Raw genomic sequence first — 57,671 nt, 5'->3', positions numbered from 1 at the left:
GGCCTTCACCGTCCGGGCCGGCGCAGCGACCGCCGCCGATCCGGGTACCCCCCAGGGGCACCCGGGCGACGGGCACGGGCACGGGCACGGGCACTGAGCCTCAGCCGAGCGCCCGGTCCAGGTTGAAGGCCGCGCTGATCAGCGCCAGATGCGTGAACGCCTGAGGGAAGTTGCCCTGCTGCTCCCCGGTGTGGCTGATCTCCTCGGCGTACAGGCCGAGATGGTTGGCGTACGTCAGCATCTTCTCGAAGGCGAGGCGCGCCTCGTCGATCCGGCCGGCGTGCACCAGGGCCTCGACGTACCAGAACGAGCAGATGGAGAAGGTGCCCTCGTCGCCGCGCAGGCCGTCCGGGCTGGAGTGCGGGTCGTAGCGGTAGACCAGCGAGTCCGAGACCAGCTCCTCGGTGAGCGCGTCCAGCGTCGACAGCCACTTGGGGTCGGTCGGGGCGATGAACTTCGTCAGCGGCATCATCAGCACGGCCGCGTCCAGGACGTCCCCGTCCTCGTGCTGGACGAAGGCCCGGCGCGTCCCGGACCAGCCGCGTCTCATGATCCGCCGGTAGATCGTGTCGCGGCACTCCCGCCAGCGCGGCAGGTCGGCGGGCAGGCCGCGCCGGTGCGCCATCCGGATGGCCCGCTCGATCGCCACCCAGCACATCAGCCGCGAGTACAGGAAGTTCTTGCGCCCGCCGCGGGTCTCCCAGATTCCCTCGTCGGGCTGGTCCCAGTGCGCGCACACCCAGTCCACCAGCGCGCACATGTCGTCCCACTGGTCGCTGGAGATGGGCTTGGCCCACTTGTCGTAGAGGTAGATCGAGTCGATGAGCGCACCGTAGATGTCGAGCTGGAGCTGGTCCGCCGCCGCGTTGCCGACCCGGACCGGCGCGGATCCCTGATGGCCCTCGAGATGGTCCAGTTCCCGCTCGGGCAACTCGGAGCGGCCGTCGATGCCGTACATGATCTGCAGCGGGCCGGAGGGCTTGCCGTCGCCCGGGCTGATGTGCCGGGTCACGAAGTCCATGAACGCCTCGGCCTCGTCGCTGAAGCCCAGCCGCAGCAGGGCGTACACGCAGAACGCAGCGTCGCGCACCCACACGTACCGGTAGTCCCAGTTGCGTTCGCCGCCGAACCGCTCGGGCAGACTCGTCGTCGGCGCGGCCACGATCGCCCCGGTCGGCGCGTAGGTGAGCAGCTTCAGCGTCAGGGCCGAGCGGTGCACCATCTCCCGCCAGCGGCCCTTGTACCGGGAGGCCGACAGCCAGCGCCGCCAGTACGCCACCGTCGCCGCGAACTGTTCCTCCGCCTCGGTGCGGGCGCAGCGGCGTGGCGCCACATCCCCGCCGACCTTGTCCAGTGCGAACACCGCAGACTCGCCCTCGGAGAGCTTGAACTCGCCGCGCACGTCCGGCCCGTCCGGCTCCAGCGGCACGGTCGCGGTCAGCGCGAGCGCCATCCCCTCCGCCTCGAAGAGCGCCGTGTCACCGCCCGGCCGCACGGTGTGCGGCCGGGCGCCGTAGTCGAACCGGGGGGCCACGCGGGTACGGAACGGGATCGAGCCGCGCACGCACACCACCCGGCGGATCAGCCGGTGCCGCTCGGCCTCCGCCGGCCCGCCCCCGACCGGCATGAAGTCCTGCACCTCGCCGACGCCGTCCTCGGTGAAGAACCGGGTGATCAGCACGTTGGTGTCGGGGAAGTAGAACTGCTTGGTCCTGGCCGGTACGGTCGCCGCCAGTTCGAAGCAGCCGCCACGCGTCGCGTCCAGGATCGAGGCGAACACGCTGGGCGCGTCGAAGGCCGGACAGCAGTACCAGTCGATCGTGCCGTCGGTCCCCACCAGGGCCACACTGCGCAGATCGCCGATCAGCCCGTGCTCGGCGATCGGCAGGTACCCACGGACACCGGGCGCGCCCCGGTCCTGTGCCGTTCCGCCCATGACAGCCTCCCTGCCCGGTAGGCGCCTCAGCCCCAGCCTAGTGCCGCGGCAGGCGACGTTCCGCCCCGTCGCGACGCCCGGCACGCCGAGGGCACGCACCGGACGCCGCTCCTCGACGGGTGAACGTCGCCTGCCCGGGCGGTAGGGGTGTCCGCGAGGCCCCGCCTGCCCCGCGACGCACGGCACGGCCCCCGAGTTCTCCGTATCGCTCGGGCAGGGGCACCCCGAGACGCCGTAGCGCCCGCTCTCCGGGCGGACGACGGGAAGCGCTGCGAACACCTCTCGCAGTCGCCCGCGGGCCGCCGCTGTCAGACCGTGACGACCCGCAGCCCGGCCTCCTCGAACGCCCGTACCGTCGGCGCGCCGGCCGCCGTGTCCGTGACCAGCGTGTCCACCGCCCCGGCCGCACAGATCCGGGCGAACGCCCGCTTCCCCAGCTTGCTGGAATCGGCCGCCACCACCACCCGCTCCGCCCGTTCGCACAGCAACCGGTTGATCGCGGCCTCCGCCTCGTCATGCGCCGCGGCACCGTGCGTGACGTCGAAGGCGACGACGCCGAGCACCGCCACGTCCACGGTGATCTGCCCCAGCACCCCGTCCGCGAGCGGCCCGACCAGCTCGTACGACTGGGCCCGTGCCACCCCGCCGGTCAGCACGATCTTGAACTGTGGCCGTACCGCCAGCTCGGCCGCGATGTTCAGCGCGTTCGTCACCACGGTCAGCGCGGGCGACCCGGAGGCCAGATCCCCGCGCACGGCCAGGGCTCGAGCCACCTCGGTGGTGGTGGTGCCGCCGGTGAGCCCGACCGCCTCACCCGGAGCGACCAGGTCCGCCACCGCCTTCGCGATGCGCTGTTTCTCGGAGGCGTGGCGGGCCGTCTTGTAGCGCAGCGGCAGTTCGTACGACACGCCGTGCACCACCGCGCCGCCCCGCGTGCGCACCAGCATCTGCTGCTCGGCGAGCCCGTCGAAGTCCCGGCGGATCGTCGCCGCCGACACGCCGAGCTCCGCGGCCGCCTCCTCGACGTCCAGCCGGCCCCGCTCGACGAGCAGTTCCAGCAGCGCCTGCCAGCGGGCGTCGCGCGACATCCGCACCCTCCACGTCTCGGTCTCCGGGCGACCCTAGCGCACCACGGCCCCGGCGAATGCTTGATGATGCTCGAAACAAGGCGCTATCTTGCAGGAACAATCAAAGCGGAGGGCGCGGTATGACGCATGTCGAGGACGAGCTGACCAGTCAGCCCGAGTGCTGGACGCGCGCCGCGTCGGAGGCGGCGCGGTTCGCCGAAGCGCTCCCAGTGCCGGGGGAGCGGGTCGCGATCGTCGGCTGCGGCACCTCGTACTTCATGGCGCAGGCCGCCGCGGCCCTGCGCGAGAGCACGGGCCAGGGCGAGACCGACGCCTTCGCCGCCTCGGAGTTCCCGCACGGCCGCCGCTACGACCGGGTCGTCGCCCTCACCCGCTCCGGCACGACGACCGAAGTCCTCGACCTGCTCGGCGGGTTGAAGGGCCGCACCCGCACCACAGCGATCACGGCCGACCCGGACACGCCGGTGATGACGGCCGCCGACGAGATCGCCGTCCTGGACTTCGCGGACGAACGCTCCGTCGTCCAGACCCGGTTCGCCACCACGGCCCTCACCCTGCTCCGTGCCCACCTCGGTCTCCACCCCGACGCCGCCGTCACCGACGCGCGCACCGCCCTGGCCGGGCCCCTGCCCCAAGGACTCGTGGAGTGCACCCAGTTCACCTTCCTGGGACGCGGCTGGACCGTCGGCGTGGCGGGCGAGGCCGCGCTGAAGATGCGCGAGGCGTCGCTGTCCTGGGCCGAGGCGTACCCGGCGATGGAGTACCGGCACGGACCCATCAGCGTCACCACCAGCTCCACCGCGACCTGGATGTTCGGTGAGGCGCCCGACGGGCTGGCGGAACAGGTGCGGTCCACCGGCGGATCGTGGATCGAGGGGCGGCTCGACCCGCTCGCAGAACTCGTCCGCGTCCAGCGCCTCGCGGTCGCCGTCGCCGCCTCCCGCGGCCTCGACCCGGACCGCCCGCGCCACCTGACGCGCTCGGTGATCCTCGCGCCCTGACCGCCGACCCTGGAGACACCGTGCCCCTCACCACCACCGCGGAGCTCGTCACCCGCGCCGCCGCGGCCCGTTCGGCCGTCGCCTCGTTCAACGTCATCACCCTGGAACACGTCGAGGCCGTCGTCGCCGGCGCCGAGTCCGCGCACGCCCCCGTCGTCCTCCAGGTCAGCGAGAACGCGGTCAGGTTCCGCGGCGGACGGCTCCTCCCGCTCGCCCGCGCCGCCGTCGCCGCCGCCGAACACGCCGCCGTGCCCGTCGCGTTGCACCTCGACCACGTACAGAGCGAGGCACTCCTGCGCCAGGCGGCGGAGGCCGGTTTCAGCTCCGTGATGTACGACGCGGCCCGGCTGCCCTACGCCGAGAACCTCGCCGCGACCAGGGCTGCCGTCGACTGGGCGCACGGCCGAGGGCTGTGGATCGAGGCCGAGCTGGGGCAGATCGGCGGGAAGAACGGCAGACCCCCGCTGGACGCCCACGCCCCGGGCGCCCGCACCGACCCCGGCGAGGCCCGTTCCTTCGTCGCCGACTCCGGCGTGGACGCCCTGGCCGTCGCCATCGGCAGCGCCCACGCCATGACCACCCGCACCGCCACCCTCGACCACGCCCTCCTCGCACGGCTGTCCGCCACCCTGGACGTCCCGCTCGTCCTGCACGGCTCCTCGGGCGTTCCGGACGACGAACTCACCGCCGCCGTCGAGGGCGGCATCGCCAAGGTCAACATCGGCACAGCCCTGAACATCGCGCTGACCGGCGCGATCCGGGACTTCCTCGCCGAACGCCCCGATGCGGTCGACCCGCGCGGCTACCTGACGGTGGCGCGGGAGGCGATGACACGGGCGGTGGCCCGGACCCTGAAGGTCCTCGGCGGTCCAGGACCCGGCAGCCGGCATGCCCTCGGCGGGGCTACCGCTTGACGGCCTTCAGCACCACGAACTTGCGGTCGCTCGCCACCAGATGACTGTTGCCGAACAGCCGCCGCAGCGTGACGTGGTAGCCCAGATGCCGGTTGCCGATCACCCACAGCTCACCGCCCGGCCGCAGCGTGCGCCGCGCCCCGGTGAACATCCGCCAGGCGGTGGCGTCCGTCGTCGCCTGGTGCGAGTGGAACGGCGGATTGTTCAGGACCAGGTCGACGCTGCCGGACGGCACGCCCGCCAGCCCGTCGCCCACCCGGAACTCGGCGTGCCCGGGCACGCCGTTCGCCCTGTACGTCGCCTCCGCCGAGGCCACCGCCTGGAACGACTCGTCCACGAACAGCACCTCGGCGGCCGGGTCGGCCAGCGCCACCGAGGTACCGACCACGCCGTTGCCGCACCCCAGGTCCACCACCCGCCTGCCGCCCGGGCCACTCGGCAGATGCCGGAGGAAGAACCGCGTCCCGATGTCGAGCCGGTCCGCGCAGAAAACCCCCGCGTGGTTGACGACCGTGCGCCCCGCCGCCGGGCCGATGCCGTCCGGGAGCGTGTAGACGTACGGCCACGGACTGTCGGGCCGCTCCAGCGCGGGGTCCGGTGTGCAGAAGACCAGCCGGGCCTTCTTCTCGGCGAGCGAGGTGCGGGTCGGGCCGAGGATCCGCTCGAAGAGCCGGAGCGTCGAGGTGTGGATCTCCTTCACCATGCCGGTGCCGACCACGACCGTCCCCGCGTGCACCGCCGGTGCCAGCCGCAGCAACTGGTCCTCCAGCAGCGCCAGGCTCTTCGGCACCCGCACCAGCAGCACGTCGATCCTTCCCGGCGGCGGATCCTGCGTGGTGAGCAGCCGCACCGCACCGGGTTCCGCCCCGGCCCGCGCGAGGTTCGCCCGCGTGGCCTCCTGCGCCAGGTACGAGTCGGTGATCTGCACCGGCCGGTGCGCCGCCAGCGCCGTGACCAGCGCGCCCCAGCGGTCCCCGACGACCACCACCGTGCCCGACAGCGGGACCCGCTCCCCGGCCAGATGTCTCAGCAGATACTCGTCGGAGGCGTCCCAGGCACGCAGCCTGTCACGCGGGTCCTCGGGAAAACGGCTCAGCGCGAGCTCGCCCCACGGCGTCGTCATACGGTCGTCCATCGTGCGTCAAGGCTAGCCGAGCCGCAGCTCACGACCGGTGGGGGAGGATGGGAGGCATGGACGCCGAGCTGTTCCCGCGGGAACGTACGGAGGTCGCACCGGGCGCGGTGCACGTGCCGGACTGGCTGGACGCGCGGCAGCAGCGAGAGCTGCTGGAGGCCTGCCGTGCCTGGGCACGCCCACCGGCCGGGCTGCGCACGGTCCGCACGCCGGGCGGCGGCACCATGACCGCCCGGCAGGTGTGCCTGGGCTGGCACTGGTACCCGTACGCCTACGCCCGCACGGTCGTCGACGGCGACGGCGCCCCGGTCAAGCCGTTCCCGGGCTGGCTGGGTGAGCTGGGCAGCCGGGCGGTGCTGGACGCGCTGGACGAAAGGGCCGCGGCCTATGACATCGCCCTCATCAACTTCTACGACGGCGACGCCCGCATGGGCATGCACCGCGACAGCGACGAGAAGTCGGACGCGCCGGTGGTGTCGCTGAGCCTCGGCGACACCTGCGTCTTCCGCTTCGGCAACGCCGAGACCCGCACCCGGCCCTACACCGACGTCGAGCTGCGAAGCGGCGACCTGTTCGTCTTCGGCGGCCCGTCCCGCCTCGCCCACCACGGTGTTCCCCGGGTACACGCGGGCACGGCGCCACCCGGACTGGGACTGACAGGACGGCTCAACATCACGCTCCGGGTCAGCGGGCTGTAGGCCGCCGGCCCGGCGGATCATGGGAGACTCGCCCTCATGAGCGGGAAGGCGGACCCCCGGCCGGCGGGGGATGGGAGCACCTCGAGGACGCGGCTGGAACGGGGGCGATCAGCCCTCGGGCCCGCACTGGAACTCGTGCACACCGGACGCGCCCCGACCCGGGCCGTGCTCACCGCCGAACTCGGGGTGACCCGGGCGACGGCCGGCGCGGTCGCCGCCGAACTGGAGGCACTCGGGCTGATCCGGGTCGACGCCCGGCCCGCCGCGGCGGCCGGCTCGCAGGGCAGGCCCTCGCACAAACTGGCCGTCGCCGACGAAGGGCCCGTCGCGCTCGCCGCCCAGGTGCACGCGGACGGGTTCCGGGCGGCGCTGGTCGGACTGGGCGGCCGGATCGTCGCCACCACGCCAGGCTGCGAGGTCGTCGACGCGGACCCGGCGAAGGTGCTCGCCTCCGTGGTCACGGCGGGCGCCGAACTGCTGCGCGGGACCGGGCGCCGGTGCGTGGGCGCGGGACTCGCCGTACCGTCCGCGGTCGCCGAACCGGAGGGCCTGGCACTCAACCCCCTGCACCTGGCCTGGCCCGCGGGCGCGCCGGTGCGGGACATCTTCGCCGAGCAGGTGCGCGCGGCCGGCATCGAAGGACCCGCGTTCGCCGCGAACGACGTCAACCTCGCCGCGCTCGCCGAGCACCGGCACGGCGCCGGACGCGGCGCCCGCGACCTGCTGTGCGTGGCCACCGGCCACCGGGGCGTCGGCGGCGCGCTCGTCCTGGACGGCCGCCTGCACCGGGGCAGTTCGGGCCTCGCGCTGGAGGTCGGACACCTCACCGTGCACCCCGAGGGCCGCCCCTGCCACTGCGGCAGTCGCGGCTGCCTGGACGTGGAGACCGACCCGCTGGCCTTCCTCACAGAGGCGGGGCGCCAGCCCGGCCCCGAGGTCTCCCTGCTCCAGCAGTCCATCGACCTGGTCCGCCACCACTACGACGACCCGGGCGTGCGCGCCGCCACGGACGTCCTCATCGACCGGCTCGGCCTCGGGCTCGCCGGGCTGGTCAACATCCTCAACCCGGACCGGATCATCCTCGGCGGCCTGCACCGCACCCTCCTGGACGCCGACCCCGGCCGGCTCCGCGCGGTCGTCGCCGACCGCAGCCTGTGGGGCCAGAGCGGCGGCGTCCCGATCCTGCCGTGCACGCTCGACCACAACAGCCTGGTGGGCGCGGCCGAACTGGCGTGGCAGCCGGTGCTGGACGATCCGCTGGGGGCACTCGGCTAGGGGGTGTCCGCAAACCGACCCCGGGCGGAACGTGCGAGGGGGCTCATCGCGGTGGGCGGGAACGGGCGGCAGGCTTGCCCGCGCCGCTTCCGGGCAGGCTCGCCGAGAGCGGGCAGGCTGGTCCCCGGGCAGCACGCCCGCACCGCACCGACGAGGAAGTTGACGCAATGACCGACAAGCTCACCGTGAGCGTCCTGGGCACGGGCATCATGGGCGCCGCGATGGCCCGCAACCTCGTCCGGGCCGGGCACGCGGTCCGCGCCTGGAACCGCACCCGCGCCAAGGCCGAGCCGCTGGCCGCCGAGGGCGTGCACATCGCGGACAGCCCCGCGCTGGCGGTCCGGGGCAGCGATGTCGTCCTGACCATGCTCCACGACGGTGCCGCCGCCCTGGACACGATGCGCCAGGCCGCCCCCGCCCTGCGGCGCGGCACCGTCTGGGTGCAGTCCACGACCGCCGGCATCGAGTCGACCGGCACCCTGGCCGCCTTCGCCGGCGAGCACGGACTGGTCTTCTACGACGCACCCGTCCTGGGCACCCGCCAGCCCGCCGAGGCCGGAAAGCTCACCGTGCTCGCCGCCGGCCCCACCGAGGGCCGCGAGAAGGTGACCCCGGTCTTCGACGCCGTCGGTGTCCGCACGGTGTGGGCCGGCGAGGACGGGGCGGCGGCCGGGGCCACCCGGCTGAAGCTGGTCGCCAACAGCTGGGTCCTCGCGGTCACGGCCGCCGCCGGCGAGTCCCTGGCGCTGGCGAAGGCCCTCGACGTCGACCCGGCCGGCTTCCTCGACCTCATTGCCGGAGGCCCGCTCGACATGGGCTATCTGCGCGCCAAGTGCGACCTGGTCCTGGGCAACCGCTTGACTCCGCCCCAGTTCGCGGTGACCACGGCCGCCAAGGACGCCCGCCTGATCGTCGAGGCCGGCGCCGCGGGCGGCGTCCGCCTGGACGTCGCCGAAGCGGCCACCGCCCGGATGGAGCGTGCCGCCGCCCAGGGCCACGGCGACGAGGACATGGCCGCGGCCTACTTCGCCAGCTTCGACGAGAAGCCGTCCGTCTGACCCGTCTGGACCCACCCTGGAGGTACCCCTCATGTCCAAGCCGCCGCTGCCGCCCGAGGCCGAGGCCCTGCTGAGCCGGCCCAACCCGTGCGTCATGGCCACCCTGCGCTCCGACGGCACACCGGTCTCGACCGCCACGTGGTACGCGTGGAAGGACGGGCGAGTGCTGATCAACCTCGACGCCGGCCGGGTCCGCCTGAAGCACCTGCGCCGCGACCCACGCGTGACGCTCACCGTCCTCGCCGGTGACGACTGGTACACCCACGTCACCCTCATCGGCCGCGTCACCGAGATGTACGACGACGAGGACCTGACCGACATCGACCTCCTCGCCCGGCACTACTTGGGCAAGCCCTACCCTGACCGGGTCCGGCCCCGGGTCAGCGCCTGGATCGAGGTGGACCGCTGGCACGGCTGGGGCGAGATGAAGGACAGCGACCAGGCCGGGGGCTGAGGCCGGCGGCCACGCCGGTCAGCGCCACTCCACGGCGAACGCCCGGCCCGGGTTCTCCGTGAGGATGCGCCCCACCAGTTCCTCGCCCACGGCGTGCACGAGCCGCGGACGCACCCGGCGCAGCAGATACGGCATGCCGGGGCCGCCGCCCACCGAGCGGGCGGCGGCCGTCGTGGTGTCAGCGCCCAGCAGCAGCCGGTCACCGAACCCGGCGTCGGCGAGCGCCCGTACGGCGTCCGGCATCCGCCAGTCCGTGGCGTGGTGCGCCCGCGACGGGCCGTCGAAGGCCAGATAGCAGCCGTACTCCGCCGCCTGCCGGTGCACCACCGGGTCGGGGAAGCGGTTCAGGTGCCCGAGCACCACACGGTGCGGCGGCACTCCCAACTCCCCGCACAACAGGTCCAGTACGTCGAGCACGCCGGTGCCCAGCTCCAAGTGCACGGCGACGGTCACGCCCGTGGCGTGGTGCGCCTCGGCCGCCGCCGCCATGGTCCAGCGGGCGTGCGCGTCCAGGGTGTGGAAACCACCCGCGACCTTGACCAGCCCCGCCCGCACCCCCGGCACGCCGATACCCGTGGTCAGTTCGGAGACGAACACCTCGGCGAGCCGGCCACGCAGCGCGTCGAGCGTGTCCTCGTCGTAGTGCACGGCCTGGTGCAGACCGGTCGCCGCCACCACGTGCACGCCGGTCTCCCGGGACAGCGCCGGCAGATCGGCGGCCCGCCGACCGAGTCCGTACGGCGTCCACTGCACCACGGCCTGCCCGCCCTGGTCCCGGAACGCGACCAGCTCCGCCCGCGCCGCGGCCACGCTGCGCAGTTCCTGGCCCGGCAGCCGGGGAGTGCCGAAGAACAGGTGGTCGTGGGCGTCACACACGCCCAGAGCTCCGGGTGCCACGTCCCCCAGCACCGTACGGACCGCGCTCACCACTGGCGCCCCCGCGGCAACCGGTCCAGGCCCGGCGCCGACAGGTGCAGCACCTCGAAGAGGTCGCCGTCGGCCCTGGGCGTGTCGTGTTCCCAGAGGGAGAAGTGCACCAGTTCCCAGCGGCGCGTGTCGACGGCCGCCGCGGCGAGCAGCACCCCGTCCTCCGCCGCCAGCCGCCGGGTCTCACGCACGGCGTCCTGCACCGTCTCGGCCAACACACCCGTGTCCGGCACCGGTTGACAGCGCCGTACCGCGAACCGCGCGTTCGCAGCGGCTCCTTCCTCGAACGCGAGCCCCGTCCACTGCCGCACGGACGGACGCCCGAAGTCGTCACTGAGTCCCTGGAACCCGCCGCCCCAGAGGAAGGCGTTCATGCCCTCGACGGTGTTCCACAGATAGAAGGGCGCGTACTGGTTGACCGGCGAGCCGCGCAGTCCGCGCTCGCGCACCAGATAGGCCTTGAGGCCGAGTCCGTCCCAGTCGTCGAGCAGATGCCCCCGCCGGGCGACACGGTCGCGGATGACGCCCATGTCGTAGTCGGCGGGCAGGATCGGTCCGTACTGCATGGCATGCACGGCGGCCTCCTCAGGCGGGTCGGGGTGCCAAGAGGGACAGCAGGCCCCGCACTCCGGCGTCGAACGCCTCCGGCGAGCCGGAGGCGCGGGCGAGGACGTAACCGCCCTGGACGGTCGCGACGATCGCGGACGCGATCTCCTCGCCGTTCAGCGAGGGGGCGAACAGCCCCTGCTCCCTGCCCTCCTCGACGATTCCCGCGAGCCGCCCACGGAGCCAGTCGAGCGTCTCGTCGACCGGTGCGCGCAGCTCGTCGCTGGCGATCACGTCCGGGTCCATGGTCAGCCGGCCGATCGGGCAGCCCCGCAGCACGTCCCGCTCCCGCCGCAGATACGCCTCGACCCGTTCGTAGGGCGTGCCGGGGCCGTCGAGTACCGCCGCGGCGCCGGCCCGCATCTCCTGTGCCGTCCGCCGGATCGCGGCCAGCGCGAGATCGGGCTTGCCCTTGAAGTGGTGATACATACTGCCCTGCCCGGCGTCCGCCCGCTCCAGGATCGCCTTGGGGCTCGTGCCCACGTAGCCGCGCTCCCACAGCAGCTCGCGAGTGGACTCGATCAGCCGTTCCGAAGTACTCATGCCCTCACTGTACATACTAGTAGTTACAGAAGTCGAGACGGGGATCGGCGTGCGGTGAGGACGTCAAGGGGCGCGCCGGTTCCCGGCGCGCCCCGGCGGTCGTGTGGGCGGGCGCCCCGGGTCGACGGCACCCGGTGGCGTACGTTGCGGCGGCACTCCCCGGACGGGAAGGGTGGTCACCGCCCGGTCAACCGGCAACGGCCGACCGGGCGGGAGTGTGTTCGGGCCGCAGTCCCTCGGTGGCGTGCGCGACCTCCGCGAACCTGCGCGCGGGCTTCTCCTGGGCCGCGCGCCGGGTCCGTCGCGACGGTGCCGCCGGCGTGGGGGCGGAGGCCGGCAGAGTGAACCACACGACCTTGCCACCCGACTCGCCGTCCGGCCGGACGCCCCAGCTCTCGCTCATGGCGGCCACCATCGCCAGCCCGCGCCCGCAGGTCGCCAGCGGCGCGATGTGCCGGGGGTCCTCCAGCACGGGCATCCGGGGGTCGTGGTCGCGCACCGAGACCCTGAGCCGGTCGAGCAGCAGCTCTATCTCCACGGTGCACGTCTTGTCGGGCTGGGCGTGCCGGTGGACGTTGGACAACAGCTCCGTCACGCCGAGCGAGGCCCGGTCGATCAGGGCATCCAGATGCCAGTAGCGCAACTGCGCAGATACGATTCTGCGGACCTGGCCGATCCGCGACGGCAGGGCTTGGAGCTCCACCGTGCAGTGCCTGCTTGGGTAGCTGATCACGGCTGCGACTCCCCGACGTGAGGTCCGGAAGAACACGGAGTTCGGATCCAGCAGGGCGCTTTCCTGACGCTGCCGCCCGCTGTCGTGGCCGGCGGGCTGGTTCGCAGCGTTATCGCCGGTAAACCCAGAGTTACGTGAGACCAGAGTGGGGCAGGGGCCGGAGTACCGCAACTCGCGGACATCTCAGTGGCCACGCCCCGCCGCTCGGCGCACGGCTTCGATGAAGCGCCGTGCGGCGGGCGGCCCCGGCTCGCCCGGAGCGGGGTCCTGTTCGCCCAGGGTGAGCTGGTACCGCTTGCCGTTGAGATCCGCCGTGGCCCGGTCGTCCGGCCCGAACCAGGGCCTGGAGGCACGCACGGCCTGCACCGGCGCGCTGTCGATCTCACTGCCGTAGCTGGTCAGCAGCTCGAGCCGGCCGTCGCTGATCCGGACCTGCCCGGCCCGGGTGAGCGAACGCAGCCGCTTCCCGATGCGCACACCCGTGGCTCTGAACTCCGGCTCCGCCATGTCACCCGCCCCCTCGTGCGTGTCGGTGCACCGGTCGCGTCCGGTGCGGTACCCGGCGCAGACTCATGTCGTGAACCAGTGTGCCCGTCCGGTGCCTGACTCCCGCGATGCAGTCTGCCCCCCACTCCTTCTCGAGCGCCAGTGCAAGCGACCCCCTCTCCGGGGGGCGCCCGGAGCACACACCCAAGTGTGCCCCCCGGCGGCGCGCGCCCCCTTGCACCGGGTCCTGCCCCAGGGGGCGCTTTGGGGGGCTCAAAGGTGCGTTTATGCAGGTGAGGAGCGTGCGCAAGGTGTCTATGATCGGGGTGCCGGCCGCGCGACCCGTCGTCGGCGCGCAGCGTTAGGAGCCCGTCGTGAGCACTCCCCAGCAGACCCGGACCGGCGTGACCGTCGACGTCGACCACAGCGATGCCGCTTACCGTGCGTGGCTGAAAGAAGCCGTCCGCAGGGTACAGGCCGACGCCAACCGCTCGGCCGACACGCACCTGCTTCAGTTCCCCCTGCCCGAGCGGTGGGGCATCGACCTGTACCTGAAGGACGAGTCGACGCATCCCACCGGCAGCCTCAAGCACCGCCTGGCTCGCTCGCTCTTCCTCTACGGCCTGTGCAACGGCTGGATCCGGCCGGGCAGACCGGTGATCGAGGCCTCCAGTGGTTCGACGGCGGTCTCGGAGGCGTACTTCGCGAAGCTCATCGGCGTTCCCTTCATCGCCGTGATGCCGCGCACGACGAGCGCCGAGAAGATCCGCCTCATCGAGTTCCACTCCGGCCGGTGCCACTTCGTGGACGACCCCCGCACGATGTACGAGGAGTCCGCCCGTCTCGCGGCAGAGACCGGCGGCCACTACATGGACCAGTTCACCTACGCCGAACGGGCCACCGACTGGCGCGGCAACAACAACATCGCCGAGTCCATCTTCCGGCAGCTGCGCCTGGAGCGGTTCCCCGAGCCGGCGTGGATCGTCGCCACGGCGGGCACCGGCGGCACCTCCGCGACCCTCGCGCGCTACGTCCACTACATGCAGTACGACACCCGCGTCTGCGTCGCCGACCCCGAGAACTCGTGCTTCTTCGAGGGCTGGACCACCGGCGATCCGGACGTCACCTGCGACTGCGGCTCCCGCATCGAGGGCATCGGCCGCCCCCGTATGGAACCGAGCTTCGTGCCCGGCGCGATCGACCGGATGATGAAGGTGCCCGACGCGGCCAGCGTCGCCGCCGTACGGGCCCTGGAGCGCGCCATCGGCCGCAAGGCGGGCGGCTCGACGGGCACCGGCCTGTGGAGCGCGCTGAAGATCGTGGCGGAGATGGTGTCCGAGGGCCGGCGGGGGAGCGTCGTGACCCTGCTGTGCGACCCGGGGGACCGGTACCTCGACAAGTACTACTCGGACACCTGGCTGGCCGCCCAGGGCCTGGACATCGCGCCGTACACGGCCGCGATCGACTCGCTGCTGGAAACGGGCGTCTGGGCCGACTGAGGCGGGCCCACCGGCCCGGCGGATGCCACGGCGACGTCAGCCGCCGGTCCAGCGCCGTGACGACGTCCCGGAACGCGTGGGCCTGGGCGGTCCGGACCGGCTTCATGAACAGCCGGTACGCCGGCGTCCCGTCGGTCGCGAACGTCCACCGCACCCGGGTGCCGTCGCCCGCCGGCTCGAGCCGCCACTCCTCGACGATCGCCCGCACCCCGGGCACGTCGGTGAGATCGGCGCGACAGGCCTACACCCCGGGCTCCTCGGCCGCGATGATCGACTCACGGAACCGGGCGCCCCGAGGAGCCGGACACAGCGCTCCCTCCGGTCGCCGTCGCAAGGGCCTCGGCCACCAGCCCGGTACGTCCAGCAGGGCGCGGAAGACCGCCTCCACCGGAGCGGAGATCCAGCGCGAAGACGTGCCGTACGGGCGCTGCCTCGGTGAAGCCGAGTCCCACCGGGCGCAGACGGTGAGCCCTGGACGGAGCCCCCCTCGGTGAGGAAGCGGCGGTTGCCCGGCGGCGTCACCCTGGCTGGCAGCCCGTCAGATGTCCGTACCCTCGTCCTCGGGCTCTCCGGCCACCACCAGCCGCCGCAGGTGTTCCGTGACCACCCCGCGCGCCTCGTCCGGCAGACCGGCGTCCGTCACGAGCGTGTCGATCCGCTCCAGCGACGCGAACGAACTCAGGCCCACCTTGCCCCACTTGGTGTGGTCGGCGACCACCACCACCCGCCGGGCCGACTGCACGAGCCGCCGGTTCGTCTCCGCCTCCGCGAGGTTCGGCGTCGACAGGCCGGCCTCGACCGATATGCCGTGCACACCGAGGAACAGCAGGTCGAAGTGGAGCGCCGCGATCGCCTGGTCGGCCACGGGCCCCACCAGCGAGTCGGAGGGCGTGCGCACACCGCCGGTCAGTACGACCGTGGCCGCGCCCTGGCGTGGGCCCGAGGTGCGCTGCGCCGCGTGGAAGACGTCGGCCACCCGCACCGAGTTGGTGACCACCGTCAGGTCCGGCACGTCCAGCAACTGCTGCGCCAGCGCGAACGTCGTCGTACCGCCCGACAGGGCGATCGCCGCCCCCGGGGCGACCAGCTTGGCCGCGGCCCGTGCGATGTCCTCCTTGGCGGTCAGCTCCAGGCCCGACTTGGCCTCGAACCCCGGTTCGTGCGTACTCGCCTCGACCACCGGGACCGCGCCGCCGTGCACCTTCTCCAGCACGCCCTGCCGGGCGAGCGCGTCGAGGTCGCGGCGGACCGTCATGTCCGACACGCCGAGCTTGCGGGTCAGCTCGTTGACCCGGACTCCGCCCCGGCGGCGGACCTCGTCGAGGATCAGGGATCGCCGCTGCTCCGCGAGGAGGTTCTGATTCTCGCTCACGTACGCTCCGGTCCTTTCGCCCAATGCCGTCCGACACGCCCTGCACACCCGCCCCTTATAGGACATTCTCCCCGGGCTCCGGTGCGCGGACGCCCCATCCTCGCATGTCGCGGAGCCTGCGGCGCCACGGGTCGCTCGTCGCGCACATGCCACCCGTGACGCACCCGTGGCTCCGCCAGGTCACGGATCGGGAAGATTCCGTGACAGGAGGTGTGCACCACCCCGGAAGTGGAGATCCTGTGCCCGCACGGACAGAGCCGACGGCGTGTCACGGGGGAAGTGCGAAGAGTGGAACGTACGCGGGAACATGCGTCGACCGGCGGGCCGGAAAGACCCGCCGCGCGGCCCGGGGACACCGGGACCGCCCTGGAACTGCTGGTCCACGGCGTGGGCGGTACCACGCCGCAGGAGATGCTCGACGATCCGCGCACGGTGCGGATCACCGGCGACAACATCGCGGCCGTCTTCCGGCGCGCCGACGACGTCGACGCGGAGACCAACCCCGGCGCCCACCGCCGTGACGGACCGGTGCCCGAGGCCTACGTCTGGTGCAACCTCACCTCCGGCAACGGCACCCGCGCCCTGTGGCTGCTGCTGCTGCCGTTCATGGTCGTCAATCTCGCCCACTGGATGCGTCCCGCCGCCCGGGGCCGTCGCCGGACCGTGCGCCTGTACGGCCTCCTGGTGCGGCTCGCGGGGCTCAGCCTCACGGTGCTGCTCGTCGCGGCGGCCTGCGAGGTCGCCCTCGACCTGGCGGCCTGGCAGTGCGCGGGCACACGCGCGTGCGCGGAGCGCCACACCTGGCTGGGCTTCCTCTCTCCCACCGTCTCGGACGGCGGCTGGTGGAGCAGCCCCGGCCGCAGGCTCGCCCTCGCGTCCTTCGTTCCCACCGCACTGACCGTTCTGCTGTGGTACCTGTCCCGGCGCACCTGGAGCGACTACGAGTCCCAGCAGCCGCTCGCCCGCGATCCCGGGCCCGAGGACGACGCCGGCCCGACCGCCCTGGGCCGGCCCGGCTTCTGGTACGGACGCCGGCTGGTCGCCCGGCTGCGCGCCGCGCACACCGCCGCCGGGCTGGTCACGGTCGCCGCCGCGGTCGGCAGCGCCGCCGCCCGCCACGACCGCGAGCCCGGCGGCCCCGCCGTCCTCGACACCCTGGGCCTGCTCCTGGAGGCGGCCTTGGCGGCCTGCGCGGTCGCCGTGGTCTGGGTGGTGTGCCGCCGGGGCCGCAGCGAGCACCGGCTCGACAAGGAGCTCGACGAGCACGTCGTACGACGCCTGCCGCTCGTCGCGCTGGTGCTGCTCGCCCTGTCGCTGCTGTACGCCGGGTGGGAGCGCCCCGGGTGGGAGTCGTCCGGACGGCTGCCGGGCGACGCCACCTTCGGCGCGATCACCCTCGTGCAGGGGCTGCTGGTGACCGTCCTGGCCGTCGTCGCCCACGTCCTGCACCGCACCCGCCCCGACCGGCGGGCCGTGCTGCGCGGCCTCGGCGGACCGGCCGTCGCCATGCTGGCCTGCGCCCTCGGCGGAGTGATGTCCGGCGGCGTGTCCCAGCGCGTCTCCGACTGGCTGGACGGCACCGGCACGTCGATCGACGGCCCGCCGGTCCTGCTGACCTGGCAGGCCTCCGTGATCCCGCCGCTGATCCTGGTGCTGCTGGTGCTCTCCGGCTGGCTGGCCCACCGCGCCTGGCAGCTGGCCCGCGCCGAGCGCGAGGCGGTGGCCCGCGACTACCCGGACGAGGCCCAGGACCGCGCCCGCACCCGCCGCATCGCCTACGCCCGGGCCATGGCCGCGCTCACCGACCGGGGACCTCGTTTCGTCGCCGTCACCTCAGGCGTGACCCTGCTGCTGGGAGCCGGGGCCCTCGTGGGCGCCCTGACCACCGACGAAACACCGGGCGAGGCGGCGCGGGGCGCCTACCCGGTCGTCCACGGCGCCGCGGAGACCGCCGAGGCACTCGGCTCCTGGCTGATCGGCCTCGGCTTCATACTGTTCGTCACGTGGGGCCGCCGCGCCTACAAGGACGCCGCCGCACGCCGCACCATCGGCATCCTCTGGGACGTCGGCACCTTCTGGCCGCGAGCCGCCCACCCCTTCGCCCCGCCCTGCTACGCCGAGCGCGCCGTACCCGACCTGACCTGGCGGATCGCGACCTGGACCCGGGTCACCGGCGGACGGCTGGTCATCTCCGGGCACTCACAGGGCAGCGTCCTGGCCGCGGCGGCGGCCTGGCAACTCGCCCCCGCCACCCGCAGACGCGTCGCGCTGCTGACCTACGGCTCGCCGCTGGAACGCCTCTACGGCCGCTGGTTCCCGGCGCACTTCGGCCCGGCCGCACTCGGCTCCCTGCACCGGGAGGTCGACTGCTGGCGCAACCTGTACCGGCTCACCGATCCCATCGGCGGCCCGGTACGCCTGCCCGGCGACCGCGATCCGGGCGTCGACCACGGCCCGCTGATGGACCCTCTGGCGTACGGCCGCACCGACCTGCACCCGCTGCCCGCCCCGATCCTCGGCCACTCCGAGTACCAGGCCGACCCGTCGTTCGCCGAGGAGCGCCACAAGCTGCTGGCCCGGCTGCGACCGGACCTGCCGGCACCGCGCGACGAGCCCGAGCCGCCCGCCGCGTAGGGGGGTCAGGACAGCTCGGGCAGGTCCTCGGCGTAGAGCAGCGTCAGATCGTCCTTGCTCGGCTCGGCGAACTGGGCGACCCGGCTCGCGTGCCGCTCGACCATCGCCTCGAAGGTCTGCCGCGCGGTACGGCCGTTGCCGAACGCCGGGCCCTTGGGGATCTTTGTGAAGTACTCCCCGAGGGCCTCGGCCGCGCCCGGTGCCAGCCGGTACTCGTGCTCCTCGGCCTGCTGTTCCACGATCCGCAGCAAATCCTCCGGGCCGTAGTCGCTGAAGGTGATGGTGCGTGAGAAACGGGAGGCCACCCCGGGGTTGACCGACAGGAAGCGCTCCATCTCGGCCGTGTAGCCCGCGACGATGACCACCACGGCGTCCCGGTGGTCCTCCATGAGCTTCACCAGCGTGTCGATGGCCTCCTTGCCGAAGTCGCGCCCGGCGTCCTCCGGGGACAGCGCGTACGCCTCGTCGATGAACAGCACGCCGCCGCGCGCCTTCTCGAAGGCCTCCTGCGTCCGGATCGCGGTCGAGCCGATGTGCTCGCCGACCAGGTCGACCCGGGACACCTCGACCAGATGCCCCTTCTCCAGCACACCGAGGGAGGCGAGGATCTCGCCGTACAGGCGGGCGACCGTCGTCTTGCCGGTGCCGGGAGAGCCGGTGAAGACCAGGTGCCGCTTGACCGACGCCGCCTTCAGGCCCGCCGCCTGCCGGCGCCGGCCGACCTCGATCATGTCGGTGAGGGCCCGCACCTCGCGCTTGACGCTCTCCAGGCCCACCAGCGCGTCCAGTTCACCGAGCACGTCCTTGGACGTGCGGGCCGGCTGCTCGGGCTCCGCGACCGGAGCCGGAGGCGGGAGCACCGGTTCGGCGCGCTGTCCCGGGAGCGCGCCCAGCAGGCCGGGGGAGTGGCTGACCGTCTGCACGGCTGTCTCCCGCGCCGCGGACGCCCGCAGCTCCGCGCTCTCGTCGCTGGTGCACTCCTCGACCAGGGGGCCCGCCCCGGACGCCGCGTCCGCGCCGCTGTCCGCGAACTCGTAACCGCCCCGCGCGCACCGCTCCGTGCGGCACTTGCGCAGCGTCGTCCGGCTGCCGTCGATCACATGGAAGCCGTAGCCGCCACTGTCCGTCACCCGGCAGTTCTGGAAGCTGCCGCGGCCGCCGGCCGAGACGTAGACTCCCGCCTCCACCGGCGAGTCGATCGTGCACCGCTCCACGGCGGGGTCGGCGCCCTTGGTGACGATCACCCCGGTCTGGTTTCCGGCCAGGGTGCAGTTGCTGAGCGTGCCGCCGCTGCCGTGGTCACGGAACCAGGCGCCCGTCGCCGCGTCCCTGATCCGGCAGTCGTCGAGCTGCGCGGTCGCGCCGTCGCTCACCGACACGGCCGTGTTGCGCACCTGCGACAGGTCGCTGTCGACGACGTCCGCGCGCGAGCCGCGGTCGAGGACGAACAGGGCGTCCGGGACGTCGTGCACCCGGCACGAGTCGAGCACCGCCGTGGCTCCGTCGCTCACCCACACCGCCGGGTAGTCACCCGTGCTGTCGAAGATCTCGCACTGGTTGGCGTCCACGCGGGTGCCCGGGTCCCACACCGACAGGCCGTTGCGGCCGAACCGCCGCACCGTGGTGCGGGTCAGCGTGAGAACGGAGCGGGACCGCAGGTCGACCGCGTTCTCCGGGATGTCGTGGATGCGGCAGTCGGCGAGCGTCAGCACGGCGTCCGTGTCGAGGGTGACACCGTCGGCCGTCGTGCGGTGCACATCGCAGTCCGTGAGGTGCGCGGTGGCCCCGCCCGTCACCTGCACGCCGCTGCCCCGGACCTCGTAGACCTCACAGCCCACCGCCTCCAGTGCCGAGTTCTCCCCGGTCGCCGACAGGCCCGAGCCCGAGGCGTGGTGCACCCGGCAGCGCTCCAGCCGGGGATGGGCGCCGCCCCGTACCGCCACACCCGACTGTCCGGCCGCGACGACCTCGCACTCCTCGAACACCCCGCCCGCGCCGTCGAGTACGGCGATGCCGACGCCCGCCGGGTTGTCGACCGCGCAGCGCCGGACCGTGGGCCGGGCACTGCCACGCACCTCGATCCCGGCGGCCGACCGCGTGACGACGCGTACGTTGGTCAGCTCCGGGGTGCCTTCCTCCACCAGCACGGCCGGGGCGGCCGCGTCCTGGCCCTCCACATGCAGGTCCTGGACCACCGCGGAGGCGCGCACGGTCAGCGGCACCCCGTCCACGGGTGCGATCCGCACCGAGCCGGGGGAGCCCTCGGGGCCGCGCAGGGTCACCGCGCGCTGCACGACGAGGTTCTCCCGGTAGGTGCCGGGGGCGACGGTGAGCACGTCCCCGTCGGCCGCGGCCTCCAGGGCGGCACCGAGCGATGCGTACTCACCCGTGCGGCGCCGCCACCGCGACGTGCCGCTGTGCGTCACCTGGACCGTGCCCTGTGCCATGGTGTAGCTGTGCCCCCACCTCGGTCGTACTGATGGCTCGTTAGCCCTCGGGACGCGTCCGCCGATGCCGGAGCCACCACCGCGCCCGGCCCTTCAGGGCTCGCGCGCACACGGGCTCGCCACCGGCGCGTCCCTCCTGCTCGCTCGCGCGCGGGTTGTGCCGAACGGTTCGGCCGGACCACCGTAGCGTGCGCGCGGGCGGTGGGTTGACCAGAGCCGGAAGGCCGTTCAGCTGCCGGTGCCCGTCCTGCCCCAGTCCGGGCCGGCCTTGTCCCATGCCTGGTCCCAACGGGCGTACCGGCGGCGGACCATGCGCCAGACGATCAGCCGCCTGCCGCCCTCGACGAGACCTCCGGCCGCGAGGGCCGCGCCGAAGCCGGCGAGGACCGCGTGCGTCGACGCTGTCGTGGAGTCGAGCGGGCGGGCCACCATCCGGCCGTGCCGGTCGGTCCATATGTGGAACCGGTCGCCCTGCCGCGGGTCCTTGAGGCTCGCCAGGACCGCGCCCTGGTGCGCGGTGCCGTCCGGCGCGGTCCAGTGGGCGAGGACGCGGTTGCGCACATCCCGGCCCGTGGAGGTCTCCGGGTCGGCGTCCAGCGGGGAGCGGTCCAGCTTGCGGACCACGGTGGCCGTCACCTCGTGCCGGGCCTGGTGCTGTTCGCGGACGGAGCGCTGGAGGGCGTCCTGCGCGGCGCTCCCGACGAGGGAGCCGGCCAGCGGGACGGCCAGGAGGATCAGCACCAGGGCGGCCAACGCCACCCAGGCCTCGGCCAGATCGGTCGCCCGGCACAGCGGATTGCGCCGCCAGCGCCAGAGCCCCCTGATCGCTCGCACCGCCCGCACCCCCTTCCCGCTCCGTGATAACCCCCGACGGAGGCGCTCACGTGCCAACCCCGGCGAAGAGAGAGCCACATCATCTCTCCTCGGCGGCCCTCATGGACTTCTCACACAACGCCAACGCCTGGCCCCGCGGTGTGGTTCCCGCTCGGTCACGGCCCCTTTCCGGCCGGGGCTACAGCTACCCGAGGATCCTGACCGGGTCCCCGACCCGGATCGTGCCCTCGGACAGGGGCACCAGGTTCTGCCCGAAGACCAGCTTTCCGCGCTGCCGCCGGTGCTGCGCCAGGCTGTGCAGGGGCTCGCGGCCACGCTCGCCCGAGCTCTGGTCGGTCGTGGTCACCACACACCGGCCGCAGATCTTGGCGACACGGAAGGGCACCTCCCCGACGGTGAGCCGCGACCAGCCGTCCTCGGCCCACGCGTCGGTGCCCGCCACGACCACGTTCGGGCGGAAGCGGTTCATCGGCAACGGCCCCTCGTCCGCGTGGTCACCCTGTGCGATCAGCGCGTTGAGGGCGTCGAGCGAGGCTGTCGTCGTGAGCAGCAGCGGATAGCCGTCGGCGAAGGAGACGGTCTCGCCGGGCCGCGCGTATTCCGGGTCGACGGGCCGGCGTACGGCCGGGTCGTCCATGTGCACCAGGCGTACGCCGGTGCCGAGGTAGGCGCTGCACCAGGCGTGCGCGGCCGGGTCCTCGGCCGGGACGGCCTCGACCTTGTCGCGGAAGATCTCCACCGGCACCCTGCCGAACGGCCGGGGCACGGACACCGTCAGCGGTTCCATACCGGGCGCGGACAGCCGGACGCCGCCACCCGGCAGGAGCTCGGCGGCGGCGAGCGCGAGGCGCGGCTGCTGGCGTTGCGTGAGAACCCTTCCCCCGTCGTCGATCATCATCCAGCGCCGGTCACCGGCCAGCCCCCAGGGCTCCACGGCGGCCTCCCGGGGCGCCAGGCCCCGGAGCGCCTTGACCGGATGAACGTGGATCGACTGCAGGTGTGGGTTCTCCATGGGGCCATCGTGCCAGCCGGCACCGACAGCCCCCGGGAGGCGGCTCAGTAACCGCGGTACTGCTGGTTGCCGTACGGGTCCTGAGGGGAGGCCGGGGCCGGGCGGGCAGCCGCGGGGCGCATCGCCTCGTAGCCCGCGCCGGGTGCCGCCGGACGCGGCTGCTGCGGCTGGGGGCCGGGGTAGCCGCGCGGCGCGGTGGCCTGCTGCGGGATGTACGCCGCGGGCGCCTGCTGGAGCGGGGCGGGCTGCTGTGTCTGCGGATAACCGTAGGCGGGCTGGGACGGGGCGGCCGGCAGCGCGGGCAGCGCCGACGGCAGGGCGGGCAGGCTGCTGCCCGGCGTGTCGTACTGAGCGGGAACCCGGATCGGGGCGATCTGCGGGGTGCCCCGCTCGGCGACGAGCTTGTCGTAGATCGGGGTGTCCGGGAAGGAGGCGGAGTAGTAGCCGCCGCCGAAGGTGGAGCGGGGGGAGGTCATGGCACATAAGTTAAGCCAACGATGTGCTGGTTGGGGAGACCGATAAGAGGGTTGTTTTCCGTTCCCGCCGTGACCCGGGATCCCTAATGCGAGCGAACTCGGCAAAAAAGGGCGCGGACCAGGGTTCTGATCGTGTAAAGGCCGAGTTCCGGGCGGGTTACCCGTGGTGGCCCCCCGTCTTCCGCAGGCCGTCGCATGGGAGTTCGCCGCGGGGAGGAATAGGTTGTGCGGCAGCACTCGACGTAACTCGACGGGCGACCGGGACCGGCCCGGCGCGGTGCCTCGCAACGGGGGCGGACATGCAAATGGTGAAAGGTTCAAACACTTTGGTGCCCACCGCGGCGCTGCGGGTGGAATTGGGCTGGCGCACCGGCCCCGGGGTGCCCGACGCCGACGCCTCCGCTTTGCTGCTGGTCCGCGGAAAGGTCCGCTCCGACGCGGACTTCGTCTTCTACAACCAGCCGGCGCACTCCTCCGGCGCGATCCGGCACGAGGGCAAGCGGAACACCGGCGGCCGGGTCGCGGACACGCTCCTCGTCGACCTCACGCGCGTGGAGCCCGAGGTCGAGACGGTCGTCCTCGCCGCCTCCGCCGACGGCGGCACGTTCGGTCAGGTCCCGGGGCTGTACATCGAGCTCCGGGACCCGGCCCGGGGCGACACCCCGGTGGCCCGCTTCGACAACCCGGGCGCCGGCACGGAAACCGCGTTCGTCCTGGGCGAGTTCTACCGCCGCCAGGGCGCCTGGAAGTTCCGTGCCGTCGGACAGGGGTACAGCAGCGGACTCGAAGGGCTGGCCAGGGACTACGGCATCACCGTGGACGAGCCGCAGCACGCGGCCCCGGATCCTGCCCCGGCTCCGGTGACCGCGCCGCCCGCACCGGTCCGCCTCACCAAGGTGACGCTCACCAAGGCGGCCCCGTCCGTGTCGCTCACCAAGCAGGGCGGAACCTCCGGCGTCCTGCGCGTGAACCTCAACTGGCGGGCACGCAAGCGGTTCTCGGGGTGGAGCGGCAAGGCCGGCCGCCCGGCCGCGATGGATGCCGGCCCCGACCTCGACCTGTGCGCGCTGTACGAACTCACCGACGGCAGCAAGGGCGTCGTACAGGCCCTCGGCAACGCCTTCGGAGCGCTGCACCGGCCCCCGTACATCCATCTCGACGGCGACGACCGCACGGGCGCGGCGGCGACCGGTGAGAACCTCACCGTCAATCTCGACCACAAGGAGGCCCTCCGGCGCGTCCTCGTCTTCGTCACCATCTACGAGGGCGCCGGTTCCTTCGCCGGCCTCAACGCCACCGTCACCCTCCAGCCGCAGCACGGCGCCCCGGTCGACTTCTCCCTCGACGAGTGCACCGTCCCCTCGACCGTGTGCGCACTCGCCCTGATCACCAACACCGGCGGCGACCTGGTCGTCCGGCGCGAGGCCCGCTACCTGGTGCCCGAGCGCGGAGTGAGCCCGCAGCGGACCGTCGACCACGCCTACGGATGGGGCATGAACTGGACCCCCGGCCGCAAATGACCCCTCCCGGCGGCCGTCAGCCCTCGCCGGGCACCGAGTCCGGACGCGCGTAGGTGCGGCCCTTCCAGGCCGCGCCCCGTCCCCGGTGGTGCCGCACCGCCGAGTCGACCGTCATGAGGAGATAGAGGAACGCGGTGAACGGCAGCAGGGGAGCGAGCCACGACGGCTGCCGGTAGTAGCGGAGCATCGGAACGTAGGTCCCCGTCATGACGAGCCACGCCAGCGCGCCGATGACCGCCGCCGCCGTGTCCCCCGTCACCAGGCCGGCCCCCAGGGCCGCGGGCGGCACCAGGTACACCAGCGCCAGCCCGGCGACCGTCCCGGCCAGCAGCAGGGGACTGTGCCGCAATTGCGCGTACGCGCTGCGCGACACCATCCGCCACAGGTCTCCCGGTCGCGGATACGGCCGCACACTGTCCACCCGGTCGGCGAGCCCCAGCCACACCCGGCCGCCGCCCCGCTTGACGGCCCGCGCGAGCGCCACGTCGTCGATCACGGCGTGCCGGATCACGTCCGGCACACGGGCCCGCTCGGCGGCGTCCGCCCGCAGCAGGACACAGCCACCTGCCGCGGCCGCCGTCCGCGTCCCCTTCCCGCCGATCCGGCGGAAGGGGTAGAGCTGCGCGAAGAAGTAGACGAAGGCCGGCACGACGAGCCTTTCCCAGATGCTCTCCACCCGCAGCCGGGCCATCTGGGAGACGAGGTCGTACCCCCCGGCACGGGCCGCGGCCACCAGCTCCCGCAGGCTGTCCGGCGCGTGCGCGATGTCGGCGTCCGTCAGCAGCAGGTACTCGGGGTCCCGTGCGCTTGCCAGGCCCATACCGTGGCGCACCGCCCACAGCTTGCCGGTCCAGCCCGCGGGCGGCTCTCCCGGCGAATCCACGGTCAGCGGCAGCCCGCCGTGCCGGCGCGCCAGCTCGCGTGCCAGGTCACCGGTGCCGTCCGCGCTGCCGTCGTCGACGAGGAAGATCTCCGCCCGTCCCGGATAGTCCTGCCGCAGCAGCGACGGCAGCGCGGCGGGAAGCACCGCCGCCTCGTCGCGTGCCGGGACGACGACGCACACGTCCGGCCACACGTCCGGCTCCACGCGCGGTGGCAGCCGCACATCCGTGCGCCAGAAGAAGCCCTGGCAGAGCAGCAGCCACAGCCACGCGAGAAGTGATCCAGCGGCGGTCCACACAACGGCGCTCACACGCGTGAGTCTGCCCCACCGGACCTGCCCCCGGCGGCTCATCGTCTATCGTGACCGGGTGAAGATCGCGCTCATGGACTCCGGAATCGGTCTGCTGGCGGCCACCGCCGCGGTACGGCGGCTGCGCCCCGACGCCGATCTCGTGCTCTCCCTGGACCCCGACGGCATGCCGTGGGGCCCGAGGACCCCGCAGGATCTGACCGAGCGTGCCCTGGCCGTCGCCGAGGCGGCAGCCGCGCACCGCCCCGACGCCCTGATCGTCGGCTGCAACACCGCGACCGTGCACGCGCTCACCGCCCTGCGGGCCCGCTTCGAGCCGGAGCTTCCGGTCATCGGCACCGTCCCGGCGATCAAGCCGGCCGCGGCCGGCGGCGGGCCCCTCGCCATCTGGGCCACCCCGGCCACCACCGGCAGCCCCTACCAGCACAACCTGATCCGGGACTTCGCCGACGGCGTGCCCGTCACGGAGGTGCCCTGCTGGGGGCTCGCCGAGGCCGTCGAGCACGCGGACGAGCCGGCGATCGACGCGGCCCTCTCCGCCGCGGCCGCCCTGACACCCGACGAGGTGACCACGGTCGTCCTGGGCTGCACCCACTACGAGCTGGTGGCCGAGCGCATCCGGGCCGCCGTCCAGCGCCCCGGCCGGCCGCCCCTCGTGCTGCACGGCTCAGCGGGCGCCGTGGCCGCCCAGGCCCTGCGCCGGCTGGGCGAGCAGCCCCAGCCGTCGGCCGCCCCCCACGGCACGCTGACCGTGCTGCTCAGCGGACGCGAGGGCACACTGCCCGCGCCGGCCCTGGCGTACGGCGAAGGGCGGCTGCTCCGGGCGGCCACGCCCGCCGGCTGACCGGCTCGGGTCACCGACGGCCGTCGGCGAGCCGGGGTGGCCCTCGCCGCCCCGGCCGGCGCAGTCACGCTCCGCCACCAGGTACCAGCGGAGCGAAACCTGAGTAACCTCATATGCATGAGGGACCACGCCCACGGCGAGAACGCCTCCCACCAGCACCCCGACGTCTGGACCGGACGGGCCACCAACCGGGTCCAGTGGCTGCTGGCACTCATCGGCGCCGCCTGCATGGCGCTGGGCATCGAGCTGGCCGTCGACTCGGCGTGGACGTCCGGCAGCGCTCCGCTCGTCATGGCCGTCGTCGGGTGCATCGCCGCCGGTCTGCTGGTCCTCTTCGGGACGCTCGCCTTCGTGCACGTCGCCCTCAAGGTCGACAAGGAGCACCTGGAGGTGCGCTGCGGCCACATCGGACTGCCCCGGCGCCGCATCCCGCTCTCCCACGTGGTCGGCGCCTCCTACACCTCGCACGTCACCCCCCGCCACTGGGGCGGCTGGGGCTACCGGTGGCGGCCCGAGAAGGGCACCGCTGTGGTCGTACGACGGGGTGAGGGCGTCGTGCTGGAAATGTGGGACGGACACACCTTCACGATCACGGTGGACGACGCGGAAGCGGCCGTGCGGGAGATCGAGGCGCGGCTGGGCCCCACGAAGCCGCCGAGTGCCCCCGCGCACTGAGCGGCCCGGGTCCTGACCGCACGGTGATCCCACCCGGCCCGCCGGGTGGGATCACCGTGCGGGAGCGCGGCCGGCGCCCCGCGGGCGCGTGCCCGGCGCGTGGCGCGGCGGCTCGTCGGTCAGGGGGCGGGCCGTTGCCGTGCCCGCCAGCAGGCCCGCGCCCACGGACACCGCTGTGAAGCTCAGCGCGTTGCCGATCGCGGCGATGGCCGCGAGCGCCGTCAGGGCCGAGCCGGCGGTGAGCACCACCGGCGTCGGACGCGGCCCGCGCCACAGCGCGAACAGCATCCAGCCGAACGCCGCCGCCAGCAGGGCCAGCCCCACGGTGCCCTGTTCGGCGGCCTGCTGGAGCGGCGCCGAATGAGGTTTGCCGTCGGACAGCAGGGACTGCGCGGACGTGGCGCTCAGCTCTCCGAAGCGCCCCGGGCCCACGCCCATGACGATGTCACCGCGCAGCAGGTGCCACGCGTCCTGCCACAGCTGTACGCGGTGCGGCGTCAGCCGCCCCTCCAGAGCTGCCACGAACCCGCCAGGTACCGCACGCGCGGCTACCGCCCAGGTCAGGCCGGTCACCAGGGCGGCGACCGCGGCCAGCACGGCGAGGCCGGCGCCGCGGTGACGGGTGTGTCCGGCGGCCAGCGAGCACAGCAGTACCGCGAGACAGGTGACACAGCCGGTGGCCGAGCCGAGGGCCGCGGCCAGCACCGCGGTCCCAGCGGCCAGCAGACGCAGGGCGATCCGGGTGGCCGGCACCGGAGCGGCCCAGGCCGCGCAGCACGCGGCAGCGGCCGACAGCGTCAGCACCGCCGCGGTGGCTCCGGCATGCCCCAGCGGCGTGGTGATCTGCGGGCCCGGAGCGAGATGCGGCACGGCCACCGTCAGGCCGATACCGGCCAGCGCCCCGGCGAAGGGCAGCCCCACCGGCAGCAGCGCCCCGCCGATCCGCCCGGCGGCGTATCCGGCCGCGACGGCCAGCACCGCGAGAAGCACACCCTCGGGCCGGCCGTCGTGCACCGTCGCCGCGATCAGCGACCAGCCGGCGCAGACCCCCAGCACCACGACGCCCGCCGCGTCGGAAGCAACACGTCTCTCACCGTCCGCGCCCGGTTCGGACGCAGACGTCATCCCGCTGGAACCCACCCCGCCCCGCCCCCCGCGCACCACGTCGCCCCGACCTGTGAAAACCCGGGCCGCGCAGGCCGCCACCGGCCCGCGCGACTGAAACTGCGGGACACCGTAGCCGCTGGTGGACGGTTTGTGGATGTCTGGTGACGAAATGAGCAGGAACGTTGTTGCTGGGACGTTCCGCGCGGACGGGAGACCCGCCGGGGGGGGGGGGGGAGAGCAGGGGCCGTGGCGTCGGCGGGCCGCGCGGCCGGCCCGAGGGCCTCGCTTTCCGGCGCCGAGGTCACTCGCCGTACACTCCGGGAGTGACCGTCACCGCAACCCCCGTCGGCGAGTCGGGCCAGCTGGAGCCGCGGACCGCGCTCGGCGCGCGGTCCTGGACCCGGCGGCTGGTACGCCTCGTTCCCGCCGCCGCAGCCGCCCTCTCCGGCCTGCTTCTGTACGTCAGTTTCCCGCCGCGCACCCTGTGGTGGCTGGCCGTGCCGGCCTTCGCCGTCTTCGGCTGGGTGCTGCGCGGCCGGGGCTGGAAGGCGGGGCTCGGCCTCGGTTACCTCTTCGGGCTCGGCTTCCTGCTGCCGCTGCTGGTGTGGACCGGAGTGGAGGTCGGCCCAGGGCCCTGGCTCGCCCTGGTCGCCATCGAGGCGATCTTCGTCGCGCTGGCGGGTGCGGGTGTCGCCGCCGTGTCGAAGCTGCCCGGACGGCCGGTGTGGGCGGCCGCCGTGTGGGTCGCCGGCGAGGCGGTGCGCGCGCGCCTGCCGTTCGACGGCTTCCCCTGGGGGAAGATCGCGTTCGGGCAGGCCGACGGCGTGTTCCTGCCGCTCGTGGCGGTGGGCGGCACCCCGGTGCTCGGCTTCGCGGTGGTCCTGTGCGGCTTCGGACTCCACGAGTCCGTGCGCCTGGCTCTGGAACGGCGCACCACCGGCGTCGTGCGGCTCGCGGCGTCCGCTGTCGCCGTGCTGAGCCTGGGCGCCCCGGTCCTCGGGGCGCTCGCCGCCCGGACGCTGGTCAGCGACGAGGCCGAGGACGGCAGCGTGACCGTCGCGGCGATCCAGGGCAACGTGCCCCGCGCTGGCCTCGATTTCAACGCCCAGCGGCGGGCCGTGCTCGACTACCACGCGCGGGAGACCGAACGCCTGGCCGCGGAGGTCAAGGCCGGCAAGGTCGCCCGGCCCGACGTCGTGCTGTGGCCGGAGAACTCCTCCGACATCGACCCCTTCGCCAACCCCGACGCCCGCGCCGTGATCGACAGGGCGGCCAGGGCCATCGGCGTACCCGTCTCGGTCGGCGGCGTCGTCGAGCGGGACGGCAAGCTGTACAACGAGCAGATCCTGTGGGACCCGGCGAAGGGCCCCGTCGACACCTACGACAAGCGTCAGATCCAGCCGTTCGGCGAGTACCTGCCCCTGCGCTCGCTCATCGGCGCGATCAACGAGAACTGGACGGCGATGGTCCGCCAGGACTTCAGCCGGGGCACCGAGCCGGGTGTGTTCACCATGGACGGCGCCGAGGTCGGCCTCGTCACCTGCTACGAGGCGGCCTTCGACTGGACCGTCCGCTCCGAGGTCACCGACGGCGCCCAGATGATCTCCGTGCCGAGCAACAACGCCACCTTCGACCGCAGCGAGATGACCTACCAGCAGCTCGCCATGTCCCGCGTGCGCGCGGTGGAGCACAGCCGGACCGTGGCCGTGCCGGTGACCAGCGGCGTCAGCGCGATCATCATGCCGGACGGGAAGATCACGCAGCGGACCGGCATGTTCGTGGCCGACTCGCTCGTGCAGAAGGTGCCGCTGCGGTCCTCGCAGACCCCGGCCACGCGGCTCGGCGTGCTGCCGGAGATCGCGCTCGTGCTGGTCGCGGCCGGCGGACTCGGCTGGGCCGTGGGCGCCGGGCTGCGCGGGCGACGCGCCGGTGACGTGTAGCGGTACGCCGGGGGCAGGCCGCCTGAAACCCGCCAGGGCGGCGGAACCCGGCCCTTAGGGGTCCTTTCACTATGCCCGTCCGGGTCGGACGCTCATAGTGAAAGGACCCCTTATGGTCGTGACCATGGCTACTCCTGACTTCATCCGCACCCTGCGCGCCTCGGCCGGCCACCAGCTGCTCTGGCTCCCCGGGGTCACCGCCGTCGTCTTCGACGACCAGGGCCGAGTGCTGCTCAACCGCCGGACGGACACCCGCAAGTGGTCGGTGATCTGCGGCATCCCGGACCCGGGAGAGCAGCCCGCGGCCTGCGCCGTGCGGGAGGTCCACGAGGAGACGGCCGTGCGCTGCGTCGCCGAACGGGTCGTCCTCGTCCAGGCGCTGGACCCCGTCACCTACGAGAACGGCGACACCTGCCAGTACATGGACATCACCGTCCGCTGCCGCGCCGTCGGCGGCGAGGCACGTGTCAACGACGACGAGTCCCTGGACGTGGGGTGGTTCGACATCGATGCCCTGCCGGAACTGAACGAGCCCGGGCTGTTCCGGATCAAGCAGGCTGTGTCGGACGCCCCCACATGGTTCGACCCCACTGCTTCCGGCTGAACTATGGAGGCCGGCCACATGGGTTGGGGCGGGGGCGCCGCCTAGGGTCGAGGCATGACCGCGCCCCGTGTCCTTCCGGCTCCCCACGCCCGCCCGCTCGATCTCGGCGGCCGTACCGCGCTCGTCACCGGCGCCGCCGGCGGCATCGGCCGCGCCTGCGCGCTGCGGCTCGCCGCCGCCGGGGCCAAGGTCAGAGCCGTCGACCGGGACGCCGCGGGCCTGGAGGCGCTCGCCGAGCAGGGCCGCGACCTCGCGGGCACCGTGGAACCGCACGTCCTCGACCTCACCGACCTGGACGCCGCCGAACTCGCCGCCGCCGGCACCGACGTCCTCGTCAACAACGCCGGGATCCAGCTGGTACGGCCCATCGAGGACTTCCCGCCCGACGTCTTCCACACGGTGCTCACCGTGATGCTGGAGGCACCGTTCCGGCTCGTCCGCGGTGCCCTGCCCCACATGTACGGACAGGGCTGGGGCCGCATCGTGAACGTGTCGTCCGTCCACGGGCTGCGCGCCTCGGCCTACAAGTCGGCCTACGTCGCCGCCAAGCACGGCCTGGAGGGGCTGTCCAAGACCGCCGCCCTCGAAGGCGCACCGCACGGCGTCACCTCGAACTGTGTGAACCCCGGCTATGTCCGCACCCCACTGGTCGAGAAGCAGCTCGCCGGCCAGGCGCAGGCGCACGGCATCTCCGAGGAACGCGTCCTCTCCGAGGTGCTGTTGCGGGACAGCGCCGTGAAACGGCTCATCGAACCGGAGGAGGTCGCCGAGGCCGTGGCCTATCTGTGCGGCCCGCAGGCGTCCTTCGTGACCGGTACCTCGCTCGTCCTCGACGGCGGCTGGACCGCTCACTGAGGGGCCGCACCCGTCGGCCGGGGAGTTGTCCACAGGCCTGACGGAACGGCCGGGTGATGGTGAATCCTGTGAGCATGTCCAGCGATCACGTGCAGCAAGCCGAGCGCTCCGCCGGCACCGAGGCCTCCGCGGCGAGCGCCGAGACGACCTACCTCGAGCTCCTGGCCCGGGGCGCGTCCGCCGAGGCCTACGAGCAGCCGGTGCTGCTCGCGCGCGCCGAAGGACGGCCGGCGGAGTGGATCGCCGCGCTCCAGCAGGCCAAGCCGCTCGCCCTGCGCGTGCGCTCCGAGCTGGAGGGACGGCGCCGGCGCGAGGCCGAGCTGTCCGCGCTGTTCGAGACCGCCCATGACCTGGCCGGCCTGCGCGACCTGGACGCCGTGCTCCGGGCGATCGTGCAGCGCGCCCGATCGCTGCTGGGCACCGATGTCGCCTACCTCAGCCTGAACGACCCGGCGCGGGGCGACACCTACATGCGGGTCACCGAGGGCTCGGTCGCCGCCCGGTTCCAGCAGCTGCGGCTCGGCATGGGGGAGGGGCTCGGCGGCCTGGTCGCCCAGACGGCACGCCCCTATGTCACCGACGACTACTTCAAGGACGAGCGCTTCCGGCACACCCTCACCATCGACGCGGGCGTGCGGGACGAGGGGCTCGTGGCGATCCTCGGCGTGCCGCTGACCCTCGGGCACCACGTCATCGGCGTGCTGTTCGCCGCCGACCGCCGCGCCCGGGTCTTCGAGCGGGAGCAGATCGCCCTGCTCGGCTCCTTCGCGGCACTCGCCGCGGCAGCCATCGACACCGCCAACCTGCTCACCGAGACCCGGTCGGCCCTTTCCGAACTGGAGCGGGCCAACGAGATCATCCGGGACCGCAGCGGCGTCATCGAGCGCGCCTCCGACGTCCACGACCGGCTCGCCGAGCTCGTGCTGCGCGGCGGCGGGGTCCACGACGTGGCCGCCGCGGTCTCCGAGGTCCTCGACGGCACGGTCGAATTCACCGAGGCAGCCGCGGCGCCGGCCGAGCCCCTGGAGGCCTCCAGGGCGGAAGGGCACGCGGTGCGGCACGAGGACGACTGGATCGCCGCCGTCGCCGCCGGCGGGGAACTGCTCGGCGCACTCGTGCTGCGGGGCCACCCGGGGCTCGACCCCGTCGACCAGCGCACCCTGGAGCGGGCCGCCATGGTCACGTCCCTGCTGCTGCTCGCCCGCCGGTCCGCCGCCGAGGCCGAACAGCGCGTGCGCGGCGAACTCCTGGACGACCTGCTGGACGCCCGCGACCGCGACCCTCGCCTGCTCCGGGAGCGCGCGGCCCGCCTCCACGCCGACCTCGAATCCGCCCACGTGGTGCTGGCCGCGCGTATCGAGGGCGACGCGGCCGACGCCGACCAGGAAGCAGACGCCCGCAGGCGTCTGGCGGCCGCGGCCTCCCACCTCGCGGCGACCCGGCACGGACTGGCCTCCGCACGCGACGGCGGCACCGTCCTGCTGCTGCCCCTCCACCCCGGCGCCACCGCCACCGACGTGGCCCGCCGCGCCGCCCGGCAGCTGGGCACCGCGGTCCACGCACCGGTCACCGTCGGCGCCTCCGCGCCCGCCGCCGACCTCGCCGCCCAACCCCACGCCGTGGCCACGGCCTACGCGGAAGCCCGGCGTTGCCTCGACGCCCTGCGGCTCCTCGGCCGTACCGGGGACGGGGCCGCCGCCCAGGACTTCGGCTTCCTGGGACTGCTCCTGGCCGGCGACCGGGACATCCCGGGCTTCGTCGCCCAAACCATCGGCGAGGTCGCCGAGTACGACGCCCGGCGCGGCACCGAACTGCTGCGCACCCTCGACGCGTACTTCGCCTGCGGCATGAGTCCCGCCCGCACCAAGGACGAGCTGCACGTCCATGTGAACACGGTCGCCCAGCGCCTCGACCGGGTCGGCCGCCTCCTCGGCGACGACTGGCAGAGCCCGGCCCGCGCTCTGGAGATCCAACTCGCCCTGCTTCTGCACCGGTTGTCGGCACCGGCACCGGCACAGCACTGACCCCCGTACGCACGGGCGTGCGGACGGGGGCCGGACCCAGGCGTCTCAGACGGTCCGGGCGTCCTCCGCACCGGCCGCCGCCCGGCCCGCGTCGGTCTCGGCGAGCGGCGCGACGCCGGCCAGGTCCCGATGACGCGTCTCCTCGGCCACCGCCACCGCGAGGACCGTGAGCAGCGCGGCGGCGATGACGTACAGGGCGATCGGCGTTGAGCTTCCGTGGTCGGCCAGCAGCGCGGTGGCGATCAGCGGCGCGGGCGCGCCGGCCGCGACCGAGGCGAACTGGGCGCCGATCGACGCACCGGAGTAGCGCATCCGTGTCGCGAACATCTCCGAGAAGAACGCGGCCTGGGGCGCGTACATCGCGCCGTGCAGCACCAGTCCGACGGTGACGGCGACGATGAGGTTCCCGAAGCCGCCGGTGTCGACCAGGGAGAAGAACGGAAACATCCACAGTCCGACACCGGCGGCGCCCACCAGATACACGGGACGACGCCCGACCCGGTCGGAGAGCGCCCCCCAGGCCGGGATGACCGCGAAGTGCACGGCCGAGGCGATCAGCACCGCGTTGAGAGCCGTCTGCTTGGAGACACCGGCCGAGGTGGTGGCGTAGACGAGGATGAACGCGGTGATGACGTAATAGCTGATGTTCTCCGCCATGCGCGCCCCCATCGCCACCAGCACATCACGCCAGTGGTGCCGCAGCACGGCGACGAGCGGCAGCTTCTCCGCGTCCTGGGACCGTTCCGCCGTGCGGGCCTCGGCCTGAGCCAGCGCCTGCTTGAAGACGGGCGACTCATCGACAGACAGACGAATCCACAGACCGACGATCACCAGCACACCGGAGAGCAGGAACGGGATCCGCCAGCCCCAGTCGGCGAACGCGGCGTCCGACAGCACGGCCGTCAGCAGCGACAGCACCCCGGTCGCCAGCAACTGCCCCGCCGGCGCGCCGGTCTGCGGCCACGAGGCCCAGAACCCGCGCCGCCTCGCGTCCCCGTGCTCCGACACCAGCAGCACGGCACCACCCCACTCACCGCCGAGCGCGAACCCCTGGACCAGCCGGAGCACGGTGAGCAGGACCGGCGCGGCCGTTCCGATCGTGGCGTGCGTCGGCAGCAACCCGATCGCGAAGGTCGCCCCGCCCATCAACAGCAGACTCAGCACCAGCAGCTTCTTGCGTCCGAGCCGGTCGCCGTAGTGCCCGAACACCAGCGCGCCCAGCGGCCTCGCGGCGAATCCGACCGCGTAGGTCAGGAACGACAGCAGGGTCCCGACGAGAGGGTCGGAGTCCGGGAAGAACAGCTTGTTGAACACGAGCGCGGCGGCGGAGCCGTAGAGGAAGAAGTCGTACCACTCGATGGTGGTGCCGATGAGGCTGGCGGCGACGATGCGCTTGAGGCTGGCGGGGGGTGGGGGAGCGGTTGCGGGGGAGGGCATCGGCACCACTTCCTGGCGGTTGGCGGGGACGTTCCGTGTCGCCACACCGTAGGAATCCGCAGGTCATACGCACATGTGGCGGGGCAACATAGTTCGGGGGGTGGCTATGCGTGTGGCCACCATGCCCGCTCATGTAAACGGGGGGCTCGGGGATCGGGGCTGGAGGGGAGCGCGCATCAGCACGCTGATCCGGGACGCGTCCGCCCGCGTCCGGGTGGCCTCTGCCGCAGCGGCGGCTCGCCGGTCCCTGAATTTTCTTCCGCCCGCCGTACAACCCTCGGTGTCTTCTGTGAGTCTCCTTAGCGCCTCCCCCCGCCTCATTTCGCAGATGCCGTCCGGCATTCGGCACACTCGGAGCGTTCATAGTGATAACCGGCATCAACGGCGTACGTATCCGCAGAGCCGCGGCTGTCGTCGGCACCGGCGCGCTGCTCGCGGGCGGCGCCCTCACCGCGCCCGCGCAGGCGGCGACCGCGCCCTCGGTCAGTGCCAAGGGCGCGTTCATGCTCAACAGCGCGACGGGCTCCACGCTCTACAGCAAGTACGCCGACACCAAGCGGCCCATGGCGAGCACCACCAAGATCATGACGGCTCGCGTCGTGCTGAGCACCCCCGACCTGAACCTCGACCGGAAGATCACCGTCAGGCAGGCTTACCGGGACTACGTCACCGCCAAGGGCGCGAGCACCGCCGATCTCAAGACCGGCGACAAGGTCACCATCCGCCAGTTGCTCCACGCGATGCTGCTCCCGTCCGGTTGCGACGCCGCGATGGCCCTCGCGGACACCTTCGGCACCGGTACGACCACCTCGGCGCGGACCAAGTCGTTCATCAGCAAGATGAACGCCAAGGCGGACACCCTCGGCCTGACCAACACGCACTTCGACTCGTTCGACGGCAACTCGACGCAGAACACGAACTACACGACGCCGCGCGACCTCGCCAAGCTCGCGCGCAGCGCGATGAAGTACTCGACGTTCGCGGGCATCGTGAAGAAGCCGAAGACCGTCCAGTACGCGACGACCAGCACCGGCGGCACCCGCACGTACACCTGGTACAACACCAACCAGCTGCTGGGCTCGTACAGCGGCGCGATCGGGGTCAAGACGGGCACCAACACGCCGTCCGGCCCCTGCCTCGTCTTCGCCGCGACCCGCAACGACAAGACCGTCATCGGCGTGCTCCTGAACGACCAGTACCGCTACACGGACGCCGCCAAGTTGCTGGACTACGCCTTCGGCACCAGCTCGGCGAGCACCATGCGACTGCGCACCCTGCCGACGGGGGCACAGAGGGACTGACCTGAGCCGACGGGTGCGTCAGCTCCGGGCCGTTCCCGGGCCGTTCCCGCGAACGGCCCGGGAACGGCCCGCATCCCGGTCTCGGAGACGAGACCGATATGTCTACTTCTCCCAGATCCTGCGGTAGGCCTCGCGGTAGCCCTCCGAGTCCCAGGACAGGGCGCCGCCGCTGGTGGCGGCGGTGGTGACGTGGACGGGGGCGACGTATCCGCTGGTCGGCTTGCCGGCGAAGGAACGGTTGAACTCGTCGATGATCTGCCAGCCCTGTTCGGACAGCGGTTCTGGCACGGTGGCGGCCTGGAACTCCTTGCCGTTGATGCGCTGGAAGGCCGAGGGGTCGCCGTCACCGGCCCCGATGTTGAACGGGGCGCCGTCGCCCTGCCTGCCCGCGGCGCGCAGGGCGGGGCCCGCGTGGTCGAAGTACAGGTCGTTGATGGCGGCGGAATGGGTCCACCTGTCGCCGAAGCGGGAGGCCAGGGACGAGACCCTCTTGGCGGTGAGCGTGCCCGCCTGCGGGATGGGGACGTTCTCGTAGCTCAGCAGCTTGACGCCGGAGCAGGTGGCGAGTTCCTTCTTGATCAGCTCCGACTTGCGCTTGGCGAAGGGGATCGAGGCGTCGGTGAACAGGACGACGCCCGCGCGGCCGTTAGACCGGGCGATGATCCAGTCGGCGCTGATCTTCGCGACTTCCTCGACCTTGGTGGTGATGTTGCTGAACAGCTTTGGGTTCTCGCTGGGGCCGGGAGCCGCGACGGCGTGCCAGCCGACCAGCGGGATGCCGGCCGCGTTCGCCTGCTCCACCTGTTCGGCGGTGGAGGTGGGATCGAAGCCGCCGATGACGATGCCGTCGGGCTTGAGGGCCAGGGCCTCGTCGAAGGCGGCCTTGATTCCGGCGGGCGTGCCCTGGCCGTTGAGGGTGCGGACGCGCCAGTCGATGATGCCGGCGGCTTCCTGTACGCCCTTGGCGACGCCCGCCACGCCGGGATTGGTCAGGGTCTGGGCGATGTAGACGATGGTCTTCGACGGGACGGCTCGGGGCCCGCTGGTCGGCCCGGACCAGGGGGCGTTGACGTCCTCGGCCGTCCTGACGGCACGCTTGGCCTCGGCGAGGGCGGTGGGACAGCCGGGGCTGGACGCGCCGCTGGGCGAGGCGGCGACGGATCCCCCGGTGGTGGAAGTGCTCTCGCAGCCGGTCGTGAGAGTGATGGTGGCCGAGGCCAGGAGGGCGGTGGCCGTCACGGCCGCCTTGCGGGTGGGGTGCACGGGTTCTCCAACACGGTGCGAGAGAGGGCAGGGCTGGGTGGGGAGGCGGGGCGTGGGGTCGGCGAAGGTTCCCGCGCGTGGCCGCTGTCCTGAGGATCAGAACCGCGACGGGAGCGAAAGTCCGCGAGGCCGGGGAGCGGCGATGAGCGGTGGCGGCCCGGGTGGCGCGGGGTGGCAGCGCCTGTCCGAGCGCCTCATCGGGCGAAGCGTTGCACTCGGGAGATACCTCGTAAACATACCGTCATTGAATCTTTAAGGACCAAACTTTGTCATGTCATGGTAAAGGCGGTACTCTCACCCAGCTGGTTCCAGACACCTGGCGCGATCTCTTCGTTCCTCTCAGCGATGAAGGCCGTGAAAGTGTCACGTCGGTGCCGGCCGGTCGGCGGTCGGTGAGCACAGCATCTCCGTCACCGCTCAGCAAGCACGTCGAAGGAGGCCCGGGTGTCCGCCACCACAGGGAACCCGCCGCACGCTCCGGACCCGCCCGGGCACGCCCGCCGGACTCCGCGGTTTCGCCACAAGGCGGCGACCGTTCTCGACCGGTGGCCCTTCCGGCGCAAGCTCAACGTCCTGGTGGTCGCGCCCGTCGCGGTGGTCGGCGTACTGCTCGGCGTCGGCGCCTACGGCCAGGTGCAGCAGGCCCGGGACGCCGACCGGATCGCGGACCTGGTGCGCGACAGCGGACAGGTCGCGCGGCTCATCAACGACGTGCAGGCCGAGCACCGGCAGGCGCTCCTGCTCTCCGTGCAGTACGACTCGGCCCGCCCCGGAGCCCCGCTGCCGCCGACCACCGACTACCGACGGGCGCAGCGGAGCACCGACGCGCAAGCCGCCGCCGTGCGTTCGGCGTTCGCCTCCGGCCTGCCGCCTGAGGAGGTGAAGGCGCTCGACTACATCCGCGGTCTCGGTGTCCTGCGCGAGAAGCTCGAACGGGGCTATGTCCCCGCCGCCAACATCGACCCGGCGTACGCCTTTGCGGTCGAGTACCTGATCGACGGCATAGGCCTCGGGAGCTACTCCGGCACCTCGTCGTCCTCGGTCGTGGCGATCCTGGACACGGTGCTGCGCGCCGACGCGTCCCACGCGGCCTTCGAGAGCGCCGTGTTCTCCGCCCAGACCAGGGACGCCAACGCCCTCACCGAGTACAGCCGGGCGGTCGGCGCTCGCAAGCTCTACGACCACCAGCTGGACCGGTTCGAGCGCATCGCCACACCGGCGCAGGTCCTGCGCATGGACGGCATACGGCGCAGTGCCGAACAGTACGGTGTCGAAGCCCGGTTCGCGGAGCTCCAGATCGACCCCGGGGCCCTGCAGGGCCAGACGCCGAAGCAGCTGCGCAAGGCGATCACCGACGGAACCCGGCAGTCCGAAGCCCGGCTCGGCATCACCAGGTCGCTGATCGAGCAGACCGCCGCCCGGGCCGAGACCGTCTCCGCGGATGCCCTGCGGAACGCCGTCTACCTGCTCGGTCTGACCCTGCTCGGCTTCGCCGCCTGGCTGACCTTCTGCGTCCTGATCCGGCGCTCGGTCGTGCGCCCACTGGAGGTCCTCACCCGCTCCGCGCAGGAGGTCGTCGACGTGGCGGGTGAGGAACTCGCCCGGGTCTCCGACGACGAGTCCGCTGACAGCACCCCGCTGCGGCCGAGGTCGATCCCGGTCCCGGTCCGTGACGAGATCGGCGAACTGGCCGAGGCGTTCAACCAGGTTCAGGTCACCGCCGCCCAGCTGCTGGAGCGGCAGGTGCTCAGCCGGCGCAACGTCGCCGAGATGTTCGGCAACGTCGGCCGGCGGGTCAGCAACCTGACGACACGTCAGCTCCTGCTGATCGACGCCGTGGAACGCGAGGAGACCGACCCCGAACTGCTCGAACGGCTGTACAGCATCGACCACATCGCCGTACGCCTCCAGCGCAACGCCGACAGCCTGATGCTGCTCGCCGGCATCCGGGAGACCGGCGTCGAGGCCCGGCCGACCCCCCTGGCCAACGTCATCAGGGCGTCGCTCGGCCAGATCGAGGGCTACCAGCGGGTCTCCCTGCGGTCCGAGACGGAGGTCACCGTCGCGCCCGACATCGTCGGTGACCTGACGCTGATGCTCGCCGAACTGCTCGAGAACGCGGTCGCGTTCTCGCCCTCCCACACGCCCGTCGAGGTGGCCGTCCGCCCCGGGACCGACGTCACCGAGGACGGCGGGGCGCTGATCGAGGTCATCGACCACGGCCTCGGCATGAGCGCTGAGCGCCTCGCCGAGGAGAACGCCCGGCTCGTGCGCCGGGAACGGCTCGACCTGGTGCCGACCAGGGTGCTCGGCCTCTTCGCGGTCGGCAGTCTCGCCCGGCGGTGGGGTGTGAGCGTGTCGCTGAGCCGTACCCCGGGCGGCGGGGTCACCGCGACCGTCTGGATCCCCGCCTCGCTCCTGCTGACCATGGGCCCCGAAGGCACCGTGGGCACTGAGAGCCCCGAGGACGACGAGCACCCCGTGGACACGGGCCCGATCGGAGCGGTGGCGGCGTTGCCGGTCAGCACCGGGCAGGGGACCGCCGCGCCCGCGCCGTCGCGCGTACCGGTCTCCGGCACCGGTGTCACCGAGCGGTCGGCTGCCCCCTCGTCGCGCGAGGCACTTCCCCGGCGCCTCCCGGTGCGCACCGCCGCCGGACCGGCCATCGCGGAACGGACCGTCGAGGACGCCGACGTGGAGCGGTCGGCGACCTCGGGCGAAGGGCGTGCCGCGGAGGACTCACGGCCGCTGCGGCGGCGGGTACGGGGCGCGACGCTCGCCACGACCTCTTCGCGGGCGGATCGGGGGGCGCCGACGGTGCGGCAGCCCGCCGACGCCGAGGCCGTCCGCTCGGAGCTCGACGAGTTCGAGGCAGCCGTACGCAGGGCAGAGCAGGACAGTGCCGACGCTCGGACGAGACCAGCACCATCGCACCATCAGCAATCCCAGAAGGAGTCCGGCAGTGACCACGTCGACAGCTGACAGCAGTTCCGAGCGGCCGGAACCCACCGATCTGCGGGCCGCCGCAGCCGATTTCACCTGGCTGCTGGACCGGTTCGCCACGGAGACCGCCGGTGTGGTCGACGCCATCGCCGTGTCGTCCGACGGCCTGCTGATCGCCGTCTCCCAGCTGCGTGAGCACGCCGACTCCGAGCGGCTCGCCGCGATCGTGTCCGGCCTGACGAGTCTCGCCGGGGGCGCCTCCGGCAACTATGGGCTCGGCGGCCTCAACAAGGTCATCATCGATCTCGAGGGCGGCCATGTGCTGGTGTCGGCCATCGGCTGCGGCGCCGTCCTCGGAGTGGTGACCTCCAAGGAGGCGAAGCTGGGCAACATCGCCTACGAGATGACCCTCTTCGCCAACCGTGCCGGGGCCGCGCTCACTCCCCAGCTGGTGCTGGAGCTGAAGAACAGTGTCGGCGCGGCCCCGGCCGGCTGACGGCCCCGGCCGGGCACGCGTACAGGCACTTCGGAAAGGGATCGTGATGGCCGTCGGCGGACCACCACACGACGCGGCGGGGCACGCCGGGGGCTCGCCGGATCCGGCCGTCGGCCGCGCCCCCGCGATCCGGCCGTTCCTGCTGACCGCAGGCCGGGTGTCGGGGGGCGGCGCGGCGTTGCCGATCCCGGTCGAGACCCAGTTGGTGTCGACCTCGGCGGGGCTCGCCGTCCTGCACGCGCTCACCTTCGAACATCACGACATCATCGCGGCCTGCCGACGGCCGCAGTCGGTGGCGGAACTGGCCGCCGGGCTGCGGCTGCACCTCAACGTGGTCCGTGTGCTGGCCGAGGACCTGCGGGCCGCAGGGCATCTGGCGGTCCACCGGCCGAACGCGGGTACCGCCCAGGATCTCTCCGTACTGCGAAGGGTTATCGATGGTCTTCGTGCCGTCCCCGACTCACGGGGGACACTCCGTGACACCAGTTGAACAGCCGCCGACGCCGGTCAAACTGGTCATCGCCGGCGGCTTCGGCGTCGGCAAGACCACGACCGTGGGCTCGATCTCCGAGATCCGGCCGCTCACCACGGAGGCCGCGATCACCGAGGTCGCGGCAGGAGTGGACGATCTCACGCACGCTCCGGGCAAGACCACCACCACGGTCGCCATGGACTTCGGCTGCATCACCATCGACCCGACGCTCAAGCTGTACCTGTTCGGCACCCCGGGCCAGGACCGGTTCGGCTTCATGTGGGACGACCTGGTGGAGGGCGCTCTCGGCGGCCTGGTGATCGTCGACACCCGCCGACTGGACGACTGCTACGCGGCGGTGGACTACTTCGAGCACAAGGACGTCCCCTTCGCGGTCGCCGTCAACGCCTTCGACGGGAAGGTCGAGCACGACCTCGACGAGGTGCGGTGGGCCCTGGACATCGCCGAGCACGTTCCGCTGATCGTCTTCGACGCGCGGAGGACGGGCTCGGTCCGCGATGCGCTGCTGGTCGTCATGGAAGTCGCCCTGGCCCGGGCCGAAGCTGCCGTGGCACCGTGAGCGTGGAGACTTCGTCGACGTCAGGCAGGCCCGCGCCGTATCAGTCGCTCACGTAAGAGTTCCGTCATCAGCTGAGGGGTACGGCACGACCGCCCGACCCCGTTGAATGGGAGAGCGAGGGAAGGACTCTCACGGAGCGAGCGGGGATGGGGCGCGTGCGAAAGGTACTGACCCGGCCATGGGCCATTGCGGTGCTGGTGGTGGCGGTCGGAGCGGTCGGCTTCGGGCTGTACTGGTTCCAGCCGTGGAAGCTGTGGCAGGACGAGACCGTTCAAGAGGCCCTGCCCGGGGCCGCGGAGACCTCCGCTCCTGCTGTCCCGCCGCCCTCCGATGAGCCCTCCGGGCCGCCCTCCCCGGCCACCGGTCCGCGGACACTGGCCAGCGGTGAGCTGATCAGCCACGAGCACGCGACATCGGGCACGGTACGGCTCGTGCGGCTGGCGGACGGCTCCCATGTCGTCCGGCTGGAGAACCTCGACACCAGCAACGGACCGGACCTGCGTGTCTGGCTGACCGACGCGCCGGTGAAGCAGGGCAGGGCCGGCTGGCATGTGTTCGACGACGGGAAGTACGTCAGCCTCGGCAAGCTGAAGGGCAACAAGGGGAGCCAGAACTATGCCCTGCCCCCTGACGTGAATCCGGCCGGCTACAGCAGCGTGAGCATCTGGTGCGACCGGTTCGACGTGTCATTCGGTGCGGCTGAGCTCGCTCGCGTCTGACAGCGGTGCGGTGATGGCCCCGGCACGCTCGCGGTCGCAGGCCGGAGAGCCGTGTCTCCGCGGCCGTCCGCGCGGTGGCCACGGTGCTGGGGCCGTGGCGCCGGCTCGGCCTCTCGTCACGAGACCCACGCCGCCCGGGCCGCAAAACGGCTCCGTCCCGGGCGAAACGGGTCATAGCGGTGTGCCTCGGGGCGTGTCGTGCCCTCGGCGCGGGGCACTGAGAGACGATGGATGTTCTCCGCCCGGCCATGCGGCGGGAGGAGAAGGAAGAGCCAGGTGAACGAGCAGGCGGGGCACCGTCCGGCTCGGTCACATCCCGCCGGAGGCACGGTATGGCCGACGTACGCCGGATGATCCCCCGGACCGACGCCGTACTGGCCGACCGGCGCCTGGCCGAGGCGGCACACCGGCTGGGTTCCGAGACCGTCAAAGCGGCCGTGCGGCAGGCGCAGGAGCAGGCGCGGGCCGGTGCCATCCCGCCGGAAGACGTGACGGACGAGGCGGTCGCCCTGCTGCCGGGCACGGTCTGCCGAATGAGGCCGGTCATCAACGCCACGGGAGTGGTGCTCCACACCAACCTCGGCCGGGCGTCGCTGTCGGCGGCGGCCCGGCACGCGGTCCGGGAGGCCTCCGGGCCCACGGACGTCGAGCTCGACCTGCACACCGGCACCCGTGCCCGCCGAGGCCGCACCGCCCTGGCCGCACTGCGCGAGCGGGTCCCGTCGGCGGCCGCGGTACACGTCGTGAACAACGGCGCCGCCGCGCTCGTCCTGCCGGCGACCGCACTCGCCGCCGGCCGGGAGATCGTCATCAGCCGCGGTGAGATGGTGGAGATCGGAGACGGGTTCCGCCTGCCCGAACTGCTGGTGTCCACCGGAGCCCGGCTGCGCGAGGTCGGCACCACCAACCGCACGACCGTCGCCGACTACGCCTGCGCCATCGGCCCCGACACGGCGTTCGTGCTGAAGGTGCACCCCTCCAACTTCCACATCACGGGCTTCACGCACGCCGCCGACGTCAGAGAACTCGCGGCGCTCGGCGTCCCGGTGATCCACGACATCGGCTCCGGGCTGCTCTCACCCCACCCCCTGCTGCCGGACGAGCCGGACGCCGAGACCCAGCTCCGCGCTGGGGCCTCCCTGGTCACCGCGAGCGGCGACAAGCTGCTCGGGGGACCGCAGTGCGGGCTGCTGCTGGGAAAGGAGGAACTCGTGCGGACCGTGTCCCGGCATCCGCTGGCGCGGGCGTTGCGCGTGGACAAGCTGACCCTGGCCGCGCTGGAGGCGACGCTGGCCGGGCCGCAGACCCCGACCGCGGCGGCGCTGTCCGCCGACCCGGCGGCGCTCGTTCACCGTGCCCAGCGGCTGGCCTCCGCGCTGAGCGCCGAAGGCATCGACGCACAGGCCGTGGACAGCGCCGCCACGGTGGGCGGTGGAGGCGCACCGGGAGTGACCCTGCCCAGCGCCGCGCTGTCGCTGCCCGAACGGTACGCCGCCGCCCTGCGCACCGGCCCCGTTCCCGTGGTGGGGCGGCTCGAGGCCGGCCGCTGCCTGCTCGACCTGCGGGCGGTGCCACCGGACGACGACGAGCGGCTGGCCACGGCCGTGCGGTCGGTCACCGGTCCCGCCCCGGAAAGGTAGACGCCATGCGGGTACTGGCCACCGCCGGACACGTCGACCACGGCAAGTCCGCGCTCGTGCGGGCACTGACCGGGATGGAACCCGACCGCTACGAGGAGGAGCGGCGCCGGGGCCTGACACTCGACCTGGGGTTCGTATGGACCCGTCTGAACCCGGACGAAAGCCCGGAGGCCACCGCCTTCGTCGACGTGCCGGGCCATGAGCGGTTCGTCCCCACCATGCTGGCCGGCGTCGGGCCCGTGCCCGCCGTGCTGTTCGTCGTGGCGGCCGACCAGGGCTGGCAGCCCCAGTCGCAGGAACACCTGGAGATCCTCGACGCGCTCGGCGTACGGCACGCCGTGCTGGCGGTCACCCGCAGCGACCTGGCCGACCCCGGACTGGCGCGGGCCGACGCCGTCGAGCGCATGGCCGGCACGTCGCTGGGCACCGTGCCGTCCGTCGCGGTGAGCGCCGTGACCGGCTCCGGACTGGATCAGCTGCGCACCGAACTGAGCAGGATGTGCCGTTCGCTGCCCGTCCCGCCCGCCGGCAGCGACGTACGGTTGTGGCTGGACCGCGCCTTCACCGTGCGAGGCCACGGCACGGTCGTCACCGGCACCCTGGGCGCGGGCACCCTGCGCCTCGGCGACCGGCTGATGACGGGGCACGGGACGACCCAGACGCGCGTACGCGGGCTGCAGTGTCTGCACGAGGACCGGTCCGCCGTCAGCGGGGTGGCGCGCGTCGCGGTCAACGTGCACGGCTCCTCCGACAGAGCCCTGGGCCGCGGTCAGGTGCTTCTCACCCCGGGCCGCTGGCTGTTCACCCACCTGATCGACGTACGGATGTCCGGGGTCCCGGTCGAGGACCTGCCCCGGACGGTCACCCTGCACATCGGGACCGCCGCGGTGCCGGTGACCGTCCGCCCGTTCGGACCGGACACGGCCCGGCTGACCCTGGACCGGGAGCTTCCGCTGCGGGTGGGTGACCGAGCCGTCCTGCGGGAACCGGGCGGGCGGCGCGGCCCGTGCGGTGTGACCGTCCTGGACGTCCGGCCACCCCGGCTCACCCGTCGGGGAGCGGCCCGCGCCAGGGCCGCCGTGCTGGCGGACATGACCGGCCGGCCCGACGGCGCGGCGGAACTGCGACGCCGCGGGCTCGTCCGCGGCACGGAGCTGGCGGCGATGGGCGTGCCCGCACCGTCCGCGCCGGTAACCGGCGACTGGCTGGCGGACGAGACCCACTGGACGGCCCTGCGTGACCGCCTGGAGGCCGAGACGGAACGGCACGCCGCCGGGCATCCGCTGGAACCCGGCCTGCCCACCGAGGCGGCCCGCCGCCTGCTCGGCCTGCCCGACCGGTCACTGGTCGACGCCCTCGCCGAGACGTCGGGAAAGCTCCGCGCGAGCCAGGGACGGCTGTACGGCCCCGGAGACCCTCAGCCCACGTTGCCGCCGCCGCTGCGCGCAGCCGTCGACGCCGTACGGCGAGAACTGGAGCGGTCACCGTTCCGCGCGCCGGAAGCCGGCCGGCTCGCGGAACTGGGGCTGCACCGCAAGGCCCTCGCCGCCGCGGTCTCGGCGGGCGCGCTGCTCCGGGTCGCCGAGGGGATCGTGCTGCTTCCGGGAGCGGACAGACGCGCAGCCGCCGCGCTCGGCAGGATCCCGCAGCCGTTCACGCTCAGTGAGGCGCGCTCGGCCCTGGACACCACACGCCGCGTGGCCGTGCCGCTGCTGGAGTACCTCGACTCCCAGGGGTACACCGAACGCGTGGACGACCAGCGTCGGCGCTGCCGGACCGGCGGGGACACGGAGAGCGGAGGCGGACGGGAATCGAACCCGCCTGCCCGAGATCCTCGGGCACCTCGGTTTTGAAGACCGGGAGGGCCACCAGGCACCCACACGCCTCCCTCGCCCGCTCAGGCTACCGGAGGGGCAGACCATCGACGCTTAAGGACCCGGCATGAGCACCACACGCGAAACGCCCGTACGGCTCACCCAGTTCGCGCACGGAGGCGGCTGCGCCTGCAAGATCCCGCCCGGCGAGCTCGAGGACGTGCTCAGCGGGATGGCGAAGCCGGAGACCACGGCGAGCGACACCCCGCTGCTGGTCGGTCTGGCCACCGGGGACGACGCGGCGGTCGTCACCCTGCCCGCCGAGGGCGGTGCCTCGACCCGGGCGGTGGTGTCCACCGCGGACTTCTTCACACCCGTCGTGGACGACCCGTACGACTGGGGACGCATCGCCGCGGCCAACGCCCTCTCGGACGTGTACGCGATGGGTGGCCGTCCGCTGCTCGCCGTCAATCTGCTGGCCTGGCCGCGCGGTGTGCTGCCCTTCGACCTCGCCCGTGAGGTGCTGCGCGGCGGGCTCGACGTCGCGTCCGAGGCCGGCTGCCACGTGGGAGGCGGCCACAGCGTGGACGACCCGGAACCCAAGTACGGCATGGCGGTGACCGGTCTGGCCGATCCGGCACGCCTGCTGCGCAACGACACGGGCCGGCCGGGCATGCCGCTCTCCCTCACCAAGCCCCTCGGCCTGGGCGTGCTCAACAACCGGCACAAGGCCACCGGCGAACGGTTCGCACAGGCGGTCGCCACGATGGTGACCCTCAACCGGGACGCGTCAGCCGCGGCCCTCGCCGCCGGAGCGACCTGCGCCACCGACATCACCGGCTTCGGCCTCCTCGGCCACCTGCACAAACTGGCGCGGGCCTCGGGAGTGACCGCGGTAGTCGACACAGCCGCCGTGCCCTACCTGGACGGGGCACGTGAGGCGGTGCGCGACGGGTACGTCAGCGGCGGCACCCGGCGCAACCTGGAGTGGGTGGCGCCGTACACCGACTTCGGGGACACGGACGCCGACACCCGGCTGCTCCTGGCCGACGCCCAGACCTCGGGCGGGCTGCTGGTGGCGGGCGAGGTGCCCGGAGCACCCGTGGTGGGGGAGCTCGTCGCGCTCGGGGAACACTCCGTCGTCGTCACATGAGGCCGGCGCCGGTCAGAGCTCCGTGCCCGTCCGGTCGTCGATGCCGGCCCGTGTCCGGTAGGCCCGCACCAGCTCCACGGCGGCCGGGCCCCTCGGCCGGCGACCCGGCCGGATGTCGACGGCGAACGCCTTGGTCTCCTGGATGTGCGTGTTCGGGTCGAGGGACATGTGGATCAGCTCGTTCGCCGCGTCCCCCGTGCTGTAGCCGTTCGGCCCCCAGTGGTAGGGCAGTCCGACCTGGTGCAGGGCACGTCCGTGCACGGTCAGCGGCGGTACCCGGTCGGTGACCAGTACCCGCGCCTCGATCACCCCGCGCGCACTGACGATCGTCGCCCAGCCCGTGTGGTCCAGGCCCCGCTCGGCGGCGAGTTCGGGGGAGACCTCGCAGAAGAACTCCGGTTGCAGCTCCGCCAGGTAGGGCTGCCAGCGCGACATGCCGCCCGCGGTGTGGTGCTCGGTCAGCCGGTAGGTCGTCGCCACATAGGGGAAGACCTCCGTGCCGGGCTCGCCGGCACTGGGCTGGTAGCGGTTGTCCGGGTGGGGCGGCGGCAAGTGCCGCACCGGGTTGCGCTGCTGCCCGTACAGCAGGTTCGGGAAGGGCGAGTCCTGCGGCTCGTAGTGGGTGGGCAGCGGACCGTCGGTCAGGCCGGACGGCACGTACAGCCATGCCTTTCCGTCGGCCTGCATGATGAACGCGTCGGTGCCCGACAGGGCCTCGGGCCCGGTCGCGCCGTTGCGGGGCCGGTGATCGGGGGCCTTGTCCTTCTTGAAGTCGGCGATGTCGTGGCCGGTCCACTCGCCCCGTTCCGCGTCCCACCACACCAGCGCCTTGCGCTCGCTCCAGGGCTTGCCGTCCGGGTCGGCCGAGGCGCGGTTGTACAGGATGCGCCGGTTGGCGGGCCAGGCCCAGCCCCACTCGTTCGCCACCCAGTTCTGCTGCTCACCCGGCTTGCGGCGGGCGGCCTGGTTGACGCCGTCGGCGTAGACGCCGCAGTAGATCCAGCAGCCGCAGGCGGTGGAGCCGTCGTCGCTGAGCTGCTCGTACGAGGCCAGCGGGTTGCCCTCGGCGTCGTGGCCGTTGATCTCGGCGAGGACGGCCGCGGCGTCCGGCTCCGCGTGCCGGCCCTTGGTCGGGTAGCCCCAGGCCAGGTCCAGCAGCGGCCGGTCCATGGGGTCGGTGGACGCGGCGAGCTTCTGCCGGATGATCCGCCCGAGGTGGTACGTGAACCACAGGTCGCTGCGCGCCTCCCCGGGCGGTTCGACGGCCTGGTGGTGCCACTGGAGCAGTCGCTGGGTGTTGGTGAAGGTGCCGCCCTTCTCGGTGTGCGCCGCGGCCGGCAGGAAGAACACCTCGGTGCCGATGTCCTCGGTACGCAGCTCACCCGTCTCGATCTCCGGCCCGTCCTGCCACCAGGTGGCGGACTCGATGAGCGAGAAGTCCCGTACGACGAGCCAGTCCAGGTTCGCCATGCCCAGCCGCTGCAACTTGGCGTTGGCGGAGCCGACGGCGGGGTTCTCGCCCAGGAGGAAGTAGCCCTTGCAGGTGCCCTCCAGTTGGGACATCACCGTCTCGTAGGTGGAGTGGGAGCCGGTCAGGCGCGGCAGGTAGTCGAAACAGAAGTCGTTCTCGGCGGTGGCGGCGTCGCCCCAGTAGGCCTTCAGCAGGCTGACCAGGTAGGAGCGCATGTTGCCCCAGTAACCCTTGCGGCCCGCGTCGGCCCGCACGAAGCCGTCCAGGTCCTGCTGCTGGTGGGCGTGCGGCATCGGAATGTAGCCCGGCAGCAGGTTGAACAGGGTGGGGATGTCCGTGGAGCCCTGGATGGAGGCGTGCCCGCGCAGGGCCAGGATGCCCCCTCCGGGCCGGCCGATGTTGCCGAGCAGGCTCTGCAGGACGGCCGCCGTGCGGATGTACTGGACACCCACGGTGTGCTGCGTCCACCCGACCGCGTAGGCGAACGCGGTGGTGCGCTCCCGGCCCGAGTTCTCCGTGAGGAGCTCGCACACCTCGCGGAAGAGGTCCTGGGGGACACCGCAGATCCGCTCGACCAGCTCGGGCGTGTAGCGGGCGTAGTGCCGCCTGAGCACCTGGAGGACGCAGCGCGGATGGGTGAGCGTCTCGTCCCGCTCCGGCTCGCCGCCGGCCTTCGCGCCGCCCGCCCCATGGGCCTCTCCGCGTGCTGCCTCGGTCACCGAACTGCCGCCGCCCGTGCGCTCGTCGTAGTCCTGGTCCCGTTGGCCGGAGGCCGTCTGGACCTCCGTGCCGGCGTACTGCCAGCTGCTGTTGTCGTACGTGCGGGTGTCGGGGTCGAGGCCCGAGAAGACGCCGTCGAGGTCCTCGGTGTCACGGAAGTCCTCGCGCAGCACCACCGGGCCGTTGGTGTACGCCACCACATAGTCACGGAAGTACTTGTCGTTGCTCAGGACGTAGTTGACGATCCCGCCGAGGAAGGCGATGTCGGAGCCCGCGCGCAGCGGCACGTGCAGGTCGGCCAGGGCGCTGGTGCGCGTGAAACGCGGGTCGACATGGATGACCTTCGCGCCCCGGGCCTTGGCCTCCATCACCCACTGGAACCCGACCGGATGGCACTCGGCCATGTTCGAGCCCTGGATGACGATGCAGTCCGAGTTCTGCAGGTCCTGCTGGAAGGTGGTCGCGCCGCCGCGTCCGAACGAGGTTCCCAGACCGGGAACGGTGGAGGAGTGTCAAACACGCGCCTGGTTCTCGATCTGCACGGCTCCCAGGGCGGTGAACAACTTCTTGATCAGGTAGTTCTCCTCGTTGTCCAGCGTGGCCCCGCCCAGGCTGGCGATCCCCAGCGTGCGCCGGGTGCGGGTCTCGTCGACCTCCCACTGCCAGCCGGCCCGGCGCGCCTCGATCACCCGGTCGGCGATCATGTCCATCGCCGTGTCCAGGTCGAGCCGCTCCCAGGTGGTGCCGTGCGGGCGCCGGTGGAGGACGTGGTACTCGCGGGCGCTGCCCGTGGTCAGCTGCAGGCTGGCCGAGCCCTTGGGGCACAGCCGGCCCCGGGAGACGGGAGAGTCCGGATCGCCCTCGATCTGGGTGACTCGCTCGTCCTCGACGTAGACGTTCTGACCGCAGCCCACCGCGCAGTACGGGCAGACCGACTTCACCACCCGGTCAGCGGAGGCGACCCGCGGGGTGAGCCGCGCGCTGCGGCCGCTCTTGGCGGCGGCTCCGCGGCCCAGTGGGTCGGTGCCCTTGAGCTGGCGGTAGACCGGCCAGGAGTCGATCCAGGTGCGTACGCCCACGACCTCCACCCTTCGGTTTCTCCTGCCGCCATTCTCCCGCGCGCGGGAGACAGCGGCACTTCCTGGAACCCTTGGGGCCCGAGTACCCGGGCGACCGGGGTGGCGACCCCTGCCGCCCGGCTGAGCGGTTCAGAGGACGTCGGACCGGCCGGACCGCTCGCCGGCCTCCAGGCGCTCCCGCTGCGGTACGACCGTGTACCTGGGGTCCTCGGCCGAGGCCACGCCGGCGTGGAACACACCGAACCGCAGCGCCGCCGAACCGGACAGCAGGGCCGCGCCCGCTGCGAGCAGCCTGGCCCGGCCACCCGCCACGCTCTCGCGGCCGGCACAGGCCGCCAGCGCGGCACCACCGGCTGTGAGCGCCTCCGCCGCCCGCAGCAGCCCGCGCGGCTTTCCCAGCCCGTACGGCTCGGCCGCCAGCCCCATGCGCCGCTTCATCAGCTGGAAGGAGCCCAGCTCCAGCGCGGCACCGAGCGCCGCCATCCGGCGCGCGGGCCCCGATTCCCGGACCGGTGCGCAGGCCAGGGCCAGCCCGGCCGCCGCGGTCGCGCCCGAACCCGCGAAGACGAACGGCAGTTCCCGGTACCCCTCGTGCCAGGACGGCACCGCGGTGTCGGAGATCAGCACGGCGGTGTAGGTGGCGACCGCCGGACCGAGAGCGGCCGCGCCCACGGTGGCGGTGGCACCGGCCACGCGGTATCGCCCGGTGACATCGGCCGCGGCGGCGGCCATGGTGAGTGGCGCGTAGCCTGCCAGAAGCCACGACCCCAGATTCATGGGAGAGGTCGGCTTGAAGACGCGGAGCATGTTGATGAAGCGGGCCGGGCGGCCCAGGTCGTGCACGAGCGCGGCCAGCGACAGCGAGATGGCGCCCGACGCCCCGAGCTTGGCCGTCCGGGCCAATCCGGGTCGGCTCGTGGCCTGCGCCCCGGCGGCCAGCAGCGACGACGCCCCCGCGAGCCCCCCGAGATACAGGTAGCCCGCGATGTCGAGCGGCTTCCACGTCGGTTTGTTGAGGATCGGCTTGCCGTAGTACGAGGAGAACTCGGCGTCGGGCACCATGGCCTTCTCGCCGCGCCCGCGCCGCCGCCGGCGGCGCCCTGCCTGTTCCCCGGTGACGGCTTCGCGGCCAGGACGTGCCCCCTTCACCCCGTCCCGGGTGACGTCGGACTCCGTCATCGCGGCCTCCTCACGAAACTGAGGGCGGCCAGCCCGGCGAGGGAGGCGGCGGCGGCCACCGCGTGCCGCCACATGTCGGGCATGTCCCGGGTGGTGACGACCGGGTCGGGAGGCAGGCCGTAGACCTCCGGCTCGTCCAGCAGCAGGAAGAACGCGCCGTCGCCGCCGACACCGTCGCCCGGATCCTCGCCGTACAGGCGCGCGTCGGTGACTCCGGCCGCGTGCAGCCGCGCCACCCCGACCGCCGCCCGGTCCCTCAGCTCGTCGAGCGGGCCGAACTGGATCGAGTCGGTCGGGCACGCTTTGGCGCAGGCCGGCTCCATGCCGACACCCAACCGGTCGTAACACAGGGTGCACTTCCAGGCGCGTCCGTCGTCGGGGCGCTGGTCGATGACGCCGTACGGGCAAGCCGGTACGCAGTAGCCGCAGCCGTTGCAGATGTCCTCCTGGACGACGACCGTGCCGAACTCGGTGCGGAACAGGGAACCGGTGGGGCACACATCGAGGCAGGCCGCGTGCGTGCAGTGTTTGCACACGTCGGACGACATCAGCCAGCGCAGTTCGGTGCGGCCGTCGGGTGCCACGGGGGAGATCGCCCCGGCCGGCGCGCCCGCGGGGGCGGAGCCGACCTCGGCAACGGTGGTGCCCGGGTCCGGGGAGGAGGGCGAGGTGCCCAGCTGTCCGGCCGCCGCGAAGACGTCGACGTCCTCGTGCCCGACGCCGGGTTCCTGCCCGCCCAGCGGCTTGCGCTGTTCGATGAAGGCCACGTGCCGCCAGGTGCTGGCGCCGAGTCCCTGGGTGTTGTCGTAGGACATGCCGGTCAGTTCCAGGCCGTCCTCAGGGATCGCGTTCCATTCCTTGCAGGCCACCTCGCACGCCTTGCAGCCGATGCACACCGAGGTGTCCGTGAAGAAGCCCATACGGGGCGGCGCACCGCGATACCCCGCCGCTCCCGCCACATCGGGCTGAGGGCCGAACAACAGGTTGCCGGTGTCGTCCGTCATGCCCGGACCTCCTCGCTCACGACCCTTCCAGTAGACGCCGGCGGTCGGCGGCTCGCAGCCCCGGACCCTGGCAGCGGGTCGGGCGGCCGGGCTGGGGTCCGGCACCTGCGCGCCACGGCGGCTCACCAGTTCGCGAACGTGTCTTCTGATCTTCCCGACGACCCTGACGCAGGGAAGTTCATCCTGTGTGCTGACGGACTGGCAGGTTTGCAGCCATACTCTGCATCCGATCTTGCGTAGGTCGGTATCACCTGCGCTCGGTGATGCCGGAGGAGGCGGGAGCCTGGTCCGGCTGGGTACGGTGGGGGATCACCGGGTTCAGCCTGTTGATGACCGGGCTCATGGGCGGGATCATCGGTGGTTTGGCCTTCGTCCTCATCGGGCCGATCAACCAGGTCGCGGAGCACATACCCGGTACGGCCGCCGACTGAGGCGCGCCACGCCCTGCGCGGACGTCCAGCTACGCCCGCCGTCCACCGTCCCACCGTGAAAGAGCTCACCGTGTCGCGGTGCTCACCGACCCGTGCTCGGCGAGCGGACCGACTGACAGGTTCGCGTCGCGGCATGCCCGGACGATGCCGGGCAGGGCGCCGAGGGCGGCTCGCCAGCAACCGGGGGCGGACATCCGGTCCGTGTCGTGCAGCACGACGGTGCCCCCGCCGCGCAGGCCGGCGCCGACCGTGGAGGACACCGACGCGGGGGTGGCCTCCGGTGTCCAGTCCCGGCCCCAGGCCGTCCACAGAACCGGCCTCAGGTGCGCCGCCCGCGACGCGGCCCAGCGTCCGGAGGTCAGGATGCCGTAGGGCGGGCGGTACCAACGGGGACAGCGGCCGGTCAGGTCGCGGACGGCGGTGACCGCGCGGCGCAGACGGCGGGCGTCGGCTGCCGGCGAGGGCAGCCAGGGACGATCGTGAGTCCAGCCGTGCACAGCCAGCTCGTGTCCCCGGTGGACGGTCGCCAGTGCCACGGAGGGATGTCGCACGACGCTGTCGCCCAGTACGAAGAAGGTCGCCCGGACCCCGAGAGCGTCCAGAGCGTCGAGGAAACAGGGAGTGGACTCCGGATCGGGCCCGTCATCGAACGTGAGGGCGACATGATCGGGACGGCCCACGCCGGACAGTGCTGGGAAACAGCAGCGGCGCACCACGGGAAGCCATGTGGCGGCCGGAGCGATGTGCGCTGCCGCGACAGCGGCGACAGGGAGGAGCACGGCCGCAGCGGACCGGCCGGGGGAGGGGCCGACAGAACCGTTCACAGGCTCGGACCACCCTCGCCTGACGGTGTTCCGCCGGCTCCCAGGCTGCTCCCGTGCCGGTCTCCGGGCGCCCCCGTCACGGCCCTCCTCGCGCTCTCCCGCGTGTCCCAGCCGCCGGCGACGGACGGGGCACGCGCCAGCCCGACGCTTCCGGCTGCCATGAGCATCACGCCGATCAACTCGGGCACCAGTCGTGGGCCGAGTGCTACTCGCTCCCCGAACAGCACCCATCCCAGCGCCACGCTCGTCAGCGCGTCACCGATGGTCAGGGCCGGCTGTGAGGCGGCCAGGGTCCCGGCCCGCAGGGCGCTCTGCAACAGCAGGAAGGCGACGACTCCGGTGGCGACCGTGGCGTACGGAGGCCACGCTGTCAGCGCGGCGCCCAGCCCTTTCGGAAGCCTTCCGGTCGTTTCCTTCAGCAGCGCTGCGGTGGCGGCGAAGCACACGGCGGACGCCAGTCCCAGCAGTGCCGCGCGGGGCGCGCCCCGGACCCCGTGGGCCGCCGCCGTCAGGCCGGCCGCGACCCCCAGGACCGCCGCTGCGGCCGGCAGCCAGTGCCCCGCGTATGCCGTGGACCGCCCGGCGGCCGGCACGGCCGCCGTCAGGAACACCGCAAGCCCGACGGCAAGGGCGGCGAACGCCAGACAGGTCCTGAGGTCCGGACGTCGCCGGAAGACCACACTGCCGACGGCGAGTGTGAACAACAGCTCGGTGGCCAGCAGCGGCTGGACGAGGGCCAGACCGCCCACGCCCAGCGCGGCTGCCTGCAGAACCGTGGACAGGGCGAGCAGCCCGGCACCTGTCACCCAGTAGGGCCGCCGCAGCGCGTGCCCGAGCCAGCGAACGGCCTGCCGCAAACCGGTGCCGCCTTCCGGCTCGTCCGTCGCGGCCCGCCGCTGCAGTACCGAGGCCGAGGCGTTGGACAGTGCCGCGAGCAGGGCCAGGACCACGGTGAGCACGCGCCGTACCGCCGTTCATCCGAACGCGGTGGCGAGCCGCCGGAACAGGCCCGGTGCCGCGCCGCGCACTCGGGCCGGCAGACGCAGCCAGCCGGGGACGTAGATTTCGTTCCGGCCCCGGGAGACCGCCGACCACACCGCCTCCGCGACCCGTTCGGGCGGCACCGGCCGGGGCCGCGACCTGCGGTACGGGGTCCCCCGCCGCTCGAAGAAGGGAGTGTCGACCACCCCCGGCACCACGTGACTGAGCTCGACACCCGTGCCCCGCAGTTCGTACCGCAGGGACTCGGCGAACGCGCTCAAGGCCGCCTTGGCCGCCGAGTACACGGCCTCACCGCGCACGCCCACGACCCCCGCCAGAGACCCGATGAGCACCACGCGCCCGCAGCCCGCTTCCACCATGTGCGGCACCACCTGCCGGACGAGACGCAGCGTCGCCAGGAGATCGGTGCCGATGACCTCCTCGAGCGCGTCGGCGGGCATGGTGATGAAGTCCCCGGCCCAGCCGATGCCGGCGCCCGCCACCAGCAGGTCCACTCGCCCGAACTGCTCCAGGGTGAACCGGGTCAGTCGCTGCTCGGCACCGCGCCCGGTGAGATCCGCCGGAAAGCAGAAGGCGCCGGTCTGTTCGGCCACCCCGCCGAGCCGTGCCGCGTCCCGTCCGTTGAGGACCAGACGCCAGCCCTCCGCGGACAGCCGGCGTGCCACGGCGGCGCCGATACCGGAGGACGCACCGGTCACGAGTGCCGTCCTGGGCCGTCCGGGGTCATGGGCGGGCCCGGGTGACGGCCGCGGCAACGGCCCTCGCGTCCGTGTGAACGGGGCGTCTGCGGTCTTGGAGTAGGGCACGTGCGACATGGCTGACCTCTGTGGGGACGGGAACGCCCAGGAACCGGCATATGCGGCATATGCGGGCATTACCCGTTATTCATGAAGACAGCGGCGGGTAACCCGGAGTATCCCGGGTGCTCGGTTCCCAAACGCGGGTGGGCGCGTTTGCCGGAGCGGGGGCAGGACACCCATGGACCGTGCAGACACCACCTCAGGTGCCGCGCCGGCACCTGACGCCGGGGCGAGACGCACGGCGAGTGCTGATCGTCAGCGCGAGCATGGGAGCCGGCCACGACACGGTCGCCCGGGAACTCGCCCGCCGCGCCCGGGAGCAAGGCCACGACGCCCAGGTCCTGGACCTGCTGCGGTTGCTGCCGCACGGGATCGGGACCGGGTTGCGCGCCTCCTACCAGTCGTCCGTACGGCACTTTCCCTGGGTGTACGCGGGCATCTACCAGGCGCTCCTGCGCCCCGGCCAGGGACCCCGGCCCAGCGGCGTCCCCCTCGCACGGCTTGCCGGCCGCCGCCTGACCGAACTCGCGGAGCGAACCGGCGCCGATGTGGTCGTCCCCGTCTTCCATCTCGCCGCGCAGCTGACCGGTCACCTGAGAGCCATGAACAGGCTGCCCTGCCCGAGCGCCGTCTTCCTGCTGGACTTCGCCGTCCACCGGCAGTGGCTGCACCCTGGCAACGACCTGTATCTCTGCCTCAGCGATGCGGCGGCACGGGAGGTGCGCCGGGCTGTCACCGCGCCTGCCGAGGTGACCGGCCCGGTCGTGGCGCCCGACTTCTTCGCGGCGTCTGCCGGAGCCGCAGCGTGGCATCAGCGCTTCGAGCGGTACGCCCCAGGACGCCCGCCCGTCCTGCTGTCCGCTGGTGCGTGGGGAGCCGCGGCAGGGATGGAGGGGGCCGCGCGGTCGCTGGCCGCCGCCGGTTTCCTCCCGGTCGTCCTCTGCGGCAGGAACGAACGTCTGCGGCTTCGCATGGCCCGGGTGCCGGGCGTGCTCGTGCTGGACTGGGTCACCGACATGCCCGGACTGCTGAGTGCGGTCCGCGTGCTGGTCGACAACGCCGCAGGCCAGACCGCCGTACAGGCTCTCGCCGCCGGGCTGCCGGTGGTGGGTTACCGTCCCCTCCCCGGGCACGGCGCGGCCGGTGTTCGGCACATGGCGGCGCTCGGCGTCTCGGAAGGCGCGCCGGACGGCACCTCCCTGGTGCGCGCTGTCGAGCGGTTGTCGATGGACGGCGCGGACCGGGAAGGCGTCACCGCGCGCGGGCGTGAACTGTTCCGGGAGGACCCCCTGGCGCGAGCGGCCGCACTTGCCGGGACGCCGGTCGCGTGAGCCGAGGACACCGGGGCATGTCCCTCCCCACCGGCCGGCGTGAGGCGGACCGGCGCCAGGTCGGGACGCGGCCGGCGGGCCGCGGGCTCCCGGGGACCCGCACGCTGAGGCCGGCCGCCGAGT

The 57,671-nt window shown here is 72.9% G+C and carries 48 protein-coding genes, 1 tRNA gene and 2 pseudogenes (1 of these 51 only partly in view); 26 read left to right on the top strand and 25 right to left on the bottom strand.

What is annotated here, in order from left to right; genetic code table 11:
• Nucleotides 1-97, top strand: partial view of a DUF8832 domain-containing protein gene (locus IE212_RS28820; protein WP_190200899.1) — the final stretch only. The gene continues 878 nt to the left of window position 1, outside the view; the window shows 97 of its 975 coding nt (coding positions 879-975); its start codon lies beyond the left edge, outside the window; the stop codon is at nt 95-97.
• Between the two features lie 3 nt (nt 98-100).
• Here IE212_RS28820 and IE212_RS28815 read toward each other — a convergent pair whose 3' ends face one another.
• Together IE212_RS28815 and IE212_RS28810 are read right to left on the bottom strand one after the other, a co-directional pair.
• Entirely contained in the window at nt 101-1,936 is a 1,836-nt protein-coding gene (locus IE212_RS28815) for a glycoside hydrolase family 15 protein (protein WP_190200898.1), read from the bottom strand.
• A 308-nt stretch (nt 1,937-2,244) separates the two neighbouring features.
• Nucleotides 2,245-3,024 carry a DeoR/GlpR family DNA-binding transcription regulator gene (locus tag IE212_RS28810; RefSeq protein WP_190200897.1) on the bottom strand — a complete coding sequence of 260 codons (780 nt, stop codon included), beginning with the start codon at nt 3,022-3,024 and terminating at the stop codon, nt 2,245-2,247.
• Between the two features lie 119 nt (nt 3,025-3,143).
• On the opposite strand from IE212_RS28810, the gene IE212_RS28805 reads away from it, so the two are divergent.
• Together IE212_RS28805 and IE212_RS28800 are read left to right on the top strand one after the other, a co-directional pair.
• Entirely contained in the window at nt 3,144-4,025 is an 882-nt protein-coding gene (locus IE212_RS28805) for an SIS domain-containing protein (RefSeq protein ID WP_190200896.1), read from the top strand.
• A 20-nt stretch (nt 4,026-4,045) separates the two neighbouring features.
• The gene (locus IE212_RS28800; protein ID WP_190200895.1) at nt 4,046-4,939 is read left to right on the top strand and encodes a class II fructose-bisphosphate aldolase; all 894 of its coding nucleotides are present in this window, start codon (nt 4,046-4,048) and stop codon (nt 4,937-4,939) included.
• On the opposite strand, the gene IE212_RS28795 is transcribed toward IE212_RS28800, so the two are convergent.
• Nucleotides 4,929-6,062: a methyltransferase gene (locus IE212_RS28795; protein WP_190200894.1), complete on the bottom strand. Its 1,134-nt coding sequence runs from the start codon at nt 6,060-6,062 to the stop codon at nt 4,929-4,931. The genes IE212_RS28800 and IE212_RS28795 overlap by 11 nt on opposite strands.
• Nucleotides 6,063-6,130: 68 nt before the next feature.
• Between IE212_RS28795 and IE212_RS28790 the strand changes: the two genes are divergently transcribed.
• The 4 genes from IE212_RS28790 (at nt 6,131) to IE212_RS28775 (ending at nt 9,559) form a co-directional block, all read left to right on the top strand.
• Nucleotides 6,131-6,772 carry an alpha-ketoglutarate-dependent dioxygenase AlkB family protein gene (locus IE212_RS28790; RefSeq protein WP_190200893.1) on the top strand — a complete coding sequence of 214 codons (642 nt, stop codon included), beginning with the start codon at nt 6,131-6,133 and terminating at the stop codon, nt 6,770-6,772.
• A 36-nt stretch (nt 6,773-6,808) separates the two neighbouring features.
• Entirely contained in the window at nt 6,809-8,047 is a 1,239-nt protein-coding gene (locus IE212_RS28785; RefSeq protein WP_190200892.1) for an ROK family protein, read from the top strand.
• Nucleotides 8,048-8,214: 167 nt separating this feature from the next.
• Complete coding sequence (locus IE212_RS28780; RefSeq protein WP_190200891.1) at nt 8,215-9,105, top strand: NAD(P)-dependent oxidoreductase; 891 nt, start codon at nt 8,215-8,217, stop codon at nt 9,103-9,105.
• 31 nt (nt 9,106-9,136) lie between these two features.
• Nucleotides 9,137-9,559, top strand: coding sequence for a PPOX class F420-dependent oxidoreductase (locus tag IE212_RS28775; protein ID WP_190200890.1), 423 nt, complete (start codon nt 9,137-9,139; stop codon nt 9,557-9,559).
• Nucleotides 9,560-9,577: 18 nt separating this feature from the next.
• Here IE212_RS28775 and IE212_RS28770 read toward each other — a convergent pair whose 3' ends face one another.
• The 5 genes from IE212_RS28770 to IE212_RS28750 all read right to left on the bottom strand — a co-directional run bounded on the left by IE212_RS28770 (nt 9,578) and on the right by IE212_RS28750 (nt 12,875).
• Entirely contained in the window at nt 9,578-10,486 is a 909-nt protein-coding gene (locus tag IE212_RS28770; RefSeq protein ID WP_190200889.1) for a phosphotriesterase family protein, read from the bottom strand.
• The gene (locus IE212_RS28765; protein WP_190200888.1) at nt 10,483-11,061 is read right to left on the bottom strand and encodes a DUF4865 family protein; all 579 of its coding nucleotides are present in this window, start codon (nt 11,059-11,061) and stop codon (nt 10,483-10,485) included. Before IE212_RS28765 ends, IE212_RS28770 begins: the two co-directional genes overlap by 4 nt.
• A 10-nt stretch (nt 11,062-11,071) precedes the next feature.
• A complete protein-coding gene (locus IE212_RS28760; RefSeq protein WP_190200887.1) occupies nt 11,072-11,650 on the bottom strand; it encodes a TetR/AcrR family transcriptional regulator in 579 nt (192 codons plus the stop codon).
• A gap of 172 nt (nt 11,651-11,822) precedes the next feature.
• A complete protein-coding gene (locus IE212_RS28755; protein ID WP_190200886.1) occupies nt 11,823-12,368 on the bottom strand; it encodes an ATP-binding protein in 546 nt (181 codons plus the stop codon).
• A 183-nt stretch (nt 12,369-12,551) separates the two neighbouring features.
• Nucleotides 12,552-12,875, bottom strand: coding sequence for a hypothetical protein (locus IE212_RS28750; protein WP_190200885.1), 324 nt, complete (start codon nt 12,873-12,875; stop codon nt 12,552-12,554).
• A gap of 353 nt (nt 12,876-13,228) precedes the next feature.
• Between IE212_RS28750 and cds1 the strand changes: the two genes are divergently transcribed.
• The gene (gene cds1, locus IE212_RS28745; protein ID WP_190200884.1) at nt 13,229-14,353 is read left to right on the top strand and encodes an L-cysteine desulfhydrase Cds1; all 1,125 of its coding nucleotides are present in this window, start codon (nt 13,229-13,231) and stop codon (nt 14,351-14,353) included.
• Nucleotides 14,354-14,384: 31 nt separating this feature from the next.
• On the opposite strand, the pseudogene IE212_RS28740 reads toward cds1, so the two are convergent.
• Both IE212_RS28740 and IE212_RS28735 read right to left on the bottom strand, forming a co-directional pair.
• Nucleotides 14,385-14,814 (bottom strand): annotated as a pseudogene (locus tag IE212_RS28740) (SRPBCC family protein); the annotation flags it as partial.
• Nucleotides 14,815-14,891: 77 nt separating this feature from the next.
• On the bottom strand, nt 14,892-15,725 hold the full coding sequence (locus IE212_RS28735; RefSeq protein WP_190200883.1) for a DeoR/GlpR family DNA-binding transcription regulator: 834 nt from the start codon (nt 15,723-15,725) through the stop codon (nt 14,892-14,894).
• 288 nt (nt 15,726-16,013) lie between these two features.
• Between IE212_RS28735 and IE212_RS28730 the strand changes: the two genes are divergently transcribed.
• A complete protein-coding gene (locus IE212_RS28730; protein WP_190200882.1) occupies nt 16,014-18,359 on the top strand; it encodes a hypothetical protein in 2,346 nt (781 codons plus the stop codon).
• A 5-nt stretch (nt 18,360-18,364) separates the two neighbouring features.
• Here the strand turns inward: IE212_RS28730 and IE212_RS28725 are convergent, their stop codons facing one another.
• From IE212_RS28725 to IE212_RS28710, 4 genes are all read right to left on the bottom strand, one after another.
• Nucleotides 18,365-20,806, bottom strand: a complete 2,442-nt coding sequence (locus IE212_RS28725; RefSeq protein WP_190200881.1) for a right-handed parallel beta-helix repeat-containing protein — start codon at nt 20,804-20,806, stop codon at nt 18,365-18,367.
• 228 nt (nt 20,807-21,034) lie between these two features.
• A complete protein-coding gene (locus IE212_RS28720; RefSeq protein WP_190200880.1) occupies nt 21,035-21,640 on the bottom strand; it encodes an Rv1733c family protein in 606 nt (201 codons plus the stop codon).
• Nucleotides 21,641-21,824: 184 nt separating this feature from the next.
• Nucleotides 21,825-22,652 carry an MOSC domain-containing protein gene (locus IE212_RS28715; RefSeq protein WP_190200879.1) on the bottom strand — a complete coding sequence of 276 codons (828 nt, stop codon included), beginning with the start codon at nt 22,650-22,652 and terminating at the stop codon, nt 21,825-21,827.
• 44 nt (nt 22,653-22,696) lie between these two features.
• Complete coding sequence (locus IE212_RS28710) at nt 22,697-23,128, bottom strand: DUF6643 family protein (RefSeq protein WP_190200878.1); 432 nt, start codon at nt 23,126-23,128, stop codon at nt 22,697-22,699.
• Between the two features lie 305 nt (nt 23,129-23,433).
• Here IE212_RS28710 and IE212_RS28705 point away from each other — a divergent pair, with 305 nt between their 5' ends.
• Complete coding sequence (locus tag IE212_RS28705; protein WP_190200877.1) at nt 23,434-24,648, top strand: TerD family protein; 1,215 nt, start codon at nt 23,434-23,436, stop codon at nt 24,646-24,648.
• Nucleotides 24,649-24,664: 16 nt separating this feature from the next.
• Here the strand turns inward: IE212_RS28705 and IE212_RS28700 are convergent, their stop codons facing one another.
• Nucleotides 24,665-25,882 (bottom strand): glycosyltransferase, encoded by a 1,218-nt coding sequence (locus tag IE212_RS28700; protein WP_190200876.1) that lies wholly within the window; start codon nt 25,880-25,882, stop codon nt 24,665-24,667.
• A 16-nt stretch (nt 25,883-25,898) separates the two neighbouring features.
• Between IE212_RS28700 and IE212_RS28695 the strand changes: the two genes are divergently transcribed.
• A complete protein-coding gene (locus tag IE212_RS28695; RefSeq protein WP_190200875.1) occupies nt 25,899-26,684 on the top strand; it encodes a glutamate racemase in 786 nt (261 codons plus the stop codon).
• A gap of 117 nt (nt 26,685-26,801) precedes the next feature.
• Nucleotides 26,802-27,359, top strand: a complete 558-nt coding sequence (locus IE212_RS28690) for a hypothetical protein (RefSeq protein WP_190200874.1) — start codon at nt 26,802-26,804, stop codon at nt 27,357-27,359.
• Between the two features lie 51 nt (nt 27,360-27,410).
• On the opposite strand, the gene IE212_RS28685 is transcribed toward IE212_RS28690, so the two are convergent.
• Nucleotides 27,411-28,484 carry an O-antigen ligase family protein gene (locus IE212_RS28685; RefSeq protein WP_190200873.1) on the bottom strand — a complete coding sequence of 358 codons (1,074 nt, stop codon included), beginning with the start codon at nt 28,482-28,484 and terminating at the stop codon, nt 27,411-27,413.
• A gap of 305 nt (nt 28,485-28,789) precedes the next feature.
• Between IE212_RS28685 and lnt the strand changes: the two genes are divergently transcribed.
• The 4 genes from lnt (at nt 28,790) to IE212_RS28665 (ending at nt 33,889) form a co-directional block, all read left to right on the top strand.
• A complete protein-coding gene (gene lnt, locus IE212_RS28680; protein ID WP_190200872.1) occupies nt 28,790-30,406 on the top strand; it encodes an apolipoprotein N-acyltransferase in 1,617 nt (538 codons plus the stop codon).
• A 124-nt stretch (nt 30,407-30,530) separates the two neighbouring features.
• Nucleotides 30,531-31,010, top strand: coding sequence for an NUDIX hydrolase (locus tag IE212_RS28675; protein WP_190200871.1), 480 nt, complete (start codon nt 30,531-30,533; stop codon nt 31,008-31,010).
• 54 nt (nt 31,011-31,064) lie between these two features.
• A complete protein-coding gene (locus tag IE212_RS28670; protein WP_190200870.1) occupies nt 31,065-31,865 on the top strand; it encodes a 3-hydroxybutyrate dehydrogenase in 801 nt (266 codons plus the stop codon).
• Nucleotides 31,866-31,939: 74 nt separating this feature from the next.
• On the top strand, nt 31,940-33,889 hold the full coding sequence (locus IE212_RS28665) for a helix-turn-helix domain-containing protein (protein ID WP_190200869.1): 1,950 nt from the start codon (nt 31,940-31,942) through the stop codon (nt 33,887-33,889).
• A 45-nt stretch (nt 33,890-33,934) separates the two neighbouring features.
• Here the strand turns inward: IE212_RS28665 and IE212_RS28660 are convergent, their stop codons facing one another.
• The gene (locus tag IE212_RS28660; RefSeq protein WP_190200868.1) at nt 33,935-35,326 is read right to left on the bottom strand and encodes an MFS transporter; all 1,392 of its coding nucleotides are present in this window, start codon (nt 35,324-35,326) and stop codon (nt 33,935-33,937) included.
• A gap of 365 nt (nt 35,327-35,691) precedes the next feature.
• Between IE212_RS28660 and IE212_RS28655 the strand changes: the two genes are divergently transcribed.
• Nucleotides 35,692-36,627, top strand: a complete 936-nt coding sequence (locus tag IE212_RS28655) for a D-alanyl-D-alanine carboxypeptidase family protein (RefSeq protein ID WP_190200867.1) — start codon at nt 35,692-35,694, stop codon at nt 36,625-36,627.
• 102 nt (nt 36,628-36,729) lie between these two features.
• Here the strand turns inward: IE212_RS28655 and IE212_RS28650 are convergent, their stop codons facing one another.
• Nucleotides 36,730-37,890, bottom strand: coding sequence for a substrate-binding domain-containing protein (locus IE212_RS28650; protein WP_190200866.1), 1,161 nt, complete (start codon nt 37,888-37,890; stop codon nt 36,730-36,732).
• 444 nt (nt 37,891-38,334) lie between these two features.
• On the opposite strand from IE212_RS28650, the gene IE212_RS28645 reads away from it, so the two are divergent.
• The 7 genes and pseudogenes from IE212_RS28645 to IE212_RS28615 form a co-directional block, all read left to right on the top strand.
• Complete coding sequence (locus IE212_RS28645; RefSeq protein WP_190200865.1) at nt 38,335-40,872, top strand: ATP-binding protein; 2,538 nt, start codon at nt 38,335-38,337, stop codon at nt 40,870-40,872.
• On the top strand, nt 40,853-41,329 hold the full coding sequence (locus IE212_RS28640; protein ID WP_190200864.1) for a roadblock/LC7 domain-containing protein: 477 nt from the start codon (nt 40,853-40,855) through the stop codon (nt 41,327-41,329). Before IE212_RS28645 ends, IE212_RS28640 begins: the two co-directional genes overlap by 20 nt.
• Nucleotides 41,330-41,375: 46 nt before the next feature.
• Complete coding sequence (locus IE212_RS28635) at nt 41,376-41,819, top strand: DUF742 domain-containing protein (protein WP_190200863.1); 444 nt, start codon at nt 41,376-41,378, stop codon at nt 41,817-41,819.
• A complete protein-coding gene (locus IE212_RS28630) occupies nt 41,767-42,381 on the top strand; it encodes a GTP-binding protein (RefSeq protein ID WP_190200862.1) in 615 nt (204 codons plus the stop codon). Before IE212_RS28635 ends, IE212_RS28630 begins: the two co-directional genes overlap by 53 nt.
• 146 nt (nt 42,382-42,527) lie before the next feature.
• On the top strand, nt 42,528-43,100 hold the full coding sequence (locus IE212_RS28625) for a DM13 domain-containing protein (protein ID WP_190200861.1): 573 nt from the start codon (nt 42,528-42,530) through the stop codon (nt 43,098-43,100).
• A gap of 332 nt (nt 43,101-43,432) precedes the next feature.
• Entirely contained in the window at nt 43,433-44,740 is a 1,308-nt protein-coding gene (gene selA, locus IE212_RS28620) for an L-seryl-tRNA(Sec) selenium transferase (RefSeq protein ID WP_190200860.1), read from the top strand.
• Nucleotides 44,741-44,745: 5 nt separating this feature from the next.
• Nucleotides 44,746-46,494, top strand: a pseudogene (locus IE212_RS28615) (SelB domain-containing protein); the annotation flags it as partial.
• 41 nt (nt 46,495-46,535) lie between these two features.
• On the opposite strand, the gene IE212_RS28610 reads toward IE212_RS28615, so the two are convergent.
• Nucleotides 46,536-46,628, bottom strand: a tRNA-Sec gene (locus IE212_RS28610).
• Between the two features lie 53 nt (nt 46,629-46,681).
• On the opposite strand from IE212_RS28610, the gene selD reads away from it, so the two are divergent.
• Nucleotides 46,682-47,707 (top strand): selenide, water dikinase SelD, encoded by a 1,026-nt coding sequence (gene selD / locus IE212_RS28605; protein ID WP_190200859.1) that lies wholly within the window; start codon nt 46,682-46,684, stop codon nt 47,705-47,707.
• Nucleotides 47,708-47,719: 12 nt separating this feature from the next.
• Here selD and fdh read toward each other — a convergent pair whose 3' ends face one another.
• The 6 genes from fdh to IE212_RS28570 all read right to left on the bottom strand — a co-directional run bounded on the left by fdh (nt 47,720) and on the right by IE212_RS28570 (nt 56,232).
• Nucleotides 47,720-50,977 (bottom strand): formate dehydrogenase, encoded by a 3,258-nt coding sequence (gene fdh / locus IE212_RS28600; RefSeq protein ID WP_229864628.1) that lies wholly within the window; start codon nt 50,975-50,977, stop codon nt 47,720-47,722.
• 129 nt (nt 50,978-51,106) lie between these two features.
• Nucleotides 51,107-52,156, bottom strand: a complete 1,050-nt coding sequence (gene nrfD / locus IE212_RS28590) for an NrfD/PsrC family molybdoenzyme membrane anchor subunit (RefSeq protein WP_190200857.1) — start codon at nt 52,154-52,156, stop codon at nt 51,107-51,109.
• Complete coding sequence (locus tag IE212_RS28585; RefSeq protein ID WP_190200856.1) at nt 52,153-53,160, bottom strand: 4Fe-4S dicluster domain-containing protein; 1,008 nt, start codon at nt 53,158-53,160, stop codon at nt 52,153-52,155. The genes nrfD and IE212_RS28585 overlap by 4 nt, the downstream gene beginning before the upstream one ends.
• Before the next feature lie 496 nt (nt 53,161-53,656).
• Entirely contained in the window at nt 53,657-54,415 is a 759-nt protein-coding gene (locus tag IE212_RS28580) for a polysaccharide deacetylase family protein (RefSeq protein ID WP_190200855.1), read from the bottom strand.
• A complete protein-coding gene (locus tag IE212_RS28575) occupies nt 54,412-55,374 on the bottom strand; it encodes a DMT family transporter (RefSeq protein WP_190200854.1) in 963 nt (320 codons plus the stop codon). The genes IE212_RS28580 and IE212_RS28575 overlap by 4 nt, the downstream gene beginning before the upstream one ends.
• Nucleotides 55,375-55,389: 15 nt before the next feature.
• Nucleotides 55,390-56,232, bottom strand: coding sequence for an SDR family NAD(P)-dependent oxidoreductase (locus tag IE212_RS28570; protein WP_190200853.1), 843 nt, complete (start codon nt 56,230-56,232; stop codon nt 55,390-55,392).
• A 251-nt stretch (nt 56,233-56,483) separates the two neighbouring features.
• Between IE212_RS28570 and IE212_RS28565 the strand changes: the two genes are divergently transcribed.
• The gene (locus IE212_RS28565) at nt 56,484-57,548 is read left to right on the top strand and encodes an MGDG synthase family glycosyltransferase (RefSeq protein ID WP_190200907.1); all 1,065 of its coding nucleotides are present in this window, start codon (nt 56,484-56,486) and stop codon (nt 57,546-57,548) included.
• Nucleotides 57,549-57,671: the final 123 nt, after the last annotated feature.

This window comes from Streptomyces djakartensis, from assembly GCF_014651075.1.
GTDB classification, from domain to species: Bacteria; Actinomycetota; Actinomycetes; order Streptomycetales; family Streptomycetaceae; genus Streptomyces; species Streptomyces djakartensis.
Note: the sequence above shows the minus strand (reverse complement) of the source record. Positions and strands in the feature narration are given on the sequence as shown.

Bases quoted from the DNA above. Each gene is read 5' to 3' on its own strand.
- IE212_RS28630 (WP_190200862.1), top strand. From the start codon at position 41,767: ATGGTCTTCGTGCCGTCCCCGACTCACGGGGGACACTCCGTGACACCA.
- IE212_RS28780 (WP_190200891.1), top strand. From the start codon at position 8,215: ATGACCGACAAGCTCACCGTGAGCGTCCTGGGCACGGGCATCATGGGC.
- IE212_RS28635 (WP_190200863.1), top strand. From the start codon at position 41,376: ATGGCCGTCGGCGGACCACCACACGACGCGGCGGGGCACGCCGGGGGC.
- IE212_RS28670 (WP_190200870.1), top strand. From the start codon at position 31,065: ATGACCGCGCCCCGTGTCCTTCCGGCTCCCCACGCCCGCCCGCTCGAT.
- IE212_RS28795 (WP_190200894.1), bottom strand. From the start codon at position 6,062: ATGACGACGCCGTGGGGCGAGCTCGCGCTGAGCCGTTTTCCCGAGGAC.
- IE212_RS28750 (WP_190200885.1), bottom strand. From the start codon at position 12,875: ATGGCGGAGCCGGAGTTCAGAGCCACGGGTGTGCGCATCGGGAAGCGG.
- IE212_RS28815 (WP_190200898.1), bottom strand. From the start codon at position 1,936: ATGGGCGGAACGGCACAGGACCGGGGCGCGCCCGGTGTCCGTGGGTAC.
- IE212_RS28710 (WP_190200878.1), bottom strand. From the start codon at position 23,128: ATGACCTCCCCCCGCTCCACCTTCGGCGGCGGCTACTACTCCGCCTCC.
- IE212_RS28685 (WP_190200873.1), bottom strand. From the start codon at position 28,484: ATGACGTCTGCGTCCGAACCGGGCGCGGACGGTGAGAGACGTGTTGCT.
- selD (WP_190200859.1), top strand. From the start codon at position 46,682: ATGAGCACCACACGCGAAACGCCCGTACGGCTCACCCAGTTCGCGCAC.
- IE212_RS28565 (WP_190200907.1), top strand. From the start codon at position 56,484: ATGGGAGCCGGCCACGACACGGTCGCCCGGGAACTCGCCCGCCGCGCC.
- IE212_RS28810 (WP_190200897.1), bottom strand. From the start codon at position 3,024: ATGTCGCGCGACGCCCGCTGGCAGGCGCTGCTGGAACTGCTCGTCGAG.
- IE212_RS28725 (WP_190200881.1), bottom strand. From the start codon at position 20,806: ATGGCACAGGGCACGGTCCAGGTGACGCACAGCGGCACGTCGCGGTGG.
- IE212_RS28790 (WP_190200893.1), top strand. From the start codon at position 6,131: ATGGACGCCGAGCTGTTCCCGCGGGAACGTACGGAGGTCGCACCGGGC.
- IE212_RS28570 (WP_190200853.1), bottom strand. From the start codon at position 56,232: ATGTCGCACGTGCCCTACTCCAAGACCGCAGACGCCCCGTTCACACGG.
- IE212_RS28690 (WP_190200874.1), top strand. From the start codon at position 26,802: ATGAGGGACCACGCCCACGGCGAGAACGCCTCCCACCAGCACCCCGAC.
- IE212_RS28775 (WP_190200890.1), top strand. From the start codon at position 9,137: ATGTCCAAGCCGCCGCTGCCGCCCGAGGCCGAGGCCCTGCTGAGCCGG.
- IE212_RS28625 (WP_190200861.1), top strand. From the start codon at position 42,528: ATGGGGCGCGTGCGAAAGGTACTGACCCGGCCATGGGCCATTGCGGTG.
- IE212_RS28760 (WP_190200887.1), bottom strand. From the start codon at position 11,650: ATGTACAGTGAGGGCATGAGTACTTCGGAACGGCTGATCGAGTCCACT.
- IE212_RS28715 (WP_190200879.1), bottom strand. From the start codon at position 22,652: ATGGAGAACCCACACCTGCAGTCGATCCACGTTCATCCGGTCAAGGCG.
- nrfD (WP_190200857.1), bottom strand. From the start codon at position 52,156: ATGACGGAGTCCGACGTCACCCGGGACGGGGTGAAGGGGGCACGTCCT.
- IE212_RS28675 (WP_190200871.1), top strand. From the start codon at position 30,531: ATGGCTACTCCTGACTTCATCCGCACCCTGCGCGCCTCGGCCGGCCAC.
- IE212_RS28785 (WP_190200892.1), top strand. From the start codon at position 6,809: ATGAGCGGGAAGGCGGACCCCCGGCCGGCGGGGGATGGGAGCACCTCG.
- IE212_RS28705 (WP_190200877.1), top strand. From the start codon at position 23,434: ATGGTGAAAGGTTCAAACACTTTGGTGCCCACCGCGGCGCTGCGGGTG.
- IE212_RS28700 (WP_190200876.1), bottom strand. From the start codon at position 25,882: ATGAGCCGCCGGGGGCAGGTCCGGTGGGGCAGACTCACGCGTGTGAGC.
- selA (WP_190200860.1), top strand. From the start codon at position 43,433: ATGGCCGACGTACGCCGGATGATCCCCCGGACCGACGCCGTACTGGCC.
- IE212_RS28660 (WP_190200868.1), bottom strand. From the start codon at position 35,326: ATGCCCTCCCCCGCAACCGCTCCCCCACCCCCCGCCAGCCTCAAGCGC.
- IE212_RS28665 (WP_190200869.1), top strand. From the start codon at position 31,940: ATGTCCAGCGATCACGTGCAGCAAGCCGAGCGCTCCGCCGGCACCGAG.
- IE212_RS28585 (WP_190200856.1), bottom strand. From the start codon at position 53,160: ATGACGGACGACACCGGCAACCTGTTGTTCGGCCCTCAGCCCGATGTG.
- IE212_RS28805 (WP_190200896.1), top strand. From the start codon at position 3,144: ATGACGCATGTCGAGGACGAGCTGACCAGTCAGCCCGAGTGCTGGACG.